Source organism: Curtobacterium sp. MCBA15_005, from assembly GCF_001864855.1.
In the GTDB taxonomy this organism is placed as follows: Bacteria; Actinomycetota; Actinomycetes; order Actinomycetales; family Microbacteriaceae; genus Curtobacterium; species Curtobacterium flaccumfaciens.
In genome coordinates, this window is sequence record NZ_MJGL01000078.1 from 112,774 (window position 1) to 165,368 (window position 52,595).

Sequence of the window (52,595 nt, forward strand, 5' to 3'; positions counted from 1 at the left end):
GGCAGCGCCGCGGTTCTGCGGCGGGAAGATGCGCGTGATGACCGACATGGTCTGCGGGCTCATCATGGCGGCGCCGAGGCCCTGCACGACGCGGGCGACGATCAGCACCTCGATCGAGCCGGCCAGGCCGCACCACAGGCTGGCGAGCGTGAAGACCACGAGGCCGATCTGGTACATGACCTTCGGGCCGAAGCGGTCGCCGAGCCGGCCGGTGATGAGCAGCGGCACGGCGTAGGCGAGCAGGTAGGCGCTCGTCACCCAGATCACGGAGTTGATGTCCGCGTCGAGCTTCTGGGCGATGGTGGGGGTGGCGACCGACACGATGGTCGAGTCGACGAGGATCATGAAGAACCCGACGACGAGTGCCCACAGGGCAGGCCACGGCTTCTTCTCGGTCGTCCGCGGAGGCGTGACGGTGGTCATCGAGTGGTTTCCTTGCTGTTCGTGGTGGTGTCTGCGGACGCGACGGAGGCGTCCCAGGAGATGTGGCCGGCGGCGATCCGGTCGGCCGTGGCGGCGAGCCACTCGATCTGCGTCGTGAGCATGGCACGCACGTACGACACGTCGAGCCAGTACCGCTCGGGCAGGTCCTTCGCACGGACGACCCCGAGGATCTCGTCCGCCTCGTCGCGCTGGGCCCGGAGTGCGACGGCCCGTGCCCGGAGCGCGGACTCGGCCTCGTCGACCGACAGGTTCTCGATCTCGGCGACGGCCAGGTGGAAGACGGGGTACTCCTCGGCCGGTTCGGCGATCAGCCGGACGAGCCCGTCGTGCAGGGCCGTCCACCCGTCGTCCGTGATGGCGTAGGTGGTGCGTTCCGGACGGTTGCCCGCCCGGTCGGTCCCGACGACCTCGGCGAGGCCGAGCTCCACCAGGCGGCCGACCTGGTGGTACAGGGTGCCGGGCCGGACCTTGACGTTCCGGCCGTCCCGGCGGTGCGTCATCGTCTGGAACATCTCGTAGGGATGCGTCGGCCCCTCGGCCAGGAGCCCGAGCGCGGCGAACGCGAGTGGCGTGAGCGACGGCACACGTGCCTCCAGTCCGCTTGTTCGTTGTTGACTATTCGGCTTGGAATATACGCGTTGGAACAGACGTGAGCAAACGCACAGCAAGGGCCCGCCTGGAGGCCCGGGGACGTCCCGGCGTGTCGCGCGCGCCCCGTAGACTGGTCGCGTCCCCCCACCCCTGAAGTGCTGGAGAGAACACGTGCCAACGATCGTCGTCGAGGTCATGCCCAAGGCCGAGATCCTCGACCCCCAGGGGAAGGCCGTGGGCAACGCCCTGGCCCGCCTCGGCAAGGCCGACCTGACCAACGTCCGCATCGGCAAGCGCTTCGAGGTGACCGTCGACGGCCCCGTCGACGACGCCAAGCTCGCCGAGGTCCGTGACATCGCGGCCGACGTCTTCTCGAACGCGGTCATCGAGGACGTCGTGTCCGTGACCGTCGAAGGCCAGTGACCCGGATGCGCATCGGCGTCATCACGTTCCCCGGCTCGCTCGACGACCGCGACGCCCAGCGCGCCGTCCGTCTCGCCGGCGCCGACCCCGTCGCCCTGTGGCACGGCGACCACGACCTGCAGGGCGTCGACGCCATCGTGCTGCCCGGAGGGTTCTCGTACGGCGACTACCTGCGTGCCGGCGCGATCGCCGCGAAGGCACCGATCATGGCCGAGGTCATCGACGCCGCCGGCAAGGGCATGCCCGTGCTCGGCATCTGCAACGGTTTCCAGATGCTGGCCGAGGCCCGTCTGGTCCCCGGCGCGCACACCCGCAACGCGCACCAGCAGTTCATCCGCCGCGACCAGAAGCTCCGCGTCGAGACCACCGCGACCGCCTGGACCTCCGGCTTCAGCGCCCAGCAGGAGATCACCATCCCGCTGAAGAACGCCGATGGCCGCTTCGTCGCGGACGCCGACACCATCAAGCGCATCGAGGACAACGGCCAGGTCGTGTTCCGCTACGTCGGCGTGAACCCGAACGGCTCCATCGACGACATCGCCGGCGTCTCGAACGAGCGCGGCAACGTCGTCGGCCTGATGCCGCACCCCGAGCACGCGACCGAGGCCGGCTTCGGCCCGGACACCCCCGCTGCGATGGCCTCGGGCACCGACGGCCTGACCTTCTTCACCTCCGTGATCGAGCACGCGCTCGTCAAGTGACAGGGAACAACGACACCGTGACGACACCCGTTCGCCCGAAGCCCGACACCGTGCAGGACGCGGCAGCCACCCCCGACAAGGAGCAGCCGTACGACGCGCTGGGCCTGAAGCCGGACGAGTACGCCCGCATCAAGGAGATCCTCGGCCGCCGCCCCACCTCGGGCGAGCTGGCGATGTACTCGGTGATGTGGAGCGAGCACTGCTCCTACAAGTCCTCGAAGAACTACCTCCGTCAGTTCGGCAAGAAGGTCACGCCGGAGATGACGAAGAACCTGATGGTCGGCATAGGCGAGAACGCCGGTGTCGTCGACGTCGGCAACGGCTGGGCGGTGACCTTCAAGGTCGAGTCGCACAACCACCCGTCCTACGTCGAGCCGTACCAGGGCGCGGCCACCGGTGTCGGCGGCATCGTCCGCGACATCATCTCGATGGGCGCCCGCCCCGTCGCCGTGATGGACCAGCTCCGCTTCGGTGCGATCGACCACGAGGACACCGCACGCGTCGTGCACGGCGTCGTCGGTGGCATCTCGTTCTACGGCAACTGCCTCGGCCTGCCGAACATCGGCGGCGAGACCTACTTCGACCCGGTGTACCAGGGCAACCCGCTGGTCAACGCCCTCGCGGTCGGCGTGCTCCGCCACGAGGACCTGCACCTGGCGAACGCGTCCGGTGCCGGCAACAAGGTCGTCCTGTTCGGTGCCCGCACCGGTGGCGACGGCATCGGCGGCGCGTCGATCCTGGCGTCCGACACCTTCACCGAGGGCGGCCCGACCAAGCGTCCGGCCGTGCAGGTCGGCGACCCCTTCGCCGAGAAGGTCCTGATCGAGTGCTGCCTCGAGCTGTTCCAGAAGGACCTGGTCGAGGGCATCCAGGACCTCGGCGCCGCGGGCATCTCCTGCGCCACCTCGGAGCTCGCGAGCAACGGTGACGGCGGCATGCACATCTCGCTCGACGACGTCCTGCTCCGCGACCCCACGCTCACCGCCGAAGAGATCCTGATGTCGGAGAGCCAGGAGCGCATGATGGCGGTCGTCCGCCCCGACAAGCTCGACGAGTTCCTGAGCGTCGTCGGCAAGTGGGAGGTCGAGACCAGCGTGCTGGGCGAGGTCACCGGCACCGGCCGACTCGTCATCGACTGGCAGGGCCAGGAGATCGTGAACGTCGACCCGCGCACCGTCGCCGTCGACGGCCCGGTCTACGACCGCCCGGTCGCCTACCCGACCTGGATCGACGCGCTGCAGGCCGACACCGCCGCCTCGCTCGACCGACCCGCCGACGGCCCCGCGCTGAAGGCACAGTTCCTCAGCCTGCTCGGTTCGCCGAACCTGGCGTCGAAGAACTGGGTCACGAACCAGTACGACACCTACGTGCTCGGCAACACCGCGCTGTCCTTCCCCGACGACGGCGGCATGATCCGCGTCGACGAGGAAACGGGGCTCGGTGTCGCCATCGCCACCGACGCGAACGGCCGCTACTGCCAGCTCGACCCGAAGCAGGGTGCACGCCTGGCCCTGGCCGAGGCGTACCGCAACGTCGCCGTCACCGGTGCCGTCCCCGCCGCCGTCACCGACTGCCTGAACTTCGGCTCCCCCGAGAACCCCGAGGTCATGTGGCAGTTCTCCGAGGCGGTCGAGGGCCTGGCCGACGGCTGCATGGAGCTCGGCATCCCGGTCACCGGCGGCAACGTGTCGTTCTACAACCAGACCGGCTCGACCCCCATCCACCCGACGCCCGTCGTCGGCGTGCTCGGCATCATCGACGACGTCGCCAAGCGCGTGCCGTCGGGATGGCAGGACGACGGCCACAACATCTACCTGCTCGGCACCACGAGCCTCGAGCTCGACGGCTCCGCGTGGGCCGGCACCGTGCACGGACACCTGGGCGGGCGTCCGCCGGCGGTCGACCTCGAGCGCGAGAAGGCCCTCGCCGAGCTGCTGTACGCGGCGTCCGGCGAGCAGCTGCTCACCAGCGCGCACGACCTGGCGGACGGCGGCCTCGGCCAGTCCCTCGCCGAGTCGGTGCTCCGCTTCGGCATCGGCGCCCGCGTGGTCCTCGACGAGCTCGAGACCCGCGACGGCATCGACACCGCGACGGCGATGTTCTCCGAGTCGACCGGTCGCGTCATCGTGACCGTCCGCCGCGAGGACGACGTGCGGTTCCAGGGCATGTGCGACGGCCGGGGCTTCCCGGTGCTGCGCATCGGCGTGACCGACGCGACGTCGAGCACGCTCGAGGTCCAGGGCGTGTTCGAGGCCACGGTCGACGAACTACGCGGCACCCACGCCGCGACGCTGCCGGCCCGCTTCGGCGACGTGATCGTCGAGGACGTCACCGAGGGGTACGTCGGCCGCGGGCCGCTCGACTCCGACGGTGCCTTCTCGCCGCGCACCGACGCCTAGGCCCGGGTCGCGGATGCCGATCGTCACCCTGCCCTTCGCCGAGCTCGTCGACCGGTTCGGCCCCGTGCCGGACGGCATCGAGCTGGACGTCTGGGACGTCGAGTCGCCGTACGGTCGCCCGGACGACGTCGCGATCACGTTCCTGCCGTTCTACTTCGAGGGGCGGCACCGCTGGCAGTTCGTGCACGACCTGCCCGAACTCCAGCTGCTGCAGCTGCCGAGCGCCGGGTACGAGCACGCCGTCCCGCACGTGCCCGGTCACGCGCAGCTGGCGAACGGCCGCGGCATCCACGACGACGAGACCGCCGAGCTCGCGGTCGGTCTCGCGTTGACGTCGCTCCGTGAGATCTCGGCGTTCCAGGTCGACCGTGCCAACGGCGTCTGGGACGCCCGCGAGACCCGATCGCTCGCCGACCGCCGGGTGACCGTCGTCGGCTACGGGGCGATCGGGTCCGCGATCGCCACCCGGTTCGAGGCGTTCCGCACCGAGGTGACGGTGGTCGCCCGGACCGCTCGCGAGCAGGACGGCCGGCACGTGCACGCGTTCGGCGAGCTGCCCGAGCTCGCCCCGACGACCGACGTGCTCGTGCTCATCGCACCGCTCACCGCCGAGACCGAACGCCTGGTCGACGCGGAGCTGCTCGCGGCACTGCCGGACGGCGCCCTCGTGGTGAACGTGGCGCGCGGCAAGGTCGTCGACACGGACGCCCTGGTCGCCGAGCTGCGGTCGGAGCGGCTGTTCGCGGCCCTCGACGTCACCGACCCGGAGCCCCTGCCCGCCGGACACCCGCTCTGGACGACGCCGAACACCGTGCTGACCCCGCACGTCGGCGGCAACACCGATCTGAGCGTGCCGCGGTCGATCGATCTCATGCGCAAGCAGGTCGCCGCGCTGGCCGAAGGCCGCCCGTTCGAGAACCTGATCGAGTTCTAGCGCGCTGCGGCTCCGAACACGCCGGCGTCAGAGCGGGACGACGCAGGTCGGGGTGCCGACCGGGATCTGCTCGACGGCTTCGCCGGGCATGCCCTCGGCGTCGAGCGGCAGGACGGCGACGGCATCGGACATCTGGTTCGCCACCAGGACGAACCCGGGCACCCGCGCGAAGTGCCGCGGCCAGACCCCACCGCAGGGCACCGACCAGACGACGGCGAGCCCGCCGTCACGTGCGTCGAGCACCACGAGCAGGTCGCGCCCGCGCACCGCCACGTACGCGCGGCCGGCCTCGTCGACCTCGATGTGGCTGAGCAGCGACTCCCCCACGGCACCGTCGAACGTGGGCACGGCAGCGATCGTCAGGAACGACCCGGAGTCGTCGCGGCGCAGGCGGTGCACACGCCCGTCGAGTTCGCCGGCGACGAGCAGGTCACCGTCGATCCAGGCCATGTGCCTCGGGCCGGCGCCGGGTGTCACGTGGTGCACGCGGAGTGCCTCGATCGCGGGGACCCCTTCGGCCGACACGGAGACGCGGAACTCGTGCAGGGCATCGCCGCCGAGGTCGGCGACGAGCACCGTGCCGTCCGGGGTCGCGATCGACTGGTGGGCGTGCGGGCCGTCCTGGCGGTCGTCGTCAGGACCCGTGGCGTCGGGCAGCACGGCGACCGCGACGGCCTCGGTCGGCACGGAGCGCTGGTCGGCGTCCCCGTGGAGCACCACGCCGTCGCTGGCGGTCACCGAGGCGGCGTGCGACTCGGCCGGGGCGAGGGAGATCGCCGAGACCGTGCCGGAGACGTAGTTCGTGACGACGAGCGCGCCCGAGGGATCGACCCGCACGTGACACGGGGCGTCTCCGCCGGCGGGGGCGTCCCACAGGTGCTCGAGTGCGCCGCCCTGCAGCCGGAAGGCCGACACGGCGCCGTCGTTCGTCTCGGAGACCGCGTAGACCCGGTCACCCGAGGCGGCGAGGAACGAGGGGTCGTCGAGCACCGCGACGGTCCGGGGTGCCGGGACGGCTCCGATCGGTCCGGCGTCGACCAGCGAGATGCCCGTGGCGTTCCCGCCGCCGGTCGCCGTGTACGACCCGATGAGCAGCGACGGCAGCTCGGCGCTCATTCGTCGCGGCCCGCGATGCGCTCGTGGTGGTGGATGACCTCGGCGACGATGAAGTTGAGGAACTTCTCGGCGAAGGAAGGGTCGAGGTGGGAGTCGGCGGCGAGCGACCGGAGCCGTGCGACCTGGATCCGTTCGCGGTCCGGGTCGGCGGCCGGCATGCCCGACTCGGCCTTCAGGTGCCCCACGCGCTGCGTGTACTTGAAACGCTCCGCGAGCATGTGGATGACGGCGGCGTCGATGTTGTCGATGCTCTGCCGGATGCTCCGCAGTTCGGCGACGGCGCTCGCGTCGGCCTCGGTCTGGGTGACGTCGTCGTTCATGGTCCGAGCCTACTGGCGGACGTGCAGCGGAACCCGGCCCGCTGCTGCGAGAATGTGCACATGTCGGTCCTGCTGGTGATCTCGGGTGTCTGTGCGGTCCTCGCGGGCCTCATCCACGTGTACATCTTCTTCCTCGAATCGGTCATCTGGACCAGTCCGCAAGCGCGCCGGATCTTCGGCATCGCTTCCGAGACCGAAGCCGTGGCGACCCGCTCGCTCGCCTTCAACCAGGGCTTCTACAACCTGTTCCTGGCGATCGGGGTGATCCTCGGCGTCGTGCTCGTGCTGGCCGGCAACACCGTGAGCGGCTGGACCCTCGTGGTGTTCTCGACGGCGAGCATGCTCGGTGCCGCGGTGATCTTGCTCGGCTCGGGTCGCAAGTACGTCAACTCCGCGTTCAAGCAGGGCACGCTCCCCCTGATCGCGCTGCTCTTCGCGCTGCTGGGCTCCACCATCGGCGTCTAGCCCCGCTCTCCCTCCCCCGAACTGCGAAAGCGACAGGGTGCCACCGGTCATCGGCGGCACCCTGTCGCTTTCGTGGTGCTGACCAGCGGAACCGGCCAGCAGCGACGACCAGCCCTAGCCGAGCTTCTCCTCGAACTGCGCCGGCAGCTTGTCGAGCGCCCACTCGATCGCAGCCGTGGTGCCCATCGAGAACGCCGACGAGACGTCCTTGTCGTCGAAGACGATCGCGTGCCCGGCCTCGACCGACGGCACCTTCTGGAACAGCTTGTTCGACGAGGCCTCTGACGCGTCGACGTAGATCGGCAGGATCAGCGTCAGGTCGGCGTCGAGCAGGTCGAGGTTCTCGTCGGACAGGTGCACGGAGAACTCCTTGCCGGCCTGCTCGTCGATGGCCTTCGGGATCTCGAAGCCCAGGTTCCGCATGAAGGTCGAACGGCTGTCGGTGGAGGCGTACGCCCCGAAGCCCTCGGAGCTGTAGGCACCGACGACGGCGGTCTTGCCTTCGAAGTCCGGGTGCGCCTTGCGTGCGGCGGCGTAGGCGTCGTCGAGGCCGGAGAGCAGCTTCTTGCCCTCGGACTCCTTGCCGAGCGCCTTCGCGATCATGGTCGTCTGCTGCTCGGTCGAGGCGAGGTAGTTCGCGCCGCCCTTCGGGATCGCCACGGTCGGCGCGATCGCGGAGAGCTTGTCGTACCGCTCCTTGTCGCCCGAGGACTTCACGTCGAGGATGACGTCGGGGTTGAGCTTGAGGATGTCCTCGTAGCTCGGCTCGAGCGTCTGGATGATCTTCGGCGACTTGTCGTACGCACCCTTGAGCCACGGACCGACACCGTCGCCGCCGAAGGCGAGCCAGTCGCTCGCACCGACCGGCTGCACGCCGAGCTCGAGCGCGGTCTCGGCGTCGCCCCACCCGAGCGCGACGACGCGCTTCGGTGCCGACTCGATGGTGGTGGTGCCGAGGCCGGTCGTGATCGAGACCGGGAACGCGGCGTCGGACGACCCCGACGACGCCGAGTCGGTCGAGGAGCCGGAGCCGGACGCGCATCCGGCGAGGACGAGGGACGCTGCGACGACGGCGCCGGCTGCGGCGAGCACGCGTCGGAGACGCAAGGGAGAACGGTTCACGAAGGGTAGCCTAACCTAACGGGGTGCTCAGGAACACGGCTGGCTAGGCTGGGTGACCGTGGCGTTCACCGATCCAGGCCGCACGCACCTCGCGGTGCTCGGCTCCCCCATCGCGCACTCGCTCTCGCCCACGCTCCACGCAGCGGCCTACGATGCGCTCGACCTGCCCTTCACCTACGGGAGGCACGAGGTCGCGTCCGGCGAGCTCGCCGCGTTCGTCGCGGGGCTGGGTCCGGAATGGCGTGGGCTGAGCCTCACGATGCCACTCAAGCGCGAGGTCCTGCCGCTGCTCGACCGCACCACCCCGCTCGTCGACGAACTCGGGGTCGCCAACACGGTCGCGTTCCGCCTCGAGGGCTCCACGCTCGTCCGAGCCGGCGCCAACACCGACGTGCAGGGGCTCGTCCGCCCGGTCGAGGCGCTCGGACACCTGCCCGGCGAGGCCACGATCCTGGGCGGCGGAGCCACTGCGGCGAGCGCCCTGACCGCTGCCGTGCGGCTCGGGGCGTCGCTCGTCCGGGTGTTCGTCCGTGACACCGCGAAGACGCGCGCGCTGGTCGACCTGGCCGTCCGGCTCGGCGTGACGCTCGAGGTGCACCCCCTGACCGAACTCGCCGGCACGCACCACGGGTTCGTCCTCTCGACGCTGCCGGGCGGCGCCGCCGACCCGCTCGAGTTCCGTCCGTCGGGGCCGGACGCCGTGCTGTTCGACGTCGCCTACGAACCGTGGCCCACCGTGGTCGCCAGCCGCTGGACCGACGCCGGTGGCCGCGTGCTGAACGGCCTCGACATGCTCACCGAGCAGGCGATCGGGCAGATCCGGTTCTTCCTGACCGGTGACGAGGACGAGCTGCTCCCCGACGAGGCCGGGGTCCGCCGGGCGATGCGCACCGCGGTCGACCTGCCCGCCGTCATCGGCAGCTAGCCGGCGCCGGCAACCCTCACTCAGCGGCGGGAACGCGCCTCGGCGTCGAGCAGCGCGACGGAGGCGTCCCACAGGCGATCGGCCTGGTCCGGATCGAGTGCCCAGGGCAGCACCCCGTGCAGGCCGTCCTCGATCCGCTCCACCACCGCTGCTTCGTGGCAGTCCTCGAAGTACCGGCCCGTGACCCCGTCGAGTTCCGGTGCGGTGGCGAGCAGGACCGAGGTCGCGGCTCCCTGCTCCGGGGACTTCACGGCGTCGGCCGCGGCGATCTTCGTGGCGGCCAGGACCTCCGGGTCCCAGTGCTTCTGCAGCCCGGTCCAGATCCCGCCGGGCATGAGGGCGTTCGCGGTGATGCCGTCGGCGGCCCACCGGCGGCTGGCGGCGACGGCGAACAGCACGTTTGCGGTCTTCGACTGCCCGTACGCGAGCCCGGGCTCGTAGCGACGCCGGCGGAAGAAGAGGTCGTCGAACACGACGGGCGAACCACCGTGTCCGCTCGACGACACCGAGACGATCCGTGCCGAACCCGAGGCAGCCAAGGAGTCGTGCAGCCCGAGCGCGAGGGCGAAGTGCCCGAGGTGGTTGGTCGCGAAGTGTGACTCCCACCCGGCGGGCATGTACGACTCGGGCGCGTCCATGATGCCCGCATTGGCGACGAGCACGTCGAGCGGCCCCGACCACGCTGCGGTGAAGGCATCGACGGAAGCCGGACGGTCCAGGTGCAGCTCGACGACGGCCGGTGCTTCCGTCCCCGTCGTCCGGGCGATGTCGTCCGCCACCCGTCGGCCGGCATCGACGTCCCGCACCGCGAGCGTCACGCGCGCCCCGGCTCCGGCGAGCGCTCGGGAGGTCTCCACGCCGATGCCGGACGCAGCACCGGTGACGACCGCGGTGCGCCCCGTCAGGTCGAGGCCGTCGACGACCTCGGCGGCCGTGGTCCGGTCGCCGAAGCGGGTGAGGTCGCGTGCGGGCATGTGGGCTCCTGTCAGCTGGCGTGGTGCGCAGTCGTCAGGCGACCACGCCGTCCACGTAGAACCATCGTCCCTGCTCGCGGACGAAGTCGCTCGTCTCCTCGAGCGTGCCGCGCTCGTCGTCGGAACGCCACCACGCGCGGAACGTGACGGTGCCGTGGGAGTCGAACGGGCCTCCCGAGGTGGTCGCCAGCACGTCCAACCGGGTCCAGCGCTGGGTCGGGTCCAACTCGAGACCCGCCGGGCGGGTGCGCGGGTGCCAGGTGAGCAGCAGGTACTCCGGCAGGTTCAGCGCGAAGGCGCTGAAGCGGGAGCGCATGAGCCGTTCCGCGGTCGGCGCCACGGCCCCGGCGTGCAGGGGGCCGCAGCACTCCCCGTAGGGGTTGCCGCTCAGGCAGGGGCAGCGCGTCGTGTCGGTGACCACCGGCCGAACGCTAGTCGACGATGGACAGCGTGACGGTGATGTTGCCGCGGGTGGCGTTCGAGTACGGGCAGATCTCGTGTGCACGCTCGGCCAGGCGCTGGCGCTGCTCCTGCGGGGCGTTCGGGGCGTAGACGTCGAGCTCCACCGCGAGACCGAAGGCGCCGTTGCCGGTGCCGCCGATGCCGACCTCGGCGGAGACCTCGGCGCCGGTGGTGTCGACCTCGAGCTCCTTGCCGGCGGCGTGCAGGGCACCGAGGAAGCACGCGGCGTACCCGGCGGCGAAGAGCTGCTCGGGGTTCGTGCCCTCGCCGCTGCCGCCCATCTCCTTGGGCGGGCGGGTGTCGAGGTCGAGCCGGTCGTCCTCGCTGCGGACGTGTCCGTCGCGGCCGCCTCCGGTGGCGTGGGCAGCGGCGGTGTAGACGATGTCGAGACTCATGGTCCGAGGTCACCGTGCTCGCCTGGACGAATCCTGAGCGGCAGCACCACGTCGCGGGTGCGATGGCTCGGGGCGGGGAGCGCTCGGGCGTGTCCGGGTGGGGGCTGCGGAGGCGAGCGTCCGGGCACCCGGCACCCTCAGCGGGTAGCCATGATGGATATTCACGCTCGGCTGGCAGGTCTTCCACCGGCACGTCACGGACGTGCTGGATCCGGCACGCGTCCGTCGCGCTGCCCGGTGGTCCGGGTTCGCGGCGGTCGTCGCGCTGGTCGGCATGGCGGTCCTGGAGGCCCGGGTCGACTGGACGGGGACCACCCCGGTCCGCAGCGTGGTCGCGATGGTGCTGCTGGCGCTCGGCGTCGGACTGCTCACCTTCGCGTGCATCCCGACGTGGCAGCCGCCGGACCCCTCGACCACGATCAACGGTCGGCAGGTGCGGCCCTCGTGGCAGCTCGCCGCGCGGGGCACCACGCAGCTCTACGTGCAGCGTCGTCCGGTGCCGGTCCTGCCGAAACACCGCGACATCGTCCGCACCGACACGGTCCTGCTGCGGCGGGGGCTGATCGGAACGCTCGCCCGGACGGCACCGTTGCTCGGTTCGGCTCTCGTCGCCGTCCTCGGGGCGTTCGTCCTCGGGCTCGTCAGCTGGTTCCACGTGCTCTGCGTCGCGGTCTACGCAATCGGGCTGTCGGAGTACGTCACCCACCTCGGCCGCTCCGAACGCGCCCGCCTGGCCGCCGAGTCCCTCGACCCGGTCCCGGAGACGCCCGCACCCGAGACCCCCGCCCGCCCCACTTCGTGAGCAGAAGCGGTCGAGTCGCCGTGGGGCACTCGACCATTCCTGCTCACGAAGCGGAACAGGACACCCCGACGCGCACCACTGTCGGCGGCGACGGGCACACTGGGCGCATGTGTGGAAGGTTCGTCGTCTCCGACACCACGGCCGATCTGTTGCCCGAGCTCATGGGCGAGCTCGCCGCCCGGACCGAGCACGTCGACGAGGACACCGGCGAGGTGCACCCCGGCCTCGCCCCGAGCTGGAACGTCGCCCCGACCGACCCCGTGTACGCCGTCCGCCGGCGGCACGGCGAACAGGAGCTGCCGCAGATCAGCTGGGGCTTCGTGCCCAGCTGGGCGAAGGACTTCCAGAAGCAGCGCCCGAAGCCGATCAACGCCCGCATCGAGACGGTCGCGACGAGCGGCATGTTCAAGCGGGCCTTCGCCACGAACCGCTGCATCGTCCCGGCGCAGGGGTACTACGAGTGGGTGGTGCGCGAGGACGGCAAGGAACCCCACTTCGTGCACGAACCCGGCGGTGCCCTGGCGATGGCCGGCGTCGTGAGCGCCTGGCCCGACCCCACGAAGCCCGAGGGCGACCCGGACAAGTGGCGCCTGTCGCTCGCCATCATCACCCGTGACGCCCACGTCGCCCCGGGCGAGGTCCACGACCGCATGCCGGCGTTCCTGACGCCCGACGGCTACGACGACTGGCTCGGCGGCGACCTGCACGCCGACGACCTGCTGGCCCTGCTCGACCACGAGTCGCTGACGGTGGCCGCGGGCCTTGCGCAGTACGAGGTCTCCCGCACGGTGAACAGCGTGCGGAACGACGGACCGCAGCTCATCGCGCCCGTCGCGTAGGCGGTCGCGCCCCGCGCGCGGACAGGAGGCCCGGATCACCGCAGCGGGTCTGCTGCGGTGATCCGGGCCTCCTGTCCGGTGCCCTGTTACGGACGTGCGCTGCGGCGGATGCCCGGCACGACGCGGACCGCGATCCGTCGTCGGCTCACCAGGAGCACGCCCGCCAGCATGAGCGCGAGTGCCGCGAGCCCGAGACCGACCAGTCCGGTCACGCCCGTGAAGGCGAGCTCGGTGCCGTGGACGAACGCGGCGAGCCCGGTCGGGAACGTGACCGTGACAGTCGCGGTGACCGTCTGACCCGCACTGTCGGTGATCGTGTAACCGACGAAGGTGGTTCCGGTGAAGCCTCCCTGCGGGGTGAAGACGACCCGACCGTCGCGGATGGTCCACGTGCCCTGGTCGGCGACGACCACACGGTCGGTCGGTGTGCCGGACTCCGGGTGGAGCAGGTGCAGCGTGCCCGACTCGAACGTGGCGCCGCCGGTGGCGGAGTCGTTGTCGAGCGGATCCACGACGACCCGGTGCCCGACGATCCCGGTGGCGGAGTCGTCGGTGGCGACCGCCGCGGCGACCACGGTCATGGTCGCGGTGGCGGTGGCCCTCTGCCCCGAGGCGTCCGTCACCGTGTAGGTGAAGGTGTCCGTGCCGGTGAAGCCGGCGGCCGGGGTGTAGACGTACGCGCCGTTCCGCTGGATCGTCACGGTGCCGTGGGCGGGCTTCCGGGCCGGGGCCGCGGTGAGGCCGGTGCCCTGGTCGTCGGCGAGCAGGCCGTGGCGGGCGTCACGGGTGACGGGCGTGCCGGACACGGTGTGCCCGGTGTCGTCCGCTGCGGCGATGCCGACCGTGATCGTGACGGAGGCGTCGACCTGCTGCTCCATCGAGTCCTGCGCACGGTACGTGACGGTGTCGGTACCCGAGAAGCCCTTCGCCGGCGTGTAGACGAACGTGCCGTCGGCGGCGATGGAGGCCGTGCCGTGACGGGCCTGACCCACCGCGACGACCGTCAGGGCGTCACCGTGGTCGTTGCCGAGCACGCCGTGGCCGGCGACCCGGACGGTCTTGCCGGCCGTGGTCGTCGCCTTGTCGTCCTTCGCGACCGGGGCGACGTCGATGATGACGCGCGCGAACGCCGCAGTGCCGTCGGAGTCGTTGGCCGAGTAGGTGAACCAGTCACGGCCGGACCAGTTCGACGTGGGCGTGTACACGTACGAGCCGTCCTTCTCGAGCGAGAGCTGCCCGTTGAACGGCTTCGTCTCCATGGCGGCCCAGAGTCCACGACCGGAGTCACCGACCAGCACGCCCCTGTCGGCGGACATGCGCATGCTGCGGTTCGTCGACATGGTGTGCCAGTGGTCGATCGCCGCGACGCCGACGACGACCGTGACCGTCGCGGTCGAGGTCCGTCCGGCGCCGTCCGTCACCGTGTACTCGAACGTGTCCGCGCCGGAGAAGCCCTTCGCCGGGGTGTAGACGAGCGAGCCGGGCTCGGTGCCCTCGGTCACGGTGCCGTGCTCGGCGCGGCCGTGCGCGGTGACGGCGAGGCCGGTGCCGCGGTCGTTGCCGGTCAGGGTCGCGCCGCTGATCGGCAGCGCGGTGTTCGCCGCGGTGCGCAGGGCGTCGGCGATCGCGGTCGGCGTGACGGTCACGGTGACGGTCGCCGTCGCGGTGCCGCCGGTCGGGTCGGTCACCGTGTAGGTGAACGTGTCCGTGCCGGAGAACCCGTCGGCGGGCGTGTACGTGACCGAGCTGGCAGCGGTCGCACCGCCGCCGGTGCCGCCGTCCGTCGTGCTGCCGGTGATCGCGGCGGTGCCGTGGCCGGGCTTCGACACCGCGGTGACGGCCAGCTTCGTGCCCGAGTCGTTGCCGGTGACGGCGACGTCGACCGGGGTCGCGGCGCTCGTCGTCGCGGTGTCCGCTGCGGCCTTGGGGGCGACGACGATCGTGACGGTGCCCGTGGTGGTCCCGCCTGAGCCGTCGGTGACCGTGTAGTCGAACCCGTCCGGGCCGGAGTAGCCCGGCTCGGGCTTGTACGTGTACGAGCCGTCCTCGTCGACCGTGACCTCGCCGTGCTCGGGCTCCGTGTGGTCAGTGACCGCCAGGTCAGTGCCCTTCGCGCCGTCGAGCAGGCCGGTGCCGGCCGGCACGGTGGTGGTGGCGTCGGCCTCGGCCGAGGTCGACCCGCCGCCTGCGACCGGGGTGACGGTGACCGTCACGGTGCCGGTGTTCGTGGCACCCGACGGGTCCGTCACCGTGTAGGTGACGGTGTCCGTGCCCGAGAAGCCGTCCTTCGGCGTGTACGTGATCGTGCCGTCGTCGTTGCGGGTCGCGGTGCCGTTCTTCCCGTCGGTGACGGACACGACGGTCAGGCCGGTGCCGTGGTCGTTGCCCGTCAGGGCGCCGGAGGTGACCGTGGTGCTGCCACCCGCCGCGACGGTGACGGTGTCGGGCTCCGTGCCGGGGCGGACCGTGACCGTCACGGTGCCGGTGGTGGTGCGGCCGGCGGGGTCCGTCGCCGTGTAGGTGAAGGTGTCCGTGCCCGAGAAGCCGTCCTTCGGCGTGTAGGTGTACGAGCCGTTCGCCGCGAGCTCGACCGTGCCGTGTGCGGGCTGCTGGTCGACGGCCGCGGTCAGGCCGGTGCCCCGGTCGTTCGCGAGCACGCCGTCGCCCTTCGCGACGGTCAGCGTCGAGCCGGCCGTGGCGGTGGCGGTGTCGGCCGTGGCGCGGGGGCCGACGACGACCGTGACCGTGGCGGTGGTGGAGCGGCTGGCGGCGTCGGTCACCGTGTAGGTGAAGGTGTCCGTGCCCGAGAAGCCGTCCGCCGGGGTGTAGACGACGCGGCCGGTGGCACGGTCGAGCGAGACGGTGCCGCGGGCGGCGCCGGTCTCGCCGGTGCCGGCGCCGGTGCCTGTTCCGTTGCCGGCGGCCCCGCCTGGGGTCACGTCGGTCACGGTCAGCCCCGTGCCCCGGTCGTTGCCGGTCAGGGTGGCGGCGTCGAGGGTCAGCGCCTCGTCGGCCCGGGTCGACACCGTGTCGGCGGTCGCGACGGGTCGCACGGTGATCGTGACGGTCGCCGCACCGGTGGTGACTCCGCTGCCGTCGGTCACCGTGTAGGTGAACGAGTCGGGGCCGGACGCGCCGACGGCCGGCGTGTACTCGACCGAGCCGTCCGCTGCGACGACGGCCGTGCCGTGGGACGGACCGGTGACGATCGTGGTCTCGAGGTCCGAGCCACGGTCGTTGCCCTGCACGTCGATCGTCACCGGCGTGCCGGCGTCCGTCGACGCGGTGTCGGCGCCGATGGTCGGGTTGACCGTGATGGTGACGGTCGCGGTGCTCGGCGAGCCGGAGCCGTCGACGGCCGTGTAGGTGAACGCGTCGGGGCCGGAGTACCCCTCGGCCGGCGTGTACGTGAACGTGCCGGTGGCCTTGTCGAGCGTCAGCGCACCGTGCGAGGGGGACGTGTTCGACGCCACGGTGAGCCCGGTGCCGGAGTCGTTGCCGAGCACACCGGTCGCGCGGGTGCCGGCGGTGGCCGTGCCGCCCGCGGCGACCTCGACGGTGTCGTCCTGTGCCGCGGGCGCGACCTGCACGGTCACCGTGACGGTGTCGGTCCCGCCGCTGCCGTCGGTCACGGTGTAGGTGAAGGAGTCGGTGCCGGAGAACCCGGCTGCCGGGGTGTACGAGTACGAGCCGTCCGGACGCACCGTCGCCGAGCCGTGGGCGGGGGCGCTGCTGCCGGTGACCGTCAGGCCGGTGCCCAGGTCGTTGTCGAGCACGTTGCCGGTCGTCGTCGACCCGGCCGTCGCGGCGACGGCGTCGGCCGTCGCGGTGGGCAGCACGGTGAGCCGCACGGTCGCGGTGACGGTCGCGCCGGAGCCGTCCTTCGCCGTGTACGTGAACGAGTCCGGGCCGGAGTACCCCTTGTCGGCGCCGTAGGAGAACGACCCGTCGGGGCCGATCTTCACCAGACCGTGCGACGGCTGGCCGCTGCCGGTGAGGGTCAGGTCCGACCCGCGGTCGTTCGTCAGGACGCCGTCCGCGGCGTTCACCTTGAGCACGGTGCCCGCGTGCACGCTGTACGCGTCGTCGGAGCCCTTCGGTGCGACGGTGACGGTCACGGTGCTGGTCGAGGTCTGCCCGGAGGAGTCCTTCGCCGTGTACTGGAACGTGTCCGAGCCGGAGAACCCGCCGGCCGGGGTGTACGTGTACGAGCCATCGGCAGCGACCGTGGCGGTGCCGTGCGCCGGCGTGGTGTTCGAGACGACAGACAGGCCGGTGCCGCGGTCGTTCGCGAGCACGCCCGACGCGGCCGGTACTGAGAGTCCCGTGCCGGTGGGGGTCGTGGCGGTGTCGCTGCTGGTGGTGACATGCGTGGCCTTCAGCGTGTTCGTGAAGGTGACCAGGACGTCCGTACCGTCCGCGGTGGTGGCCGCCGGGAACGTGAAGGTCCCCGTGGTGCCGGTGCCGCTGGCGACGGTCGTGCCGGTCGTCTGGTCCACCGCCTTCCACGTGGTGTCGTAGTTCGCCGGGTCGGTGGTGCCCGCGGCGGTCTGCTTGACCGTGTACTCCTTGTTCGGCGTCGTCAGGACGGCGCCGGCCTTCTGCGCCTGCACACCGGTGGCGGAACCGCTGGTCGTACCGGCGCTCCCCGGCTTGGTGGTGTCGATGCCGCCGCCGCTGATGGCCAGGCCGAACTGGTCGCCGCTGCTCCAGCGCTGGTCGACGCTCGCCGCACCCGTGACGGTGTCGGCGTAGTTGCAGCTCGCCAGGTCACTCGCGGCGTAGTTGCCGACGATGGGGAAGCTGCGGACCTCCTTGCCCGAGGTCGGGTCGAGCTGGTAGATCGTCGTCGTCGCGACGCTGTTGGTCGTCACGGTGTTCGAGACGTAGAGGTAGCCGTCCGACGAGAACGCGATGCCGGGGCTGTTCGTGCCGGCGGGCAGGGTGGCGATCGCGCTGGTGGTCATCGCGGTCGTGCCCGAGGCCGTGGGGACGGCTTCCGTGTTCACCCGGTACACGGTGTCCGACGCGACGACGAAGAACAGCCCGCGCGAGCTGAACGCGAAGTCGCCGTTGCCGTCCTTCAGGCCGTCGATCTGGCCGACCTGCCCGAGGTACTTGCCGCTCTTCGGGTCGTACGCTCCGAGCCAGCCCTTGTTGGAGCCGTAGTAGTAGATGCCCGTCACCGGGTTCACCGCACCACGGATCACCGAGCGGACGGACTCCGTCGCGATCGGGTCGGAGGCGACCCCGGTCTTCGGGTCGAACTGCCGCAGGGTCGCGGTCTGGTTGTTCGACGCCGCGAACATCGAGACGCCCTCGCGCGAGATGCCGAGACCGTTGTTCGCGCCGGTGCCGAGGTTCGTGACGTCGGCGGTGGTGCCCCGCGAGGCCCCGGTGCTGATGTCGACCGCGACGACCTTGCCGGTGCCGTCGACCGCGTACAGCGTCTCCTGCGGAGTGCAGACCATGGCGCCGTCCTTCGTGGCGCTGACGGCCGAGGCCGGCGCAGCCGCGACGACCGCCGAGGTGGCGGTCAGCCCGGTGCCCACCAGGAGTGCGGCTCCGAGCACGGCGACCGCGCGCAGGCCGGGTCGGCGGGTGGCACGGGTGCCGACAGGACGGTCGGGACCGTCGGTGGGCACAGCGGTGCCCGGGTTCGTACGCTGCATGATCACTTTCGGGTCGAGACGATGCGGGCACCGAAACCGACCGGAGGATCAGGGAGAACGGTCGTTGGCGCCAGGTTGATCCTGGCAGTTCCTCGGGTTCGGATGGGGACAACCGGGGTCCCCAATAGGGGGGACCACTCGTTCAGGGGCCATGCCGCAGCCTGGCCTGCCACGGCACCCCGGCGCGGTCCGATCGCGCCCCGGGCGCACGGAAGAACCCCCGCCGGCAGGGCCGGCGGGGGTTCGAGGATCAGCGAGCGATCAGCAGCGATCAGGCGGTCGGACGGACGACGTCCGGCAGCAGCACGTGCAGGCGTTCGGCCAGGCGTGCCTTCGCCTCGTCGAGGGAACGGAAGTCCCCGACGTACTCACCGAAGGTGTCGGCGACGAAGAAGTGGCTGCCCTGACGGTCGACGGTGCCGCCGTAGTAGCCGCCGTAGTTCGCGACCCACAGGCCCGTGTCGGCCTGGGCCCACGAGATGCGGACGGGGGCAGCCTGCACGGGAGCCACGACCTGGGCCTCGATCTCGGCGATGACCTCGATCGTCTGGGTGTCCAGGGTCACCTCGGCCTGCTGGCGGTGGGCGACGGTCGTGCTCATGGTCCTGCTCCTTCGTGCTGTGCTGCGTGCTGGGTGGCGCCGGTGGTTCCGGGTGGTGCGGGCGTCGCGGCCGACGCCTGTGGAGCTGGTGTCCGCTGTCGTCACTCGACCGGCCGGATCACCGGCGGGAGCATGACGTGGAGCTGGTCCTCGAGCTTGGTCTGCGCCTCTTCGAGGGAGGAGAACTCGCCCACGACGAGCCCGAAGGTGTCGGAGGCCACGTAACGGTCGTCGCGCTTGTCGACGCTGCCGCCGAAGTACCCGCCGTAGCCGGCGATCCACTCGCCCTGGTCTTCCTGCACCCAGGTGACCTTTGCGCGCTTGGGACGCGACGAGAGCGCTGCATCGGCTTCGAGGATCGCGATGGTGTCCACGGTGTCGGTGTCGAGGGTGACCTCGGCCTGCGTCGCGTTGTTCACGGTGATGCTCATGTCGCTCTCCTTCACGATCCGGGGTACATCTGCTGACACCAGAACGCTACGAGAAGTGCCGAGGGGATCGCCAGCGAGGCCCGCGAATTCACGGGTTCCGTCAATGCCACCCATCGGGCAGCCCCGGATTTCCGGGCAGGTGCGTCGCACTTCCGGGGTACAGCGTCAGGATCGGGGTACTCGTTTTCCGGATCGCCGTGATCGGGGGACGAAATGGCGCGGACACCTGCCTGGAGGCGCGACTCGCTAGCGTCGGCACGTGACCTCCGACAAGCCCCGCGTCGACGACCGCGCCCCGGCCACCTGGCGCAGCCGTCGGTTCGCGACGGGGCTGGCGATCGCCTACGGCGTCGCCCTGGCGCTCGTCGGGTTCTGGGGTTCCCCCGTCGACGCTGGAGGAGGCCCGTGGCTCACCCGCGCGCTCGCAGTCGCGCACCGTCACGGCCTGCCGGAGCGCATCGACTACGCCGCCGTCGAGTCCCTCGCGAACGTGGTCTACTTCGTGCCGCTCGGACTGCTCGTGGTGCTGCTCGCCGGAGCGCGGTGGTGGTGGGCTGCCATCGCCGCGGGGCTCGTCGTCAGCACGTGCATCGAGACCGGCCAAGCGCTGTTCCTGCCCGCCCGCACCGCGACCATCGACGACGTCGTCGCCAACGGCGTGGGGGCGGTCCTGGGGGCCGTGGTGGGCGTACTGCTGCTCAGCCGGGCGGCTCGGCGGCGCTGACGACCATCCCCGCACACGAAGAAGCCCCCGGAGCAGATGCTCCGGGGGCTTCGTTCAGTGCGTTGAGACTCAGACGGACTCGCGCTGGCGGCGGACCGAGCCGCGGACCAGCAGGAGGCCACCACCGAGGACGACTGCGCCGCCGGCGACCCAGAGGGCCAGGGCGGAGACGGTCGAACCCGTGAAGGCCAGCGTGCCGTCGGTGCCGTTGCCAGCACCGGCGCCAGCTGCGGGAACCGCAGCAGCGTCAGCCGGGGCGACGGTGAAGGCCGCGAAGCCGACGACACCCGAGGTGGCGCCGGTGGCCGTCAGGTTGTAGGTGCCCGAGGCGCCCTGGGGGAACGTGACCTTGACGACGAGCGAGCCGTCCGAAGCGGCCGTGTAGGTCTTTGAGACGGTCGTGGTCGGCAGCGCGCCGAGCGTGACCGCACCGGCACCGGTGACCTGGACGTTGACGGTCTCGTTGTCCTGGAAGGCACCCGGCGTGAAGCTCACGGCCGCGGTGCCACCGGCAACGGCGGTGCCGGAGACGGAGACGTCGGAGTCAGGCGTGTAACCGGCGGCGTTGGCGACGGCCGGAGTGGCGAGCAGTGCGGCGCCAGCCAGCACCACCGCTGCGATGAGCTTCTTCATGAATGGTTCCCCTAAAGATCTGAAAATCCAGACCCTGACACCCAGAGCCCGCTGTTCGCCGGTGGTTGACCCCAGCCACAGAAATGGCGGTTGTTATGGCGAAGTTGTCTCAATCTAGCGGACTTTCCCAGCTTGGTACCAGATCGCGTGGATTTTGTTCATTGGTCGACGTGTGTTCATCCGCGCCAAGTACCCGTCACACGGCCCTACCGTCGGTCCATCGAGGCTCCACACAACAGAAACCCCAGGTGAGAGGCCTCAATGGTGTGCACCAGAGCACACTGTGCGTTCGATCAAGGACCTTTGCGCCCGGACAGGTTGGTGCGTTGCCCCTCGGAGTGGGGGCACACTCGCGGTTCGCTTTGCGGAGGTTCCGTTGTCAGCCCGCGGTGAGCGGCCGCTCGCAGTCGAACGTGAGGGGCTTCGTCTCGGTCTGCCGGACGCCAGGAGTCGAGTCCGCCTGCACCGCCGCCTTCGCGTACTTCGCCTCGCCGAGGAACGCGACGCGGTAGGTCAGACTCTCGCCGGGGGCGAGCAGGGTCTGCAGCTGGGCCACGGGGTGCCCGCCGTCGGTCGCCGTCTGCACTGCGGTCGTCTTGCCGTCCTTCGTGGCGCCGAGCAAGATCGCGTCCTCGGGTGCGTACGCGGCGAGCAGGGTCTTGATCTTGCCGGGCTCCACACCGAAGTTCCCACCGCCGGTGACGTACTCGGGGAGGCTGGTCGCCGCATCGGCCGGTGCCGTGTTCTTGATGGTGATCTGGACGACGGACGTCGGTCGCCCGTCCTTCCGGCACACCGAGCTGCCGACGGAGACGCTCTTCTCGAGGTAGTAGTCCATCTTCGCGCCGGTGCCGTCGTTCAGGTAGACGGCGAACTGGCTCGAGTCGGGGGTCGCCGTCGGCAGTTCACCTGCGATCGGTGTCCCGCTGATGCGGCGCTGCTCCGCCTTGTCCGCGCTCCAGAGCCGCATGCGGCCCTCATCAGCGCTCTGGGTCAGCGCAGACACGAAGGCCTTCGCGTCGAATCCACCCGATGCGATCTTCTCGAAGACCCCACTCGCTGCAGAAGCGAACAACGCGTCCTGCACATTGCCGTCCGGGTACTTCGCGTAGACATCGCTGAGCAGCAGCTGGACCGCGTTGTCGGACGTGAGAGTGTCGCCGGTCGGCAGCCGCACTGGCCCCGTTGCCCTCAGGACGTACCCGAGCGTCACAGGATCCATGGCGAGCACACCGTCGACCTGCTGCCCGAAACGCTGCTTCCACATCTCCCGAGCGAGCTTCGCTGACACATCGAAGCGTGGCGTGAGCGTGACGTCCTGCATGTACTCGCCGGTGATCTCCCCGTAGAGCCCCCGCGTGTCAGCGGACAACGGCAGCACCGGCTGGTCGTACTCGCCGAACGAGGACCCCGACGCTTGGTTCCCGAGGCTGATGGCACCGTCCTTCACCTGCAGGAGCGCCACCGCGCCGGGTATGCCTCCGCCGGCGCGCAACTCGGCGTTGTTCTGGAACAGCAGCAGGTAGTTGCGGTCCCCGTCCTGGCCGAGCATCGCTGGCGCGAGCTGCACGATCCGGTTCGCTGCGACCGCCTGCTCGGACGCTGACGACAGGGCGTTCCGCAGCTGCCCCACCGCGGTGGTGACCGGCGACAGTGTTCCACTGGTGTCGATCCGGGCCGCGTCGGTGCGTGCCTGCTGGAGCGTCTTCGTGGCCTCAGCGACCGGCGGCTGCGCGTCCTCGATCGGCTGGAGGTCGATCCTGCCGTTCTTCGGCGCGAACGAGTCAGACCCGAGCTTCCCGAGGACGCCAGCGACCGGACTGACGGCGTCGCTGGCCACATCGTCGACGATCACCGACACGTCACGCACGGCCCGCAGGTTCGTCCCGAAGAACGGCACGGACTGCGCCGCACCCCAGACGGGGTCACCGGTCAGCGATCGCGCCGACGCTGCTTCGCCCTCGAGGTGGCGCGCCGTCTTCTGGGCGGCGGCGGTGTCTCCGCCGGTCAGCTGGGACCGGAGCGTGTCGACGTCCCCGACGGCGCGCTCCAGGTGCCCCTTGGCGAGCATGCCGCGGACACCGACCCAGGCGACGGCGAGGATCAGCAGCAGGACAAGGGCGAGGACGACCCACAGGACTATCCGGGCCCTGGACCCCCGGCGTGCTGCAGTGCGTCGCGACTCGGGCGCGTCGGACATGAGACAAGCCTATGCGGGCACCCGGCTCGTGCAGGCAAAGACTTGGCCCGCAACGGCCGAACTCGCCTGTTGAGTTCCTTGGGTGGCCGCGACTCAGTCGGTTCTGGAAGAGACCTGCGCTCTTCGACGCACAAATCCTACTGATCCGCCGCCACAGTGCCATATCGCCCTGACTCCTGCGCAAGCTCCCCGTCGATCCGCCGCGACAGTCCCCTGATGGCCCCTTTCACCAGTGCGCGCAACTTCGCGGACTTGTCCTGCTCGTACCGCAGGACGACCGCAGCCTTCCAGCAGAGTCCCGCGACTGCCCGTGCGACGCCACGCGGAACCACCTGAAGCCCAGCCGGAGATCGTCGATGCTTCTTCGCGTAGCGCACGACGTCGTTCGCCATGTGCTCAAGGCGTGTCGCTCCGTGCCCCCACACCACGACTCGGCCAACTCGCTGCGCGTCGCCAATTGCGTGGTCCAGCTTCGTTTCGTGGTCGATCCTGATGCCCCGTCCTCGCATACGGAGACGGAGGCAGAAGTCGAAGTCGACGTAGTCGATGAACAGGTTCTCGTCCCATCCGCCCACGGCGGCCCAGTCACTCAGTCGCACAAGGGAACCGGAAGTGATGCAGGCGTTCACCGCTTCCAACACGTGCGTCGGCGACTCACCGGCTCCCGCGACGTTCCGGTCAACCATGTGGGCGGCAACGATGGCGAGGCGTGGGTCAGCACGCAAGGCGTTCGAGAGGGAAGCGCCGGCACCCGCGGAAACGACGGAGTCCTGATCCAGCATCAGAACAGCATCGGCGCCTTCCGCTTGAGCACGGCGCGCGGCCGCGTTCATCGCCCTGGACAAGCCCTGATTCTGCGACTGACGGAGGACGTCGACACGAGGATCGAGCGTCTGCAAGAACGACGAGAGATTCTTCGAGGCGTTGTCGACCAGCACGACCCCCTCGACCTGGCCGAGAACCGCGGCGATGTTGGCGTTCAGAAGCTCGATGTCGGGCTCGTAGGTCACGATGCATGCGAAGACTCGCACCAGTCTCCTTCCGCCGGAGCACGCCAGGGGCGACGGCCATGCGAGACTCACGTTACGCGACCGCCAGCACCGACGAGGAGCGTCCATGACGGCCCCCCACCGAGATCGCTCCCGATCCATCCGTATCCACGTTCACTTGCGTGGTGCTGACGTGGCGCTGTCGGAACAGATGGGCCCAGCGGAGATCTGGTACTTCATCCGGCACACGGACCTTCCGGATCAGTCCACCTTGCCCGCTTGGTTCATCCACGTGAACGTGTTCTCGGCAATGTGGCGCATCTTCACCACGGGTGCACGGAGCATCGAGATCCCGGAGCCACTCTGGGCCCGTTTTCTCCCGACGGCCTTGATCCTCATGATCAGCGCGCGGATTGCCCGCCTCGTGACCCGACGACCTGCCCGGACAGTGTTCTACGCGCTGGAGAACAACATGCCGGCAGACGCGCTCTTCGGCAGCGCTCCCGTGCCGCGGGTCGTGAAGAAGTCCTTCATCTGGCTCCTCGGGACCATCGTCACTCCACTCGTCGATCGGGTTGCCTTCGGCTCCGATGGAGCTCGACGCGCCTACGAGCACATAGGGAGTCTCCGGCTGCCCAGCACTCGGGTGTTCACCGAGCTCCCCGCACGCACCTCCTGGTCGAACGAAGAGGAGAGCCCGCGAGTGCACGGCCAGAACACGCTCTTCGTCGGCGGGCTCGAACACCGCAAGGGGATACCGGTCCTGCTCGATGCGTGGACAAAGGTCGAAGCTGAACTCCCGACGGCGACCATCACGATCATCGGTAGTGGTCCGCTGCGACCCGTAGTCGAAGATTGGGTCCGCAGGAGCCCTGACCGAAGGCGGTACCTAGGGCAGGTCCCCCACGAAGAACTTGCCTTGTTCTACGAGGCTGCAGACGTCCTGATCGCCCCGAGCGTTCGCGACGGCCGCTGGCGAGAGCAGATCGGGCTGCAACTGCGAGAAGCACTCGCCGCCGGCGTGACCATCGTCGCTTCGGACGAGACCGGTCTCGCTGACTGGTTGCGAGAACACGGGCACACCGTTGTCCCGACAGCCGAGCTGGCAGAGGCGCTCGGGACGCACGTGGTCAGCACCATGGGACAGTTGCTTCCGCGGGCAGCTGTTCGCGAGTCGCTTCCGACGGTCGACGGGCGAGTAGCAGCCGACTCGTGGCTTCACGAATGACAGTGAGCCCCTCTCCCCCATCGGTAGGCTCACGTTGTCGACGCCGCGGACTGTTGCCTCCGTCCGTCCGCCGGGTACCGCGGTGTACGGGCTGAATGCGTCGAACCATCAGAGCGAGGGGAACGAAGGGGTGACCGATCCGACCGGGCCTTCTTGCCCTCCCGCTGATGTGATCATCGTGAACCCACTGGCCGGAGCTCTGCGGCACTACACGAAGCGTTTGCAACAGATGCTCGTCGACTCGGGCTCCTCTGTAACTGTCTTCTCGGTACCCGAACCGTCTTTCTCCGGCCGATCGCGTCTCGCCTGGGTCAGGGATTACGCCAGTGCGTTGCTCCGTGCCCGACGGGTGCGCCGTCACGGTTGCCGTGTCCTCGTGACGTGGCCGGTCCTGGGACACATCGATCGTGTCGTCGCTCCGTTGCTTGCCGGCCGACCCACGACGATCGTGATGCACGATCCGCTGCCACTCGTTCGCGCCGTCGGATACAGCTCCCTGAGCACACGAATTGCGACGCTTCTTGCCCCGAAGCATTCACTCTTGGTGCACAGTGAACTCGCCGCCGAGGACCTCGCAGGTCGTGCAGGGCCACTGGTCCAGCTTCCACACCCGATCGTCAACCAGGCGACGGCCCCGGCTCCCTCAGATCCGCCATTCGTGCGGGTACTCGGGCAATGGAAGCCGGACCGCGACGTCGCCCTCCTGGAATCGCTCGCGCCCTTGCTTCCAGACACGCGGCTCGAGATCGTCGGCCGCGGTTGGCCTCCGGTTGCTGGTTGGGCTGTGCGAGATGAATTCGTCTCTGAGGACGAAATGGATGACCTCGTCAACACGAGTTCCGCTGTCTTGATCCCCTACCGGCGCTACTATCAGAGTGGCATCGCTGCGCGCGCGATCGAGGCCGCCGTGCCCGTGATCGGCACCGCCAGGGAGCTCTCCTCCATGACCGGTGCGAGCTATCCATTCCTCCTCGAGCAAGACGCCGGAGCGAGCGAATGGTCTGGGACCATTCGATCAGCGATCGCCAGTGAAACCGCATTGCTCGAAGAAGTGCGCGCGGACGCTACCGCGTGGGCGCTCAACGAGTGGAAGACTTGGGCCCGCTCATGAGGTGGACCGTCCTGGACCTCGGAGCTCGCCCGCTCGAAGGTGCCGAGCGGTGGGGCAACGACCCGCGCGTTCGCCGAGTCATCCGGGTTGAGAAGCCGGCGCCCAGTGGGAAGCGTTTCGGTTTTCGGGCGCTCGGGCTCGGATTCGATGCGTTCCGTGTCGCCGCCCGTGCACGCCTGTCATTGGCACACGGGCCGCTCATCGCGATGAATCCGTGGACGACGGTTGCCGCTCGGATCTTCGGCTACCGCGACGTGTCGACTGTGGGTTTGTACGCCGTCGAGGACGGTCGGAGCTGGCGTTTGCTGCGGAGCATGCTCGGGTCTCGCCCGGTAGTCACGCTGTCGGAGCATGAGGCGTCGAGATGGCGAACAGCCGGTGGACGGGCGCTGTCAGTGCGTTACGGAGCAACCTTCGCAGATCCACCCGCCTCGCAGTCGTCGGCGTTTCAGGCGCAGAACGAAGAAGCCACGACGACGATCTTCGTCGGCGGGACTTCGGATCGAGACGAAGAGGCCATCTCGAAGCTCGTCGCCGAAGTCGAAGCCAGCGACGACCTCCGACTCGTCATCGCGGCAGGAGGAACTCTCCAGTTCGACACCGGACGAGTTCGTCGTTTGCCCTCCATCGACGCCGCTGAGTTCAGTTCGTTCCTCGCAGACAGCGACGTCGTGTTCCTACCCCTCACGGACAACGGGCGAGCAGCCGGCCACATGGTGCTCGTCGAGGCGCTCCAGAGGGGTAAGCCCGTCATCGCTTCGTGGGTCGCTGGCATGGACGAGTACTTCGACGGAGACTTCGTCCAACGTGCAGGCACAAACCTCCTGACCCAGCTGCGTGCCGCCGGGCAGACCTCCGGCACGCGGGCGGACGAGGTACGCGCTTACTGGGAACGCGAGTACAGCAAGGAAGCGTTCGGACGGCGAGTGCTGGGAGCTCTCGAGCGGATGAGGAAAGAGGGCAGCCCGTGATGCTCAGCGTCGTCATCGTGAACTACCACAGCTCGGACTTCGTCAGGAGGAGCACAGCGGCGGTGGATCCGACATGGTGTGAACGAGTCGTTCTGGTCGACAACTCCAACGACCCGATCGAGGCTGAGCGGCTCGCATCCATCAGGTTGCCCGTACCGACGAAGATCATCATCGAACCCAGCAACGTGGGCTTCGGTGCCGGCGCAAACCACGGGATCGACTTCGCTCTGGGTGCAGCTCCGAACTCTCCTGTCTGGCTCCTCAACCCGGATACGGAGCCAGCTGCGGGGGCACCCGAATCGCTTGCGCGGAGGCTCTCTCTCCGTCTTGACGACATCGTGAGCCCGCTCGTGCTCACCGGCGACAGCGGCGACGAGCGAATTTGGTTCGCAGGGGGCGTCGCTGACGGTCGGACAGGGAACGTGGTACACGACGACTACCTGAAGCCATACGACCCGACCACCATCGACGAGGCCCGTCCCACGACTTTCATGTGCGGCGCAGCACCCGTCTTCACACCGGAAGCCTGGCGTCGACTCCGAGGATTCCGCGATGACCTCTTCCTCTACTGGGAAGATGTGGAACTGTCGCTACGAGCACAGGACCTCGGACTCCGCATGACGGTGATTCGAGACGCAGCGGTATGGCATGCGGTCGGGGGAACCAGTGACGAAACAGGTCAAAGCCGGAACTTCTACTACTACTCAGCAAGGAACCGGGTCCGAGTCATGATCGACCGGGGCAACGGCTTGGAACTCCTGCGCCCGAGGGGGTTGAAGGAACTTGTGAAGTTCGCCCTCCGCCCTCTCCGGCGCGAGCGATCTCAGCGCCTCCGCAAAACATGCCTCGCCCTCACGGGATATGTCGTCGGAGCCTTGTCTACTCGTCTCTCACGGGACCAGCACCACGTTGCTGTCACGGTCCCGGCTTTGCCTTCGTCGAAATCGGCCGAGGGTCCGGCAGCGCACACTTCCGCTGAAGATCGGCCTCCCGTATGAACGCGCCGCTCGGGTACGCGGTCCTGGCAGCCGTCTTCGTCGTCACGTTCATCTGGGCCGTCTCGTCCTCGCGAGCCCGCACCACAGCGATCCCGTTCGTCGCGGGCGCCAGCGCCGGCCTCTTCAGTGTCCAGATCGAGAATGTGCACCTGTTCACGCCCATCGTGCTTGCCTGGTTCCTGGCACGAGCGGGCCACAAGGAGACGCAACTCGGCTGGAGGGTCTTCGCTCTACCGATCGCTTGCGTGCCCATAGCGCTCACCGTGTTCCTCGGCGATCTTGTGGTGAACCCCGGTCTTGCCCTGCAGCTGATGGCCCTGGCGGCCTCAGCAGCCATGCTCGCCGCAGGATGGGACGAAGATCTTCGACAACCGATCCTGTCGGGGCTGCTGTGCGCAACATCCGCTTCTGCCACACTCGGACTGCTCCAAGTCGCTCACCTGGTGCCCACTGACCTGTGGCACGTCGAAGTCTCAGCGTTGGGGCGGCCCACTGGCTTCTACCCAGAACCGGACTGGTTGGGGATGTTCGCCGCGGTCGGCACGCTGCTTGCATGGCGGCTGCCCATGCACCCGACCCTTCGGATAGCTCTCGTTCTGGTCAACCTCTCGGCACTCATCCTGGCTTTTGCGAGAGCGGCCTGGCTCGGGGCGGGAGTTGCGGCGATCATCGCGATCCTCGTCTGGTTCCGCACACGTTCGCCAGGTGACCGTCTCTTGGGGAACGGGAAGACGGGGCGTCTGAGAGCCCTCTGCTTGACCCTCTTTGCCCTCGTCGTCGCCACGACCGCACTGCCCGACTTGCGCCGTGACCTGCTCACACGTCTGGGGAGCACCCTGACTGCTCAGAGCAACGACGTGTCTGCGCAAGCTCGCGTGCAGCAGAACCGGACTTTGAGTGCTCTCGCCGACAGCGCCCCTTGGCATGGCCACGGTCTGAGCTCGAGCGGCCGGGTGGGGGTCTCCGGAATCTTCTACTCGGACCAGTCAGCGAATTCAGTAGCGAGCAACTGGGCGCTCGGTCTGTGGGTGGACGCGGCTTGGCTCGCAGTGCCGTTCTTCTTGCTCATCGCCTTCCTCGTGTGCACATCGCTGAAGCGGATAGAGGGGATGTTGTTGATCGCAGTCCTGACCAACTCTTTCTTCTCGAACGCGCTGTTCCAACCCGTGACCTGGATGCTTCTCGGCGTCATCGTCGCGACGAGTTCATCACTGCACAACACCCGAAGTCGCGAGGAGCGCCCGGCTCGCCGGCCACGGGGTCGGACCTACACGAATGCGGCCTGACCCGCCGTTCTGATCACGACAGCGGCTGCGTTGGCGGCGCACCAGCGTGATCGCTTTCGGGAGATCACCGAGATCGCAAGCGAGCGCGTATCGAGGTCCACAGCTCGCGGAGTTCGGCCGGATGCACCGAGTGGAAGTGCCGTACATCGACGTCGAGCCGCTTGTGTAGGAAGTACAGGTTCAAGGCCGCCGCGGTCCCGTTGCCGGCGAGAGTGGCGAGTGCCGCGCCGAGAGCTCCGAGCGGTGGTGCGAGCACGACGACCCCGATGCAGTTGACCGCCACCGCAACGATGAGGGCCACGCTGCGGCTCCCTGGCCTCCCACGGGCTCCGAGCGCAGTGCCGGCCACGACGCCTGGTGCGGTCAGAGCATAGGTGATGAGCATCACCCAAGCCGCTGGGATCGAAGCCTCGAAGCCAGTTCCGAAGAACGGGCCAACCCAGAGCGGCAGGCTCACGCCGACCACGACAGTGACCAGGAGCATGACGAGCAGCGTCAGCCGGGCGGTCTTCGCGAGCACCGCATCGTCGCGCTCGCGGGCGTCCTGCGTGAACATGATCGACGTGACGGTCGTCATCACGATGAGCGTGACGTCGCTGATGTTGACGGCGACCACGTAGAGCCCGAGCTCACGCTCGCCGGCCAAAGGGTTCAGCAAGATCTGGTCGAGCCGAGAAAGGAGAATGCCGGACAACGAGCCGATCCAGACACGCCACCCGTAGCCCAGCATCTGCCGTTGGGCGACAGACGATTCCGCTCGTGGGTGCCGGCCGAGCCGGAGGAACGCCAGCAAACCAATCAAGGGGGACAGCACCACGATCGCTGCTGCCGACGTCACGGTCAGCTCCCCGACGGCAGCCAGGATTGCGATCGGCGCGAGACGTGCCACCGCGCCGATGATCCGCTCGTTGCGGACCGCCGCCCAGTCTCCGTGTCCAGCCGCGGCTCCCCGAAGGGCAGCGATCAGGGCGGTGGGCAACAGAGCGACCCCGCTCGCCTGGATGAGCAGCGCCACATCGTCGTCACCGGCGGCGATGAAGGGAGCCGCGAAGAAGATGGCGATCGCGGCGACCACCGACATGACGGCGAGCAAAGGAACACTCCGCCAAACAAGGCCCGTCCCGCCCTTCCTGCGTGCCGTGAAGAACGTGATCGACTCCGGGATGCCGACCGTCGCCGCGATGGAAGCGAAGAGGAACGGAGCAGTAGCCGCAGCAAGCTCCCCTCGTTCGGACACGCCGAGCGCCTGGGCAAGGATCGGCGCGCTCGCGAAGGATGCGAGCGGGGCCATCAGGTTGCCGACGGCGTTCGCGCCCAGGTCGCGCAGCTTGCTGGTCGGTTTGGGGGCGTTCACGTCGCCCATTGACCGAGGCAAGCTACTTCTCCTTCACGAGGAGTTGCCGGAGCGCCGCCTCGTATCCCGCGGAGACGCTCCGCCAGGAGTAGCGAGCGCGGGCTCGTTCCGTGGCAAGTGCGCTCATGCGCTCCTGCTCCTCCGGATCGTGGAGGACCGTGGAGATGGCCGAGGCTATCCCGCTTGGCTCGGCCGCGACGAACGCGGTGTGGTCCGGGCCGAGGACCTCGCGGTTGTAGACGGTGTCCAGGGCGACGGTGGGGGCTCCCAGCGCCATCGCCTGCACCAGCGCTGGGTTGGTCCCTCCGACGCTGTGTCCGTGGAAGTAGACGCCCGCGTGCTCCCACAAAGCGTGGAGCAGATGGTCGTCGGAGAGGTGCCCCAGCCACCGGACCTTCTCGTTGCCATCGGCGAGTTGGCTGGCAAGCTGCTCCAACTCGCCACCGTACCCACTTGAACCGACGATCACGATGTCGTGCTCGCGAGCGAGGATCTTCGCTGCCCCGAGGAACTCTGCGATCGTGTTCTCCGGGACGAACCTGGCAACGACGAGGACGTACCCGCGGTGCCGCAGATCCAGAGGAACCTCGGCGCTCGCGTCGCGGTCGCCGCCGTAGGGGATGAACAGGCTCTCGCGTCCGAAGTTCTTCCGCCAGTACTCCCCGATCGCCTCGGCGTCCACCACGATCGTGTCAGCGAACTTCGCTGTCAGCCATGCTCCGGCCCGGAAGACCGCCCGAGCCAGCTTCCCCCACTTCGCGCGCTCCCACTCGATGCCGTCGACGTTGACGACCGTCCTGACTCCGCGCAGCCGGAGGAGCGGGAGCCAGAAGCCGTTGGCCACGTTCATGACGAGGGCAACATCGGTACCGCGCACGATCGCGTCCACCGACGAGGTGAAGCCGTACGTGAGCGTGCTCAAGGCCTTCGACTCGATCCCTCGAGTCTGCCGCACTGTGACACGAGGGTCTCGCGTCGGGTCGTCGTTCTGCGCGCCGTTCCTGCCGTAGACCGTCACGTCCCAACCTGCGTCCGCAAGGGAAGGGACCAGCCGTCTCACGGCGGTCTCGAACCCTCCGTAGTAACTCGGGTATCCGCGTGTGCCGATGACGGCGACCCTGGGTCGTCTCGGGTTCTTGCGGTTCAATATGCACCCTTGTTCGCAACGACAGCGCGGATCGTCTTCCAGAGGATCAGCAGGTCGCCGACCATCGACCAGTTCTCCACGTAGAACAGATCCAGCCGCACCGAGTCCTCCCATGACAGATCGGATCGACCGCTCACCTGCCACAGCCCCGTCATCCCCGGCTTCACCAGGAAGCGACGGTGGACATGGGTGTCGTAGCGGGCGACCTCCCGCGAGAGCGGCGGCCGGGGTCCGACGAGGGACATGCTGCCGGCCAGGACGTTGAACAGCTGCGGCACTTCGTCGAGGCTGTAGCGGCGCATGAACCTGCCGACCCGGGTGACCCGGGGGTCGTTCCGCATCTTGAACAGGACGTCGTTGCCCTCGGCCCGGTCGAGCGCACTGAGCTCCTGCAGGCGTTCCTCGGCATCGACGACCATCGAGCGGAACTTGATCATCCGGAAGGTGCTGCCGTTCAGCCCGACGCGCTCCTGCCGGAAGAAGACCGGACCGGTCGAGGTGGTCTTCACCAGCACCGCCAGCACGAGGAGCAGCGGCGACAGGACGACGACGAGCAGCCCCGCGCCGAGCAGGTCGAAGGCGCGCTTCGTGTAGAGCTTGCGCCCCGAGTACGTCGGTGTCTCGACGTGGATGAGCGGCAGGCCCTGCACCGGCCGGGTGTGGATGCGCGGGCCACCGATGTCGGTCAGGCTCGGCGCGACCACCAGGTGCTGCCGACCCGGCTCGAGCGACCAGCTGAGTTCCCGGACGCGCTTCGGCGGCAGGTCGTCGGAACTCGTGATCACGACGGTGTCGGCACCGGTCTCGCGCAGCGCGGAGCCGACGTCGTCGAAGCCGCCGTGGCTCTGGATGGTCGATCCGGCCAGCGGACCGCGGTGGTTCGTCGACACGACGGCGCCGACCACGCGGTAGCCGGCTTCGGGGGAACGCGCGAGTTCGCGGCCGATGTGCAGCACGCTGGCCGGCGACCCGACGAGCAGCACCGTCGCCGAGTAGGCGCCCTGCTGACGCTGGGCGACGAGCCACTGGCGCCAGATCCACCGGGACAACAGGAGGACGAGGATCCCGATCGGGAACGCGATGAGCACGTAGCCGCGGGCCAGGTCGACGTGCAGCAGGAACGCCGCGATCGCGAGCAGGCCGAACACGCGAACGCTGGAGTCCGCGACCAGGCGGTACTCGGTGCTGCCGACGCCGATCACCCGCGCGCCGCGGGTGTCGTACAGGGCGAGTGCGCTCATCCACACGACGATCACCACGATGGAGATCGCGGAGTAGCTCAGTCGCAGGTCGGCGGTGTTCGTGGCCAGGTTCGACTCGAGCCCGAGCCAGGCGATCTGCACGCCGAAGACGACCCAGATCAGGGCCAGCAGGTCGGTGAAGAGCACACGGCGTGAGTACGTGCGGCTCCACTCGTCGGTGGCTCCGAGGGCGCGTCGTGCGCGGAGCGCGTCCTCCGTCACGAGGACGACCCGGTCACCACGTCGCCCCACCGTCCGACGAGACCCGGACGGTCGTGCCGTCCCACAGCCACACGTCCTGGCCGGCGCGGTCGATGGTGACGGTGTTGTCCGTGTCCGCGCCGTCAGCGCAACCGACCGGCGTGACGGGGGTGCTCGGCGTCACCCCGGCGGCGGGCATCGTCACGAGCTGCACGCCGTCGCACGACGCGACCCCCACGCGGGCCAGCGTGTAGTCGCTGCCGTCGACGGCGATCGAGCGCACGCCGCCCATCGGCACGTCGACCCAGGCTTCCTCACCGGTGCGCCACTCGAGTTGGCCGTCGCAGATGACGACCGCGGTCTGCTGCCCCTGGAACGCCTCGATCGGGTCGGCGCACGGCGCCTGGACGGTCCCCTTCGAGAGCACCACGCCGTCGGCACTGATGCCGGCACCGGCTGCGCCGGGTGCCCCGGCTTGCCACGTCACGCCGGCGTCGGCGCTGGTCCGCGCCGTCGTTCTGCAGTCGTCGCCGACGCCTGCCAGGATCGAGAGCTCCGCACTGGAGGCCCGGATCGCCATGAGCGATCCGACATCCGTCCCGAGTCCCACCGGGACCCACGTCGCCCCGCCGTCCACGGAGTGTTCCAGCACCGGCCGCGGGCCGCCGCACGACCCACCGGACGCGCGCCACGCCTCCTGGCCGTCGACCGCTGCCAACAGGCGGCGACCCTGCTGCTTGGTCGACGCGGCGTCTGCGTCCGCAGACGCACTCGGCTTCGGTGTCTCGCTCGAATCCGGTGCCTGCGAGAAGGTCGGGATCGGACCTGCCGGTCCGTTCTGTTCGGGCGCGGTGCGGCCCAGGGCGAGTGTGACGAGCACCACGTCGACGACGATCAGCGCCACCACCACGACGGCCACCAGGATGAACGTGGTCCGGGGCAGTGCGCGGCCGAGGCTTCGGGTCCCCCGGCGATTCTTCATCTGATCGGCCCCGTTCAGCGTCCGGCGCGGCGGAGCACGCCCAGCTTCTTGCCGGCACGCTTCGGCGGGTGCGTCGACGTGGTCACGGTGTTGTCGTCCTCGTCGTGGCCGTAGCTGTAGCCGTAGCCGTAGCGGCCGTGGCCGTAGGCGCCCGGGCCCTTCAGCGGCATCTTCGTCAGGACGAAGCCGGAGACCGGGGCGCCGACGTTCTCGAGGGTGGCGACGGCCGCGGCGAGCTGGCCCTTCAGCGTCTGCCCCGAGGCGACCGCGACGATCGCGCCGGAGGCCTTCTTGGCCAGGATCGCCGCGTCGGTGACGGGCAGCAGCGGCGGGGCGTCGAACAGGACGTAGTCGAACTGCTGCTCGAGCAGGTCGATCAGGTCCTGCATCGCGCGCGAGCCGAGCAGCTCGGACGGGTTCGGCGGGATCTGACCGGCGGGCAGGACGACGAGCTTGCCGCGTCCCCACGGGTGGGCCACGTCCTCCAGGTCGGCGCGGCCGATCAGCACGTCGGTCAGACCGGCGTTGCTCTCGACGTCCATGTACTCGGCGACGCGGGGGCGGCGCAGGTCGGCGTCGATCAGGATGACGCGGAACCCGGCGCTGTCCAGGGCGATCGCCAGGTTCGCGACGGTGGTGCTCTTGCCCTCGGACTGCATCGACGACGTCATGACGAACGTGCGGGCACCGGTGCCGATGTCCAGGAACTGCAGGTTGGTGCGGAGCGTGCGGAACGACTCGGCGCGGGGGCTGCGCGGGTCCACCTGCACGATGAGCGGGCGCTCGGCGGCCTTGGCGTCGAAGGCGATCCCGCCGACGACCGGCTTGTCGCTGATCTTCTCGACGTCGAGCTCGGTGCGGATCCGGTTGTCCAGGGTCTGGCGCAGGACGGCGATGCCGACACCGAGGGCGAGCCCGACGAGCAGCCCGAGCGCGACGTTGACGGGGACGTTCGGGCTGACCGGCGTGCTCGGCACGTCGGCCTGCTTCACGCGGGTGAGCTTGACCGTGCTCTTGCCGCTCGCGTCCGTGGCCTCGATGTCCTGCACGACGTTGGTCAGGCTCTGCGAGGTCGCGTTCGCGATGTTCGCGGCCTGCACCGGATCGGTGCCCTCGACCGAGATGGCGATGAGGGTGGTGCTCGTCGGCGCCGTCGCCGACACCATGGTCGCGAGCTGGTCCGCGTTCATGTCGAGCTTGAGCGACGAGATGACCGGCAGCAGCACGATCGGTGTCGACACCAGGTTCGAGTACGTCAGCACCCGCTGCTGGGTGAACGTGTTGCCCTGGGCCAGGTCACTGGCGCTGCCGGACGTCTCCGTGGAGACGAAGACCTGCGCCGATGCCGAGTAGACCGGCTTCTTCAGCAGGGAGAACCCTGCGGCTGCGGCCACTCCCACCAGGGCGAGTACGACGATCAGCACCCATCCCTTGCGGAGCACCGTGATGTAGTCGCGGAGTTCCACGCCTTTGCCTTCCCCGATCATGGCCGTCCCCGTGGTCCCGACACAGGCACGCCGGGGTACTCCCAGCGCACGGCATACAAATAGTGCCACAGGAACGAGCACTGCTCGGGGGAAGTCGCCATCCGGCGCGCGGTGTCCTCTACGGTGGCCCCATGCGCTCCGAGCCGGCCCAGACCACCACCGAGCCCAGCGTGCGGCGACAGCGCGACCTCATCGTCATCCTGGTCGCACTCGGCGTCGCCGTGATCCTGACCCGGATCGTCGGACAGGTCACCCGGACTGGGGGCATCCCCTCGCCGGTCCTGCAGGTGCTCGCCGCGGACGCCGCCGTGTGGGTGCCGCTCGTCGTCGCTGCCGCCGTGGTGCTCCGGCGGACCCCGCGTTCGGCGATGGTGTCGCGGCTGCGGCTCGACCTGGGGATCGTGGTCTTCGCGATCGGCATCGTGATCGTGTGCCGCGCGGTGGACGTCTTCATGTCACTCGCGTTCACGGGGACGACCGGGCTGGTCCCGGCACCGACGCTCGGCACGCCCGACGTCGGGCTGCTGCTCGTGTCGGCGATCGGCATCGTCATCGTCAGCCCGGTGCTCGAAGAAGTGGTGTTCCGCGGGCTGTTCCAGCGCCGGCTCGCCGCCGAGCTCACGCCCCGCACCCGGTTCCTCGCGGTGCTGGTCACGGCGCTCCTGTTCGCGCTGCTGCACCTGCTGCTCGGTGCGGGTGGCACGTCGCTCGGCGGGTTCCAGGTGTTCGTGACGACGTTCCTGCTCGGCCTGCTCACCGGCACGCTCGTCGCGATGACCGACCGCATCGGCGGCGCGATCCTGGCGCACGTGCTGTTCAACGCGGTCGCGGTCGTCGCCACCTGGCCGCGCTGAGCGGCCAGGCCTGCGTCCCCAGATGGGGTCAGGGTCGGTCGCTCAGCAGCCCGGACCACTAACCTGCACTGAGCATGACTCGCCCAACCAGCATCGTCGACAACCCTCTCGTCCGTCAGGCTCCGATCAGCGGCCTGTTGGCGCTGTCGGCGTTCCTGAGCGTCGTGATGCCGACGCTGGCGATCACCCAGCACCACCTGTTCGTCGCGAGCGTGGTCGGCGTGGTGGTCGCGACGCTGATGAGCGCGATCCCCACGCTCGTGCGCAGCGCGGCCTGGGTGGTGCCGGTCCTGCTCACCGTCGACTTCCTGACGATCGCACTGCTGCGTACCGGGACGGGCTCCGGCTCCTCGCTGTTCACCGCGATCGTGGTGCTCCCGGTGGTCTGGTGGGCGTCGCTCGAGAACCGTCGCACCGTGCTCTTCGCGATCGCGGGCATCGTGCTCGTGATCCTCGCGCCCTACGTCCTGACCCCGTCCGACGCGCCCGGCGCGAGTGAACTCGTCCGCCTGGGCATCCTCGTCGGCGTGTTCGGCACCGTCGCCGTCGTCGTGCACGAGCTCTCCCGTCGCTCGCGCCTGAACCTGCGGTCGGCCGAGGCACGTGAGGGCAAGGTCCGCGCCGAGATCGACCGGGCAGCGGCGGTGCAGCGATCCCTGCTCCCGACGACGACCGGCCGCATCACCGAGGACGTCGTCGTCGCCGGTGCCTGCCTGCCGGCCCGGAGCGTCGGTGGCGACTTCTTCGACTGGTACCCGACGCCGACCGGGGTGGCGGTGAGCCTCGGTGACGTCATGGGCAAGGGCGTCGGCGCGGGGCTGATCGCGGCCGCGGTGCGCGCGACCCTGCGCAGCGCCCGGACCGTCGAGGACCCCGGCGAGGCGCTGAAGCGGGCCTCCGACGGGCTGACCGCCGAAGGTGTCGGACCCGACCTCGCCTTCACCACGCTGTTCCACGCCCGGATCTCCGACGACGGCAGCCTCCAGTGGGCCGACGCCGGGCACGGGCTGAGCTTCGTCCTGCGCGCCGACGGGCACGTCGACCGGCTCCGGTCGGGCGACATGCCGCTCGGGCTCGGCATCCGCGAGGAGTGGGCGACGACCCAGGGCGCCCTCGAACCGGGTGACCTGCTCGTCTCGTTCAGCGACGGCGTGCTCGACCTGTACGACGACCTCGACGACACGATCGAGTCCGTCGCCGCGATCGCCCGCGCCGGCCGCGACCCGCACGCGGTCGTCCTCGCGCTCTCGGCCCGCGCCGACGAGGTGCCGCACGACGACGACGTCACGGTGATCGCCATCCGCCGGCAGCCCGTCGAGGTGGACACGGAGCGACCGCTCGCGATGCACGCCGACTGACGGCGCGGAACGAACGCACGCCCACGGACGGCTCGGAACGAGCGCACGGCGACCGGCGGCGCTGAACGAACGCCGGCCTGCCGGGATTGGTACGCGCCGCCGCTCGAACCCGAATCGTGCGGCGACGCGTGCAGACGGTGAGCGTCTGCCCTCGGACGCCCTAGCGTCCTCGGTCTGTTGGGGGCGGCCCGACGGGCCACCCGGAGGGTCAACCGACCCGGTCGAGGTCCCAGAGGGGCGGCACGTACGCGCGGGACCAGCCCTCGCGCAGGCGCGTCACGGCACGGTCGAAGGCCTCGAGCAGGTCCATCTCCGGCCGCACCATGGACTGCAGCTGCAGTCCCTCGTAGGTCGCGAGCAGCTGCTCCGAACCGCGCGCCGGCTCCATCGTGCCCGGCTCCCGGCCGAGCAGGACGTCGCGCTCCAGGGCGTGCTGCACGAAGGCGTGGAACCGTCGCCACCGGACGTGCAGCATCGGTGCGAGCGGGTGCTCGGGCGACGCCGCGATGTTCAGCGTCGCCGTCAGGAACCGCATGAGCGACGGGTCGGCCACGTTCGCGGTCACGATCGCGCGCAGGAAACGGATGGTGCCGTGCTGCTCGGCCAGGGGCATGAGCGGGACGGTACGCTCCTCGTTCCACCGGTCGATGGTCGCGAGCAGCAGACCGTCCCAGCTCGGGAACGTCCGGGCGACGACCTCGGTGTCCACACCGGCCGCAGCCGCGACGACGTCGGGGGTCACCTCGTGCAGCGGACGGGAACGCAACGCCGTGATCATCCCGTGGATGACCTCACCCCGCAGGGAGGTGTCGTCGGAGGTGGTGACCGGCGGCGTTTCGATGTGCATGCATACACTGCACCAGCCCGGAGTGACCGTGCACAGTCCCCCGAACGGGAACGTGCGTTCCCCGGACAGGCCCTACGGCTGGTCCGGCACCGTCACGATCCGGTTCTGGTACGCCCACACCACGGCCTGCAGCCGCGATCGCACCCCGAGCTTCGGCAGCATCCGCGCCAGGTGCGACTTGACGGTCGACACCTCGAGCACGAGCGCAGCGGCGATCTCCTCGTTCGACATCCCCTGTGCCAGCAGGAGGAGCACCTCGCGCTCGCGGGCGGTCAGCACGCCGTCGGCCCGGTCGCCGGAGACCGGCTGCAGGCTCCGCCGTGACACGAACTCCCGCAGCACCCGCCGGGTCAGGGCCTGGTCGAGCGTGCCGTTGCCGGCGGCGACCTGTCGCACGGCGTCGACGATGGTGTCCGGCTCGGCGTCCTTGAGCAGGAACCCGGACGCACCGGCCTCGAGCGCCCCGAACACGTAGTCGTCCAGGTCGAACGTCGTCAGCATGAGCGCGGGGATCGCCGGGTCGGCGTCCGGAGCGCAGAAGATCCGGGCGAGTTCGATGCCGTTCATCACCGGCATCCGGATGTCCAGGCAGGCGACGTCGGGTCGTGTCTCGCGCGCCAGCGCGAGCGCCTCGCCGCCGTCGGCGGCCACGCCGACCACCTCGATGTCGGGCTCCGCGCCGAGGAGCGCGGACACCCCGGCGCGGACCAGGGGCTGGTCGTCCGCGACCAGCACGCGGATCACGCGACCACCCCGGTGCCGTCGGCGACCTGCGCGGGTGCGGCAGGTGCCTCCCGGCCGAGCGCCAGCTCCACCAGCCATCCGCCGGTCGCGGTCGGGCCGGTCTGGAGGCGCGCCCCGACCAGGTCCGCCCGCTCGCGCATCCCCCGCAGGCCGTTGCCGCCCGAGGGAGAGGTCCCCGCTGCCGGGACGGTGGCGGGTGCGTTCTCCACCCGGATCACCACCCGGGTCACGTCACGGTCGTCGATGGTGACGGTGCACGGGGCGGACGGGGCGTGCAGGGCGGCATTGGCGAGTGCCTCCTGGACGGTGCGGTAGGCGGCGAGCTGCGCGAGCGGGCCGACACCGTCGGCCAGCGGGCGGTCACCCGGCAGCACGTCGAGCCGGACGTCACTGCGGAACCGCGCGCGTTCGGCCAGGTCGACGATGCCGGCGACCGTCTCGACGGCGCGCTCGGCGGGGGCGTCGTCGCGGAGCAGGCCGACCAGGCGGCGGAGGTCCTCGAGCACGGCGGTGCTCTGCTCCCGGACCTGGCGGGCACCCTCGTGGGCACGCTCCGGGTCCGCGTCGATCTGCCGGTCGATGACGGCGGCCATCAGCGCGATGCCGGACAGGTGGTGCGCGGCGATGTCGTGGAGCTCACGGGCCATCGCGGCGCGTTCGCGGGACACCGCGGCGTCGACCAGGGCGTCCTGCTCACGGTTCACGGCGCTGGCCTCGGCGGTGCGGGCGACGCGGACCTCGCGGCGGGACTGCACCAGCAGGGTGACCAGCAGGGGCAGGCCGACGGCACCGATCGCCTGCAGCACGCCCTGCCCGAGCGAGCCGGCCAGGCCCGTCGAGAAGTCACCGCGGAACGCACCACCGGCGACGGCGGACAGCACCGCGCTGCCGGCGGCGACGAGCGCCCCGGCGACCAGGAGCGTCGGCCACAGGCGGGCCAGCGGGACACGGAGTGCGGCGAGGACGACGGCGACGACCACGGGCAGTGCGGTGAGGCCGAACACGTCGAACGACTCCGGGGCGAGCGCCGCGACCACCACCGGCAGGGCGGCGACCACGATCAGCACGGTGCGCGGTGCCCGACGGGCGGCGAGCAGGGCGGCCGACTGGGCCAGCAGGCCGAGGGCCAGGACGCTCCAGGCCAGGGTGAACGGTGCGGGCGCCCGCAGCGCCAGGGCGGCACCGTCGGGCTCGAGGGCGTCCAGGGGCGGCAGGCCGAGCAGCAGCCCGAGGGCGACGACGGCCGTGCCGAGGGCGACGAAGACGTCGACGCGGCGGGCGCGCTGTGCTGCCGGCTCGGCCGGTGCGCGCAGCGCGTCGTGCTCAGCGGGTGCCATCGTTGGATCCTACGAGGCGGGCGGGGGTGGGGACCGGTGCGTCGAGGGGCAGGGCGCGTCGGGCGGGGTCGTAGCCCAGGCGGCCACGGGTCGCGACGAGGAGCACCGCGGCGGCGATCGTCGACATGATGGTCAGGCCGATCATCAGCGTGCCGGCGGTCATGCTCGGGTACATCTCGGGGAAGAGCGTCGAGATCGTGTTGTTCACGCCGACGTGCAGCAGCAGGGCCAGGGGCAGGCTCTCGCGGGTCTTGTTGAAGACCTGGATCATCACGACGTTGAAGGTGATGGTGAACAGGGCGAACACGACGGGCTCGCTCCAGTGCGCGTTCGGCCAGCCGCCCCAGTCGCTGAAGTACAGCGGCATGTGCCAGAGCGCCCAGATCGGGCCGAGGATCGCGGCGGCGCCCAGGCCCCCGAAGCGGTGCTGCAGGCGGGGCAGGGCGAAGTCGCGCCAGCCGGGCTCCTCGCTCAGGCCGGTCGAGAACAGCTGGATGACCAGTCCGGGCACGAGCATGGCGAAGGCCAGGGCCGAGGGGGCCCGCACGTCACCACCGGCGAACGGCAGCGCGGACACGACGATCAGGGCCGGCACGACGACGAGCGCCAGCGCGTACCAGTACCAGGCGACCCGCCAGCGGAACAGCCGTCCGACCCAGCGCCGGAGCCCCGCGCGACCGTCGGCGACCGCGGTGACGATGAACGCGCTGCCCAGCGGGCCGAGGAGCGCCCCGGGCAGGACGCCCGTGAACTGAGCGCTGCCCAGGACCTCGGGGAAGTGGATGTCCCACACGCCCATGCCGTGCGGCGACAGGATGTACGGCACCCAAGCGAGCCAGCTCAGGCCGAGTGCCATGGTGAAGAAGGACACGAGCGGGTGCCGGGCGATGAGGCCGCGGACACCCCCTCGGTCGCGGGCTGCGGTGCCGGCGGCGGGCCGGACTTCGGTGGTGTTCGTCATGTACACGACGCTAGGAACCAGCGCGCTCGGGGACGACCGGCTTCGGGATGCACCTGCGGGAGTTCCATCGAAGGATGCAAGAGCCGCGGGGGCCCTGGTTTCGCCTGGGGGATGAACACGCCGTCGTCATCGCTCGACGCCCTGTCGTGCTCGAGACGCCGCGGTATTCGGAGGCGTCTCATGCGCTCGGCGGCGTCGGGGGAAGACACCGGCGTCCCGAGCGGCGCACTCGCGCCCGGACGGACGCCAGGCCCGGTGCCAGCTGACACCGGGCCGCCTGTCCGTCAGTGGTCAGACCACGGCGCGCAACGCGTCCGCGATGCCCGTCAGCGCCACGTCGAGCTCGTCGGCGACGCGCTGGTGGGTCGCCGTCGAGCGACGGTAGGGGTCGTCCACGTCGTCGTCGGCCGGGTCGGCGGGCGGCGGGACGGTGCCGCGCAGCCGGGCGACGCGTTCCACGAGCTGCTGCGGGGTCGTCACGTCGGCCAGGTCACCGGGCTCGAGGCCGGCGAGCACCCGCGCGAACTGCTTGATCGTGAAGGTCCGCTTGGACGCCCGGGGTGCCAGGGAGACGGCGGCTGCACGGTGCGATCGCTCGGCGGTCAGCACCAGGTCGGCGCGCTCGACGATCTCGGCCGTCAGGTACCGCGACCGGTGGGCCGAGGGGTCGCCGCCGAGCCGGACGGACTGCTCGGCCGCGGCGGCGTCCATCGGGGCACCGTCGTCGGCGATCGTGCCGGCCGACTCGACCACGAACGCCGGAGCGTCCGGGCCGAGCCGTGCCGTCAGGACCTGCGCGCCGAGCGGGGACCGGCAGATGTTGCCGCTGCAGACGAACAGGATCCGCATCGTCACGCTGCGTCGGTGCGTTCGCCGGCGCGCTGGTCGGCACGCTCGTCGTCGCCGAGCAGGTCGTGCCGCACGACGATGGCGTCACGGCCGGGGCCGACACCGATCGCGGAGATCCGTGCGCCGGACATCGCCTCGATCGCCAGGACGTAGTCCTGTGCGTTCTTCGGCAGGTCGTCGAAGGTGCGGGCTCCGGTGATGTCCTCGGTCCAGCCGGGGAACTCCTGGTACACCGGCTTCGCGTGGTGGAAGTCGGACTGGTTGACCGGGACCTCGTCGACACGGACGCCGTCGACCTCGTACGCGACGCACACCGGGATCGTCTCGAGCCCGGTCAGGACGTCGAGCTTGGTGAGCACGAAGTCGGTCACGCCGTTGATGCGTGCCGTGTAGCGGGCGATCGGGGCGTCGTACCAGCCACAGCGGCGCGGGCGGCCGGTGGTGGTGCCGAACTCGAAGCCGTTGGCGCGCAGGAACTCGCCCGACTCGTCGAACAGCTCGGTCGGGAACGGACCGGCGCCGACGCGGGTCGTGTACGCCTTGACGATGCCGATGATCCGCTCGAGCTTGCCCGGGCCGATGCCGGAACCGGTCGCGGCGCCACCGGCGGTCGCGGACGACGAGGTGACGAACGGGTAGGTGCCGTGGTCGACGTCGAGCATCGTGGCCTGGCCGGCTTCGAACAGGACGGTCTCGCCACGCTCCAGGGCACGGTGGATCTCGAGGGCGGTGTCGGCGACCATCGGGCGCAGGCGCTCGGCGAACGAGAGCAGCGACTCGACGACTTCTTCGGGGTCGATCGCGCGGCGGTTGAAGACCTTGACGAGCAGGTGGTTCTTCTGGTCCAGCGCTGCCTCGACCTTCTGGCGCAGGATGTTCTCGTCGAAGATGTCCTGGATCCGGATGCCGACGCGGTTGATCTTGTCGGCGTAGGTCGGGCCGATGCCGCGACCGGTGGTGCCGATCTGGCGCTTGCCCAGGAACCGCTCGGTCACCTTGTCGACGGTGCGGTGGTAGTGCGTGATGACGTGGGCGTTGGCCGACACGAGCAGCTTCGAGACGTCGACGCCGCGAGCGCGCAGGGCGTCGAGCTCCTGGAACAGCACCTCGAGGTCGACGACGACGCCGTTGCCGATGATCGGGGTCACGCCGGGCGTCAGGATGCCGGAGGGCAGCAGGTGCAGCGCGTACTTCTCGCCGCCGACGACGACGGTGTGGCCGGCGTTGTTGCCGCCGTTGAACTTCACGACGTAGTCGATGCGGGAGCCGAGGAGGTCGGTGGCCTTCCCCTTGCCCTCGTCGCCCCACTGGGCGCCGATGATGACTGCTGCGGGCATCTGGTTCTCCTCACGTTGGCGGAGGACCGCACACGGCCGTCCGGGCCGGTGGTCCACCCGAGTCTATCGGCTGGTCACCTGCGCGTCACCCGCCGTGACGCCCTGTGGACGGTGGGCCCCTTGTCCACATCCGGCGCACCTGGGTGTCCGTCCGGATCGGTCGGAGCACGGTCGGACCCGTCCAGATCCACCAGGGAAGGAGCACGACATGAGCGGCATCGGAGACAAGGCGAAGGACTTCGCCGACAGCGACAAGGGCGAGAAGGCCACGGACGCCGGCCTCGACAAGGCGGGTGACGCGGCCGACAAGGCGACCGGCGGCGGGCACGGCGACCAGATCGGCAAGGCCGAGGACGCGGCCGACGGCAAGATCGGCAAGTGACGTCCGAGACGCCACCGACGTACAGACGGGAGGCGCGGTGCCAGCTGGCACCGCGCCTCCCGTCTGTCGGTCGGTGCATCCCGGATCACCCGGCCGACCCCGGATCAGCTCCGGAAGAAGTCCTGGTACGACGGGTCACCGACGGGCTGGGAGTGCCCGGGCTCGGCCAGGCGCTGCTCGATCATGGCCTGGATGACGTCCGGCGGAGTGAGTCCACGACGGCGCCACTCGACCGGGTTGGACCGGAGCTGGTTCAGCGTGTTCTGCATGGGAGCAACACTGGCACCACGTAACTAGTTTGTCTAACTACCTGTCCTGTACACGCACCGGCGAGACGTGACTCCTGCACGAACAAGAGGTGCCGAGCCCGATCCGGGCCCGGCACCTCCTGGTCACCGTGTCGAACGGCGGATCAGCGCGCCACCTTGGCGGTCGGCGTCGACGTCGCCGTGCCGTCCTGGTAGCCCGTCGCCTTCGCGACGACCGTCACCGAGATCCGGTGCCCCGCGTCCGCGGAGCCGAGCGTGTACGACGAACCCGTGGCGTTCGTCACGGCCTTGCCGTCGCGCAGCCACCGGTACGAGTAGGTGACGCCCGTGCCGTCCCACTTGCCGTGGCCCGCCTTGAGCTTCGACCCGACCTTCGGCGTGCCGGCGATCGACACCCCGCTGCCCTTCTGGAGCTGCAGGGTCGGAGCCACCCAGGTCGCGGCGACACTCTGTGCCTGGCTGCCGACCGCGTTGCCGAGGTGGAGCAGCAGGACCCGGGCACTCGCGACACCGGGCGACCGGGTGACCTGGAGCGAGCCCCGGTCGGCGAAGACGACACCCGTCGACGAGCCCTGTGCGAAGGCCAGGGGCGGCTTCGCCGGGTTGAAGGCCACCGCGGTGGTCTCGTCCACGATCGACGAACCGCTCGTGGCCGCGGCCGGAGCGTAGGCCGACTCGGTCAGGACCGAGTACGTGAACGTCGACGTCGCACCGATCAGCGCGGCATCCACCGTCAGCACCTTCACCGTGCTGTCGAAGGTGTTGACGTCCTGGCCGGGCGCACCGCCGTTGAGGGGCTGCGCGTCCACGGTCTTGCCGGTCGCGAGGTCCACCGTCGTGGCGAGGGTGGCGTCGATGGTCGCCGACTTCGCGTCGTAGACCAGGTAGTCCGGCTCACCGTCGCGGTCCGTGTCGATCAGCACCTCGACGTTGGTCACGGCGCCGGGGTTGGCGTCGGGTCCCGCGGTCTGGATGCCGAACGCCAGCGTGCCGGAGGCCTTGTCGAAGCTCGCCCCGTAGGCCCGGACGTCCGCTGCACGGAGCGACTGTGACGCCGAACCCTCCGCGAACGTCTCCTGGGGGTCCGTCCCGCCGAGCACGAACGGCGCGACCGCCGCGTGGTACCCCGTCGTCGCCGTCCCCTGGTCGACCACCCGGCCACGAAGCGGCAGGTCGGCGGTCTTCTGGGAGCCGGTGTACGTGATGCCCGCGCCGCGGACGGAGCTCACGGGCTTCGGCGCGACGTACGTGCCGACCCGCAGCGGATCGGTCGTGGTGTCGGTCGGGGTGAAGGTGACGAGCCCGGTGGCCGCCGCGACGAACTCGCGCTGGTACCCCTTCTGGACCGACTCCTGGGTGGGGTCGATGACCCGGCGGAGGGCCGTCGGGTCGGCGATCGTGAACGTCAGGTCCACGACGGCACCCCGGCCCGGCTGGACCGTGACGCGCTTGGTGCTGAGCGAGAACGCCACACCCGGCTGGGACACCCGAGGCTGGTAGGCCACGTCGTAGGTGTGCGCGGTCGAGCTGGTGTTCTCGACGAGCAGGGACCGGGTCTCGGTGGTCTTCTCGGCGACCTCCACGACACCGAACGAGGCGGTGACGAGCTGGCCGTTCTCGACGCTGCGGACCGTGGTGTCCGCCGTGACGGCCTGCAGCGCGTCGACGCGGCCGGCGCCCTGGCGGAGCAGGGTCGCGGTGCCGTCGCCGTCCTTGACGTCGTGCGTCGCCGTGTTCATCAGCGCCGCCTTCACCTGCGGGGCGGACCAGGTCGGGTGCGACTGGAACGTCAGCGCCGCGATGCCCGCGACGTCCGGCGTGGCCATCGAGGTGCCGCTCATCGACATGCGGCCGTCACCGGTGCCGTTGGCCGCCGAGATCACGTTGACCCCGGGGCCGGCGATGTCCGGCTTGACGATGTCGGCGAACGACCCGTGCACGCCACGGCTGGTGAACGACGCGAGCGTGTTCACGGCGTCCGCCTCGATGGCGACCTCGAACCCCTTGAGCTCGTCCGCGAAGCGCACGTGCAGGGTCCCCGCCTTCGCGGTGGCCTGGAGGCTCGCCACGCTCTTCGCGGTCAGCTCGGCACCCGGGATGGTCGCGTTGCCACCGATGCCGGATTCGAACGTGTCGAGCGTGCCCGCCAGCAGGACACCGACGCCGCCGGCAGCCTCGACGTTGTTGAAGCGCACGGCGGAACCGCACTCGAGCGCGGCGTCCGTCCACTTCAGCCAGACGACCTTGCCCGCGATCTCCGCGGCGTCAGCGGGGCTGAACGCTGCGCAGCCGTCGATGTTCGTGGTCGGGACGACGACGTCGCCCTCGACGGGCAGGGTGCCCTTGAAGTTGGACGAGTACTGCGAGCGGTAGGTCTTCGCGACGTCGGCCGGCGCGGTGACCTGGACGCCGTCGTAGAGCGACTGGCCGGTGGCGCTCGCGGCGACGGTGAGCGCACCCTCGGCGTTGCCCGGCGAACCACCGATGTCGGTGAAGTCGTCGGCGTTGCCCGAGGCGATCACGGGGAGCACGCCGCGAGCGGTCAGTGCGTCGATCTTGGCGTTGTCGGGGTCGTCCGGTGCGCCGTAGTCGGAGCCGAGCGACAGGTTCAGGACGTTGATGTCCTTGCCCTGGGTGAGCGCCTGGCCCACCCAGTCGAGCGCGGCACCGGTGACGTCGGTCGAGCCACCGTTGTCGCCGAAGACCTTCAGGGCGTACAGGCCGGCCTCGGGCGCGGTGCCCGGGCCGATCCACATGTCCTGCACCTGCTGCGTCGTGAGCTTGGTGTAGTCGCCGTCGAACCGCTGCTTGTCGGCGGTCAGGCCGTAGCCGGCGATCGACCCGGACACGTGGGTGCCGTGGTCGCCGCCCTTGCCGTCGATCGGGTTGTCGTCGGGAGCCGGCACCGGGTCGTAGGTGTTCGGGTCCGTCGGGTCGGCGTTGTAGGTCGCACCGGCGAAGTCGTACCCGCCGAGGAACTTCGACGCGTCGTACAGGCTGGGGTCCGGGGCGCCGCCGCTCGCGTTGGCCAGGGCCTGCTGGTACGCCTCGGTGGTGCCGGGGCCGCCGAAGTCGGCCTGCGTGTAGTCGAGACCGGTGTCGAGGACGGCGACGTTGACGTCCTTGCCGGTGTGGCCGGTCTGCTGCCAGGCGTCGAGCGAGCGCGTGTAGACGTCGCTCGCGGCGTTCTTCGGCGTGACGCCGTCAGCACCGGGGCGCACCAGGCTCGGGTCGACGCCCGAGGGAGCGGCGTCGGCGTTCTCGTTGACCGTCGGCTCGACGATCTTCTTCGGCGTGAGCGGGATGATGCTCTCGACGTCGGAGCGCTCCGCGATCTGCCGGAACGCGTCGACGTCGGCGACGACCGCGACTCCCGGGACGGTGTACTCGGTCGAGTAGAGCTCGGCCGCCTGGGCGTCGGCGCGCTTGACGGCCGACCGCACCGCGGCGACGGTCGACTGGATCGCCTCGACGCGGTTCTTGGCTGCGGAGGACTGGGTCCGCGACTTCGTCAGGTCCCCGCCCTTCGCCTTGGCGTCCACTTCGAGGGCACCCTGGCCGGTGGTGCGCACGAACGCGGCGACGGTCTTCGTCGGCTTGGCGTCACGGAGCGGGGCGGAGAGCTTGAGGTCGGCCACCGAGATCCCGGCCGGAGCTGCGGAGGCCGCGCCCCCGACTGCGAGACCGCCACACGCGAGTGCCGCGACGGCGATGCCGGCGGTCAGGACGCGGGTGAAGCGATGGGGTGTTGGGTTCGGGTCGGGAATCGGTGTTGCACGGTTCAAAGAGGGCACTCCAGGCTCAGTCCGTGGTTCGCATGAGATTCCTGTGAAGCTATGCGTTCGTTCTCAGGCTGGACAGTCCGCTCTTTGGGGGACTCCCCCTCGTCCGGGGGACGGAACCTGTTAAGTTGCACACCTGTGTGCACGTTATTACGATGGGGTGTGTGACCACCACCGAGCAGCCCTCCCGCGCGCCCCGCCGCGACGCCACGGAGAACCGGGCAGCCCTCCTCGACGCGGCGAAGACCTGCCTGCAGCAGGACCCGGATGCCTCGATCGAGACGATCGCCGCCTCCGCCGGCCTCTCGCGTCGTGCGGTGTACGGACACTTCCCCTCGCGCGACGACCTGGTGCGCGAGGTCGTGACCGCCGGCGCCGCCCGGATCGCCGCCGCCATGCCCACCACCTCGGACCTGCAGGAGCTCCCGCCGGCTGCACGCCTCGCCGCCATCGCCGTGACGCTCTGGAGCGAGGTGTCGCACGTCCGCTCGATGGCCCGGGTCGCCGTGCGCAGCCCCTTCGCCGAACCCGTCGCCGAGGTGTTCGCCCCGTTGCGCTCGCAGGTGCGCCAGGCGTGCGCGCTCGGGATCGCCGACGGCGCCATGCGGGACGACGTCGACCCCGAGACCCTCGGCCGTCTGGTCGAGGGTGCGTGCATCGCCGTCCTCGACGAGGCCACCCATTCCGGCACGAGCGACGAGGACGGACGGCGCATGGTGGTGGTGTCCGCGCTGGGCATGGCCGGCATCGACTGGCGCACCGCGCTGCTCTCCGAACCCGCTGCTCCCGCTCCCGCCCCCGCCTCTGCCCCGAAGGACCACGCATGACGCTCGAACTCGACCACGTCAGCATCGGCGAGGAGCCCGGCGCACCCCTGCCCGTCGTCTCCGCCGTCGCCGCCCCCGGACGCCCGGGGGTCCTCGCCGTCGAGACCGAGCAGGCACCCGTGCTCGCGTCACTCGTCGCCGGTGGCCGCATGCAGCCCGACTCCGGCCGCCTGCTGCTCGACGGCCACGAGGACCCGGCAGCCGTCCGGCGCGCGTTCGCCCTGGTCGACACCCCCGGGGTCGCCGAGCCCTTCCCCGTCATGACCCTCAAGCAGATCGTGCGCGAGGAGCTCGCGTTCGCCGGGCAGCGCCCGAACCGCGAGCACGTCGACACCGTGCTCGACGAGCTCGGACTGCGGGACTACGTCGACACCGCCGTGCAGCGGGTGCCGACCGCCGTGCGCATCCGACTGCTCGTCGAACTCGCCCTGCTCCGCGACGGTGTGACCGGCATCGTGATCACCTCGCCCGAGCGGCACGGCGGCGCCGTCGAGGACTGGTTCCAGGTGGTCCGCGACGTCGCACGACGGGGCGTGACCGTGGTCCTCGTGACCTCGAAGGCCGCCGCCACGACCGTCGAGCACCTGCTCGACACGATCGACACGCACGACGACGTCGCGACGCACATGACGCCCCAGACCGAGGACCCCGAGGACGTGGCCCGAACCGACGGAACCGAGCCGGGCCTCCCGGCCGCTCCTTCCGTCACCGAAGCATCCGCAACCGTCCCGACGGAGGCACAGAAGTGACCACCACCTCGCTCGTCCGCGCAGAACTCGCGCGGCTCACCGCGACCCCGCTCGCACGCCTGGCGTTCATCGCGCTGATGATCGTGCCGCTGCTGTACGGCGGCGCCTACCTGTGGGCGAACCGCGACCCCTACGCGAAGCTCGACCAGATCCCCGCCGCGATCGTGAACCTCGACGCCGGCGCCACGCTGGACGGCGAGCACGTCGACTACGGCAAGGACGTCACGAAGGAGGCCATCGACGGCGCCGACTTCAAGTGGACGAAGACGAGCGCCGCCGATGCCCGCTCCGGCGTCCGGAACGGCACCTACGACTTCGTCGTCACCATCCCGCACGACTTCTCCGAGCACCTGGTGTCCGCGCAGTCCGACGACCCGACGCAGGCGAAGCTCGTCATGACGACGGCCGACACGAACTCGTACCTGGCCTCGACCATCGCCGAGCAGGCGGGCAAGACCATGCGCACCGCCGTCGCCGAGCGCGTCGGCAAGCAGGCGGCGAAGACCCTGCTCGTCGGGCTCGCCGACGTGCGGGACAACCTCGGCGACGCCGTCGACGGGGCCGATGAACTCGCGTCCGGAACCGCCAAGGCGGACTCGGGCGCACACCAGCTCGCCGACGGCACCGGCAAGCTGTCGTCCGGCGCGGCGGAGCTCGCGTCCGGCACGGCCGACCTGCCGTCGCAGACCCAGCAGCTGAACAGCGGGGCGCAGCAGGTGGCGTCGGGGGCGTCGACCCTGGCGTCCGGGCTGGCCAGCGCGCAGCAGCAGACGGCGGCGCTGCCGTCGCAGACGCAGCAGTTGAACAGCGGGGCGCAGCAGGTCGCGGCCGGCAACAAGCAGCTCGCCGACACGGTCGACTCGTACAGCGCCGACGTCGATTCGCTCCGCCCCCTCGACGCCGAGACCGTGATCTCGGGCATCACCGACAACCTGCCCGAGGGTGTCGAGCTCACCGAGGAACAGCAGGCTGCCCTGCAGTCGACCGTCACCGACGCCGTCGCCCGGGTCAACACCGCCGGTGCCTCCGCGAAGAGCACCTACGAAACGACGAAGTCCTCGGTGGACAAGCTCCGTGACGGCTCCGCACAGGTCGCGGCCGGCACGTCGTCGCTCGCCTCCGCGGCGCCGACGCTCGCGTCCGGCATCTCCTCGGCGGCGAACGGGGCATCCACGCTCGCATCGGGGGCCGCCCAGGTGGCGGACGGCACGTCGAAGCTGGCCTCGGCCGCTCCGACGCTGTCATCCGGTGCGTCGCAGCTCGCGACCGGTGCGAAGACCGCCGACCAGGGCGCGTCATCACTCGCGTCGGGGCTGGACGAGCTCACGACCGGGTCGTCGAAGCTCGCGTCGTCGCTCGACGAGGGCCGCACGAAGATCCCGGCGTCGAACGCCTCGGAGCGTGAGTCGCAGGCCTCGGTCATCTCCGACCCGGTCAAGGTCGGGGACGACAACGTCGCCGCCGCGTCGAACTACGGTGCCGGTCTCGCGCCGTTCTTCATCTCGCTCGCGGCCTGGATCGGCATGTACGCGCTGTTCCTCATCCTCAAGCCGATCTCCAAGCGTGCGATCACGGCGGTGCGGAAGCCCCTCGCGGTGGTGTTCGGCGGCTGGCTGACCCCGGCGCTCCTCGGCCTGGTGCAGATGGTGGCGCTGTTCTTCATCGTGCGCTTCGCCCTCGACCTGAACGTCGTGCACGTCGGCGGCACGATCGGGATCATGGTGCTGGCCTCGGCGACCTTCGCGGCGATCATCATGGCGCTCAACGTGCTGCTCGGATCGGTCGGGCAGTTCCTCGGCCTGGTGCTCATGCTCGTGCAGCTCGTCACCGCCGGTGGCACGTTCCCGTGGCAGACGCTGCCGGGGCCGTTGGCGGCGCTGCACTTCGCGTTGCCGATGACGTACTCGGTCGACGCGATCCGGCAGACGATGTACGGCGGGAACCTCGGCGCCGCGTGGTCCGACGCGGGCGTGCTGCTCTGCTGGCTGCTCGGGGCGCTCCTGGTGTCCTTCGTGGTCACGGCGCGGCAGACCCGTTCCCGCACGCTGCGCGACCTGCGCCCGAGCCTGATCGGGTAGCGGGCGCGGGGGCGCGGGCGCGGGCGCGGCACGCTTCGTGAGCAGAAGAGGTC

General features: G+C 70.1%; 47 protein-coding genes (1 of these 47 running past the window's edge). 20 read left to right on the forward strand and 27 right to left on the reverse strand.

Annotated elements, in window-relative coordinates; translation table 11 throughout:
• Together BIU89_RS16410 and BIU89_RS16415 are read right to left on the reverse strand one after the other, a co-directional pair.
• Positions 1–423, reverse strand: the start of a protein-coding gene (locus BIU89_RS16410; RefSeq protein WP_027465025.1) for a DHA2 family efflux MFS transporter permease subunit. 1,122 nt of this gene lie to the left of the window's left edge; only the first 423 of its 1,545 coding nucleotides appear in the window; its start codon is at positions 421–423; its stop codon lies beyond the left edge, outside the window.
• Positions 420–1,028, reverse strand: a complete 609-nt coding sequence (locus tag BIU89_RS16415) for a PadR family transcriptional regulator (RefSeq protein WP_051596619.1) — start codon at positions 1,026–1,028, stop codon at positions 420–422. The genes BIU89_RS16410 and BIU89_RS16415 overlap by 4 nt, the downstream gene beginning before the upstream one ends.
• Before the next feature lie 178 nt (positions 1,029–1,206).
• On the opposite strand from BIU89_RS16415, the gene purS reads away from it, so the two are divergent.
• From purS to BIU89_RS16435, 4 genes are read left to right on the forward strand one after another with little or no spacing between them, the layout of a single operon-like run.
• Positions 1,207–1,458, forward strand: coding sequence for a phosphoribosylformylglycinamidine synthase subunit PurS (gene purS, locus BIU89_RS16420; protein WP_017886272.1), 252 nt, complete (start codon positions 1,207–1,209; stop codon positions 1,456–1,458).
• Positions 1,459–1,463: 5 nt separating this feature from the next.
• Positions 1,464–2,159: a phosphoribosylformylglycinamidine synthase subunit PurQ gene (gene purQ, locus BIU89_RS16425; RefSeq protein WP_027465024.1), complete on the forward strand. Its 696-nt coding sequence runs from the start codon at positions 1,464–1,466 to the stop codon at positions 2,157–2,159.
• Positions 2,160–2,176: 17 nt separating this feature from the next.
• Complete coding sequence (purL, locus tag BIU89_RS16430; RefSeq protein WP_254791678.1) at positions 2,177–4,558, forward strand: phosphoribosylformylglycinamidine synthase subunit PurL; 2,382 nt, start codon at positions 2,177–2,179, stop codon at positions 4,556–4,558.
• Between the two features lie 13 nt (positions 4,559–4,571).
• Positions 4,572–5,492: a 2-hydroxyacid dehydrogenase gene (locus BIU89_RS16435; RefSeq protein WP_071248389.1), complete on the forward strand. Its 921-nt coding sequence runs from the start codon at positions 4,572–4,574 to the stop codon at positions 5,490–5,492.
• A 27-nt stretch (positions 5,493–5,519) separates the two neighbouring features.
• Here the strand turns inward: BIU89_RS16435 and BIU89_RS16440 are convergent, their stop codons facing one another.
• On the reverse strand, positions 5,520–6,608 hold the full coding sequence (locus BIU89_RS16440; protein WP_071248391.1) for a lactonase family protein: 1,089 nt from the start codon (positions 6,606–6,608) through the stop codon (positions 5,520–5,522).
• Positions 6,605–6,928: a chorismate mutase gene (locus BIU89_RS16445; protein WP_071248394.1), complete on the reverse strand. Its 324-nt coding sequence runs from the start codon at positions 6,926–6,928 to the stop codon at positions 6,605–6,607. Before BIU89_RS16445 ends, BIU89_RS16440 begins: the two co-directional genes overlap by 4 nt.
• Before the next feature lie 60 nt (positions 6,929–6,988).
• Between BIU89_RS16445 and BIU89_RS16450 the strand changes: the two genes are divergently transcribed.
• Positions 6,989–7,393, forward strand: a complete 405-nt coding sequence (locus tag BIU89_RS16450) for a DUF1304 domain-containing protein (RefSeq protein ID WP_083404442.1) — start codon at positions 6,989–6,991, stop codon at positions 7,391–7,393.
• 114 nt (positions 7,394–7,507) lie between these two features.
• Here BIU89_RS16450 and BIU89_RS16455 read toward each other — a convergent pair whose 3' ends face one another.
• On the reverse strand, positions 7,508–8,515 hold the full coding sequence (locus tag BIU89_RS16455) for an iron-siderophore ABC transporter substrate-binding protein (RefSeq protein WP_027465020.1): 1,008 nt from the start codon (positions 8,513–8,515) through the stop codon (positions 7,508–7,510).
• Positions 8,516–8,573: 58 nt separating this feature from the next.
• Between BIU89_RS16455 and BIU89_RS16460 the strand changes: the two genes are divergently transcribed.
• Positions 8,574–9,440 (forward strand): shikimate dehydrogenase family protein, encoded by an 867-nt coding sequence (locus BIU89_RS16460; RefSeq protein ID WP_071248511.1) that lies wholly within the window; start codon positions 8,574–8,576, stop codon positions 9,438–9,440.
• 20 nt (positions 9,441–9,460) lie between these two features.
• On the opposite strand, the gene BIU89_RS16465 is transcribed toward BIU89_RS16460, so the two are convergent.
• Genes BIU89_RS16465 through BIU89_RS16475 form a run of 3 tightly spaced genes read right to left on the reverse strand, consistent with a single transcriptional unit; the run spans position 9,461 to position 11,271 of the window.
• Positions 9,461–10,414, reverse strand: coding sequence for an SDR family NAD(P)-dependent oxidoreductase (locus BIU89_RS16465; protein ID WP_071248396.1), 954 nt, complete (start codon positions 10,412–10,414; stop codon positions 9,461–9,463).
• A gap of 34 nt (positions 10,415–10,448) precedes the next feature.
• A complete protein-coding gene (locus BIU89_RS16470) occupies positions 10,449–10,835 on the reverse strand; it encodes a YchJ family protein (RefSeq protein ID WP_071248399.1) in 387 nt (128 codons plus the stop codon).
• Positions 10,836–10,845: 10 nt separating this feature from the next.
• A complete protein-coding gene (locus tag BIU89_RS16475) occupies positions 10,846–11,271 on the reverse strand; it encodes an organic hydroperoxide resistance protein (protein ID WP_027465016.1) in 426 nt (141 codons plus the stop codon).
• 202 nt (positions 11,272–11,473) lie between these two features.
• Between BIU89_RS16475 and BIU89_RS16480 the strand changes: the two genes are divergently transcribed.
• Positions 11,474–12,073: a hypothetical protein gene (locus BIU89_RS16480; RefSeq protein ID WP_071248402.1), complete on the forward strand. Its 600-nt coding sequence runs from the start codon at positions 11,474–11,476 to the stop codon at positions 12,071–12,073.
• 107 nt (positions 12,074–12,180) lie between these two features.
• The gene (locus BIU89_RS16485; protein WP_071248405.1) at positions 12,181–12,912 is read left to right on the forward strand and encodes an SOS response-associated peptidase; all 732 of its coding nucleotides are present in this window, start codon (positions 12,181–12,183) and stop codon (positions 12,910–12,912) included.
• Between the two features lie 86 nt (positions 12,913–12,998).
• On the opposite strand, the gene BIU89_RS16490 is transcribed toward BIU89_RS16485, so the two are convergent.
• From BIU89_RS16490 to BIU89_RS16500, 3 genes are all read right to left on the reverse strand, one after another.
• Positions 12,999–18,584: an Ig-like domain-containing protein gene (locus BIU89_RS16490; protein WP_139179299.1), complete on the reverse strand. Its 5,586-nt coding sequence runs from the start codon at positions 18,582–18,584 to the stop codon at positions 12,999–13,001.
• Positions 18,585–18,855: 271 nt separating this feature from the next.
• The gene (locus BIU89_RS16495; RefSeq protein WP_071248412.1) at positions 18,856–19,185 is read right to left on the reverse strand and encodes a hypothetical protein; all 330 of its coding nucleotides are present in this window, start codon (positions 19,183–19,185) and stop codon (positions 18,856–18,858) included.
• A 101-nt stretch (positions 19,186–19,286) separates the two neighbouring features.
• Complete coding sequence (locus tag BIU89_RS16500) at positions 19,287–19,616, reverse strand: hypothetical protein (RefSeq protein WP_071248415.1); 330 nt, start codon at positions 19,614–19,616, stop codon at positions 19,287–19,289.
• A gap of 259 nt (positions 19,617–19,875) precedes the next feature.
• Here BIU89_RS16500 and BIU89_RS16505 point away from each other — a divergent pair, with 259 nt between their 5' ends.
• Complete coding sequence (locus BIU89_RS16505) at positions 19,876–20,340, forward strand: VanZ family protein (RefSeq protein WP_083404444.1); 465 nt, start codon at positions 19,876–19,878, stop codon at positions 20,338–20,340.
• A gap of 69 nt (positions 20,341–20,409) precedes the next feature.
• On the opposite strand, the gene BIU89_RS16510 is transcribed toward BIU89_RS16505, so the two are convergent.
• The 3 genes from BIU89_RS16510 to BIU89_RS16520 form a co-directional block, all read right to left on the reverse strand.
• The gene (locus BIU89_RS16510; RefSeq protein WP_071248418.1) at positions 20,410–20,973 is read right to left on the reverse strand and encodes a hypothetical protein; all 564 of its coding nucleotides are present in this window, start codon (positions 20,971–20,973) and stop codon (positions 20,410–20,412) included.
• 379 nt (positions 20,974–21,352) lie between these two features.
• Positions 21,353–23,173, reverse strand: a complete 1,821-nt coding sequence (locus BIU89_RS16515) for a DUF4012 domain-containing protein (protein ID WP_071248421.1) — start codon at positions 23,171–23,173, stop codon at positions 21,353–21,355.
• Positions 23,174–23,310: 137 nt separating this feature from the next.
• Positions 23,311–24,183: a glycosyltransferase gene (locus BIU89_RS16520; RefSeq protein ID WP_175475046.1), complete on the reverse strand. Its 873-nt coding sequence runs from the start codon at positions 24,181–24,183 to the stop codon at positions 23,311–23,313.
• A gap of 172 nt (positions 24,184–24,355) precedes the next feature.
• On the opposite strand from BIU89_RS16520, the gene BIU89_RS16525 reads away from it, so the two are divergent.
• The 5 genes from BIU89_RS16525 (at position 24,356) to BIU89_RS16540 (ending at position 29,756) form a co-directional block, all read left to right on the forward strand.
• Positions 24,356–25,390 carry a glycosyltransferase family 4 protein gene (locus tag BIU89_RS16525; RefSeq protein ID WP_071248427.1) on the forward strand — a complete coding sequence of 345 codons (1,035 nt, stop codon included), beginning with the start codon at positions 24,356–24,358 and terminating at the stop codon, positions 25,388–25,390.
• Between the two features lie 130 nt (positions 25,391–25,520).
• Entirely contained in the window at positions 25,521–26,501 is a 981-nt protein-coding gene (locus BIU89_RS18290) for a glycosyltransferase family 4 protein (RefSeq protein WP_139179301.1), read from the forward strand.
• Positions 26,498–27,472 carry a glycosyltransferase gene (locus BIU89_RS16535; RefSeq protein WP_071248432.1) on the forward strand — a complete coding sequence of 325 codons (975 nt, stop codon included), beginning with the start codon at positions 26,498–26,500 and terminating at the stop codon, positions 27,470–27,472. The genes BIU89_RS18290 and BIU89_RS16535 overlap by 4 nt, the downstream gene beginning before the upstream one ends.
• Entirely contained in the window at positions 27,472–28,470 is a 999-nt protein-coding gene (locus tag BIU89_RS18295; protein WP_254791684.1) for a glycosyltransferase family 2 protein, read from the forward strand. The genes BIU89_RS16535 and BIU89_RS18295 overlap by 1 nt, the downstream gene beginning before the upstream one ends.
• Entirely contained in the window at positions 28,467–29,756 is a 1,290-nt protein-coding gene (locus BIU89_RS16540; RefSeq protein ID WP_071248435.1) for an O-antigen ligase family protein, read from the forward strand. Before BIU89_RS18295 ends, BIU89_RS16540 begins: the two co-directional genes overlap by 4 nt.
• Positions 29,757–29,820: 64 nt before the next feature.
• Here the strand turns inward: BIU89_RS16540 and BIU89_RS16545 are convergent, their stop codons facing one another.
• From BIU89_RS16545 to BIU89_RS16565, 5 genes are read right to left on the reverse strand one after another with little or no spacing between them, the layout of a single operon-like run.
• On the reverse strand, positions 29,821–31,119 hold the full coding sequence (locus BIU89_RS16545) for a lipopolysaccharide biosynthesis protein (RefSeq protein WP_071248438.1): 1,299 nt from the start codon (positions 31,117–31,119) through the stop codon (positions 29,821–29,823).
• Between the two features lie 13 nt (positions 31,120–31,132).
• Complete coding sequence (locus BIU89_RS16550; RefSeq protein ID WP_071248441.1) at positions 31,133–32,257, reverse strand: glycosyltransferase; 1,125 nt, start codon at positions 32,255–32,257, stop codon at positions 31,133–31,135.
• A complete protein-coding gene (locus BIU89_RS16555) occupies positions 32,254–33,720 on the reverse strand; it encodes a sugar transferase (protein WP_254791680.1) in 1,467 nt (488 codons plus the stop codon). Before BIU89_RS16555 ends, BIU89_RS16550 begins: the two co-directional genes overlap by 4 nt.
• A gap of 13 nt (positions 33,721–33,733) precedes the next feature.
• Entirely contained in the window at positions 33,734–34,681 is a 948-nt protein-coding gene (locus BIU89_RS16560; protein WP_139179307.1) for a hypothetical protein, read from the reverse strand.
• Positions 34,682–34,695: 14 nt separating this feature from the next.
• Entirely contained in the window at positions 34,696–36,147 is a 1,452-nt protein-coding gene (locus tag BIU89_RS16565) for a polysaccharide biosynthesis tyrosine autokinase (protein ID WP_071248450.1), read from the reverse strand.
• A gap of 152 nt (positions 36,148–36,299) precedes the next feature.
• Between BIU89_RS16565 and BIU89_RS17875 the strand changes: the two genes are divergently transcribed.
• Together BIU89_RS17875 and BIU89_RS16575 are read left to right on the forward strand one after the other, a co-directional pair.
• Complete coding sequence (locus BIU89_RS17875) at positions 36,300–37,022, forward strand: CPBP family glutamic-type intramembrane protease (RefSeq protein WP_083404446.1); 723 nt, start codon at positions 36,300–36,302, stop codon at positions 37,020–37,022.
• Between the two features lie 74 nt (positions 37,023–37,096).
• Positions 37,097–38,380, forward strand: coding sequence for a PP2C family protein-serine/threonine phosphatase (locus BIU89_RS16575; RefSeq protein WP_083404447.1), 1,284 nt, complete (start codon positions 37,097–37,099; stop codon positions 38,378–38,380).
• Between the two features lie 208 nt (positions 38,381–38,588).
• Here the strand turns inward: BIU89_RS16575 and BIU89_RS16580 are convergent, their stop codons facing one another.
• From BIU89_RS16580 to BIU89_RS16605, 6 genes are all read right to left on the reverse strand, one after another.
• Positions 38,589–39,227 (reverse strand): TetR/AcrR family transcriptional regulator, encoded by a 639-nt coding sequence (locus tag BIU89_RS16580; protein WP_071248456.1) that lies wholly within the window; start codon positions 39,225–39,227, stop codon positions 38,589–38,591.
• A gap of 72 nt (positions 39,228–39,299) precedes the next feature.
• Positions 39,300–39,971: a response regulator gene (locus BIU89_RS16585; protein WP_071248459.1), complete on the reverse strand. Its 672-nt coding sequence runs from the start codon at positions 39,969–39,971 to the stop codon at positions 39,300–39,302.
• Positions 39,968–41,308 (reverse strand): sensor histidine kinase, encoded by a 1,341-nt coding sequence (locus BIU89_RS16590; RefSeq protein ID WP_083404448.1) that lies wholly within the window; start codon positions 41,306–41,308, stop codon positions 39,968–39,970. The genes BIU89_RS16585 and BIU89_RS16590 overlap by 4 nt, the downstream gene beginning before the upstream one ends.
• Positions 41,295–42,269, reverse strand: coding sequence for a CPBP family intramembrane glutamic endopeptidase (locus BIU89_RS16595; protein WP_071248462.1), 975 nt, complete (start codon positions 42,267–42,269; stop codon positions 41,295–41,297). The genes BIU89_RS16590 and BIU89_RS16595 overlap by 14 nt, the downstream gene beginning before the upstream one ends.
• 291 nt (positions 42,270–42,560) lie before the next feature.
• Positions 42,561–43,118, reverse strand: coding sequence for an arsenate reductase/protein-tyrosine-phosphatase family protein (locus tag BIU89_RS16600; protein ID WP_071248520.1), 558 nt, complete (start codon positions 43,116–43,118; stop codon positions 42,561–42,563).
• Positions 43,119–43,120: 2 nt separating this feature from the next.
• Entirely contained in the window at positions 43,121–44,455 is a 1,335-nt protein-coding gene (locus tag BIU89_RS16605) for an adenylosuccinate synthase (RefSeq protein ID WP_017886319.1), read from the reverse strand.
• Positions 44,456–44,663: 208 nt separating this feature from the next.
• Here BIU89_RS16605 and BIU89_RS16610 point away from each other — a divergent pair, with 208 nt between their 5' ends.
• On the forward strand, positions 44,664–44,837 hold the full coding sequence (locus BIU89_RS16610) for an antitoxin (RefSeq protein WP_071248465.1): 174 nt from the start codon (positions 44,664–44,666) through the stop codon (positions 44,835–44,837).
• Positions 44,838–44,941: 104 nt separating this feature from the next.
• Here BIU89_RS16610 and BIU89_RS18715 read toward each other — a convergent pair whose 3' ends face one another.
• Together BIU89_RS18715 and BIU89_RS16615 are read right to left on the reverse strand one after the other, a co-directional pair.
• Complete coding sequence (locus tag BIU89_RS18715; RefSeq protein ID WP_155896763.1) at positions 44,942–45,106, reverse strand: hypothetical protein; 165 nt, start codon at positions 45,104–45,106, stop codon at positions 44,942–44,944.
• Between the two features lie 143 nt (positions 45,107–45,249).
• A complete protein-coding gene (locus tag BIU89_RS16615; RefSeq protein WP_071248468.1) occupies positions 45,250–48,744 on the reverse strand; it encodes a S8 family serine peptidase in 3,495 nt (1,164 codons plus the stop codon).
• A gap of 308 nt (positions 48,745–49,052) precedes the next feature.
• Here BIU89_RS16615 and BIU89_RS16620 point away from each other — a divergent pair, with 308 nt between their 5' ends.
• From BIU89_RS16620 to BIU89_RS16630, 3 genes are read left to right on the forward strand one after another with little or no spacing between them, the layout of a single operon-like run.
• Positions 49,053–49,715 (forward strand): TetR/AcrR family transcriptional regulator, encoded by a 663-nt coding sequence (locus BIU89_RS16620; protein WP_071248471.1) that lies wholly within the window; start codon positions 49,053–49,055, stop codon positions 49,713–49,715.
• A complete protein-coding gene (locus BIU89_RS18720; protein WP_071248474.1) occupies positions 49,712–50,464 on the forward strand; it encodes a hypothetical protein in 753 nt (250 codons plus the stop codon). The genes BIU89_RS16620 and BIU89_RS18720 overlap by 4 nt, the downstream gene beginning before the upstream one ends.
• The gene (locus BIU89_RS16630) at positions 50,461–52,542 is read left to right on the forward strand and encodes a YhgE/Pip domain-containing protein (protein ID WP_071248477.1); all 2,082 of its coding nucleotides are present in this window, start codon (positions 50,461–50,463) and stop codon (positions 52,540–52,542) included. Before BIU89_RS18720 ends, BIU89_RS16630 begins: the two co-directional genes overlap by 4 nt.
• Positions 52,543–52,595: the final 53 nt, after the last annotated feature.

What these genes read in the sequence shown, in the direction of transcription:
- purQ (WP_027465024.1), top strand. Translation starts at nt 1,464, where the DNA reads ATGCGCATCGGCGTCATCACGTTCCCCGGCTCGCTCGACGACCGCGAC.
- BIU89_RS16435 (WP_071248389.1), top strand. Translation starts at nt 4,572, where the DNA reads ATGCCGATCGTCACCCTGCCCTTCGCCGAGCTCGTCGACCGGTTCGGC.
- BIU89_RS16440 (WP_071248391.1), bottom strand. Translation starts at nt 6,608, where the DNA reads ATGAGCGCCGAGCTGCCGTCGCTGCTCATCGGGTCGTACACGGCGACC.
- BIU89_RS16445 (WP_071248394.1), bottom strand. Translation starts at nt 6,928, where the DNA reads ATGAACGACGACGTCACCCAGACCGAGGCCGACGCGAGCGCCGTCGCC.
- BIU89_RS16450 (WP_083404442.1), top strand. Translation starts at nt 6,989, where the DNA reads ATGTCGGTCCTGCTGGTGATCTCGGGTGTCTGTGCGGTCCTCGCGGGC.
- BIU89_RS16465 (WP_071248396.1), bottom strand. Translation starts at nt 10,414, where the DNA reads ATGCCCGCACGCGACCTCACCCGCTTCGGCGACCGGACCACGGCCGCC.
- BIU89_RS16475 (WP_027465016.1), bottom strand. Translation starts at nt 11,271, where the DNA reads ATGAGTCTCGACATCGTCTACACCGCCGCTGCCCACGCCACCGGAGGC.
- BIU89_RS16485 (WP_071248405.1), top strand. Translation starts at nt 12,181, where the DNA reads ATGTGTGGAAGGTTCGTCGTCTCCGACACCACGGCCGATCTGTTGCCC.
- BIU89_RS16490 (WP_139179299.1), bottom strand. Translation starts at nt 18,584, where the DNA reads ATGCAGCGTACGAACCCGGGCACCGCTGTGCCCACCGACGGTCCCGAC.
- BIU89_RS16495 (WP_071248412.1), bottom strand. Translation starts at nt 19,185, where the DNA reads ATGAGCACGACCGTCGCCCACCGCCAGCAGGCCGAGGTGACCCTGGAC.
- BIU89_RS16500 (WP_071248415.1), bottom strand. Translation starts at nt 19,616, where the DNA reads ATGAGCATCACCGTGAACAACGCGACGCAGGCCGAGGTCACCCTCGAC.
- BIU89_RS16510 (WP_071248418.1), bottom strand. Translation starts at nt 20,973, where the DNA reads ATGAAGAAGCTCATCGCAGCGGTGGTGCTGGCTGGCGCCGCACTGCTC.
- BIU89_RS16515 (WP_071248421.1), bottom strand. Translation starts at nt 23,173, where the DNA reads ATGTCCGACGCGCCCGAGTCGCGACGCACTGCAGCACGCCGGGGGTCC.
- BIU89_RS16535 (WP_071248432.1), top strand. Translation starts at nt 26,498, where the DNA reads ATGAGGTGGACCGTCCTGGACCTCGGAGCTCGCCCGCTCGAAGGTGCC.
- BIU89_RS18295 (WP_254791684.1), top strand. Translation starts at nt 27,472, where the DNA reads ATGCTCAGCGTCGTCATCGTGAACTACCACAGCTCGGACTTCGTCAGG.
- BIU89_RS16540 (WP_071248435.1), top strand. Translation starts at nt 28,467, where the DNA reads ATGAACGCGCCGCTCGGGTACGCGGTCCTGGCAGCCGTCTTCGTCGTC.
- BIU89_RS16545 (WP_071248438.1), bottom strand. Translation starts at nt 31,119, where the DNA reads ATGGGCGACGTGAACGCCCCCAAACCGACCAGCAAGCTGCGCGACCTG.
- BIU89_RS16560 (WP_139179307.1), bottom strand. Translation starts at nt 34,681, where the DNA reads ATGAAGAATCGCCGGGGGACCCGAAGCCTCGGCCGCGCACTGCCCCGG.
- BIU89_RS17875 (WP_083404446.1), top strand. Translation starts at nt 36,300, where the DNA reads ATGCGCTCCGAGCCGGCCCAGACCACCACCGAGCCCAGCGTGCGGCGA.
- BIU89_RS16575 (WP_083404447.1), top strand. Translation starts at nt 37,097, where the DNA reads ATGACTCGCCCAACCAGCATCGTCGACAACCCTCTCGTCCGTCAGGCT.
- BIU89_RS16580 (WP_071248456.1), bottom strand. Translation starts at nt 39,227, where the DNA reads ATGCACATCGAAACGCCGCCGGTCACCACCTCCGACGACACCTCCCTG.
- BIU89_RS16590 (WP_083404448.1), bottom strand. Translation starts at nt 41,308, where the DNA reads ATGGCACCCGCTGAGCACGACGCGCTGCGCGCACCGGCCGAGCCGGCA.
- BIU89_RS16595 (WP_071248462.1), bottom strand. Translation starts at nt 42,269, where the DNA reads ATGACGAACACCACCGAAGTCCGGCCCGCCGCCGGCACCGCAGCCCGC.
- BIU89_RS16600 (WP_071248520.1), bottom strand. Translation starts at nt 43,118, where the DNA reads ATGCGGATCCTGTTCGTCTGCAGCGGCAACATCTGCCGGTCCCCGCTC.
- BIU89_RS16605 (WP_017886319.1), bottom strand. Translation starts at nt 44,455, where the DNA reads ATGCCCGCAGCAGTCATCATCGGCGCCCAGTGGGGCGACGAGGGCAAG.
- BIU89_RS16610 (WP_071248465.1), top strand. Translation starts at nt 44,664, where the DNA reads ATGAGCGGCATCGGAGACAAGGCGAAGGACTTCGCCGACAGCGACAAG.
- BIU89_RS18715 (WP_155896763.1), bottom strand. Translation starts at nt 45,106, where the DNA reads ATGCAGAACACGCTGAACCAGCTCCGGTCCAACCCGGTCGAGTGGCGC.
- BIU89_RS18720 (WP_071248474.1), top strand. Translation starts at nt 49,712, where the DNA reads ATGACGCTCGAACTCGACCACGTCAGCATCGGCGAGGAGCCCGGCGCA.